The organism is Ottowia sp., from assembly GCF_047975795.1.
Lineage (GTDB): Bacteria > Pseudomonadota > Gammaproteobacteria > Burkholderiales > Burkholderiaceae_C > Ottowia.
The window spans coordinates 110,914-168,584 of the sequence record NZ_JBKEEE010000047.1; the positions used below are offsets into that span (position 1 = coordinate 110,914).

Sequence of the window (57,671 nt, forward strand, 5' to 3'; positions counted from 1 at the left end):
GACTACGCCAACTTGGCCGACGACGCATACAAGGCGCATCCGATCGGCGTGTTTTCTGATCCGAGCGCTGCTCCCAAAGCGACCATCGGCGGCATCGAATACCTCATCCGCGCCCATGTCGACAACCCCAAGACCGGCTACCAGGGCACGGTCTACCAGCGGGCGGACACCGGCGAGATGGTCGTCGCCCACCGGGGCACCGAATTCGACCGTGAACCATTCAAGGACGGCGCACGCGCCGACGCGGGCATGGTGCTCACCCGCGCCAACTCGCAGGCCAACGACGCGATCGCTCTGACCGGCAAGGCGCTGGAGATTGCCGATCAGGACAGGCGCAAAGACTTCCCCTCAGGCCCTGTCACAGTCACCGGCCACTCCCTCGGCGGCACGCTGGCCCAGGTCAGTGCGCACCACTTCGACCTCCACGGCGAAACCTTTAACGCCTACGGCGCGGCCAGCCTCAACCGCCGTATTCCCGAAGGCGGTGACTCGGTGGTCAACCACGTCATGGCCGGTGATGTCGTCAGCGCCGCCAGCCCCCACTTCGGCCAGGTGCGCGTCTATGCGCGGCCCCAGGAGGTCGAAACCCTGGGCCGCAATGGCTACGACAACCGCACACACTGGAGCGATGCGATGCGCGGCTACACCCCGCTCAACGTGGTCACCGGCACCACGCCACCCAACACCACTAACGCGGCCATCAAGATGGGTGGCAGCCACAGCATGCACCACTTCACCAGTCTGGATGCCGAGGGTCAACCTGACCGCTCCGTGCTGGACGATTCACAGTCTCGCGCGCTGGCGCAACAGCAAGCGGTACAGATCGGCGAATATCGCAAGGACGTGCAGCGCATGCGCGGCGTGCTGACCGCCGTCTCGCGCGGGCTGGGCGGCAACGTCCGCGATGCGATCGACACCATCCGTGGCCCGCTGCCACCCGGTGCCCACGCTCAGCAGGAGCGCCCACAGGCAGCGCTGGAGCCGACAACTTTCCCTCCCTTTCAATTGTCCGAGTCGGCCCAGCGTCTGGTGGAAGATATCCGCACGCAGGTGCAGCGCGTGGCAGGCCAGCATCGTCTGCCCTGGGATCAAGGCCTGGAGAACACCGTGTTCGCATTAGCCAGCCGTGCTCAGGATCAGGGACTCGCCCGGGTCACTCATCTGCACGCGGACGGCGGCCATGTCCGCATGGCCGAATACGACGGTCTGACCCTCAAAGAAGCGCAAGCAAATACACGCGTGGCCGCGAACACACCGGTGGAGCAATCCCTGCAACGACTGGCCCAGTCGCCCGAGCCGCAGTTGGACACCTCACTCAGTCATCACGACGCCTTGCCGTTGCCAACAATATCCCAATCGATGGCAAGATAGCGCGCAGACCGCCCGGGGTGATACTGATGAGGCTTTGGGCCAGATGAGCAGGTGATCAGGAACATACCATCGCAAACGCTCAACCACCTGGAGAGTCACGCAGACAACGTCGGTCTTTGCGCTTTCTTCTGACTCATTAGTTCCTGCTTCTTCCTCAACTTAGCCCTTTGCCGTATGCAAAGGGGGCATCTCTGTTCAGGGTGCCCGGCCGCTGCCCTGCGCACCGTGGCAAAATCCATGCCTTGTCAGGAGAGCGCCTGCCACCCCACCCAGGGCACGCAGGCCGCCGAAGGCGCAGGTTCCCACCGAACGCTCAGGCAAAAGGACTGACGCCACCCGCGCGCCCTTTCAAACGCCGGGTGCCCCTGCTGGAGAGAGGCGCTGATCAACTAAATCAGCACCCACCGAAGGAGCAAACGCGCATCGGCGCGTGAATCTCTCAGGTAAAGAGGACAGCAGGTTCCCCCACAGACTGCCCATGCGGCGTCTGCGCTCGTGCCCTGAAACCGCACGTTTTTTGAAGGAACCTGCCCCTATGACCAGCGATGCCAATCTACTGAAAACCCCGTTGCATGCGCTGCATGTGGAGCTAGGCGCGCGCCTGGTGCCGTTTGCGGGTTACACCATGCCGGTGCAGTACCCGGCGGGTCTGATGGCCGAGCACAAGCATACGCGCAAGGCGGCCAGCCTGTTCGACGTGTCGCACATGGGCCAGTTGCGGCTGGTGGGCAGCGATGCAGCCGCCGCTTTCGAGACGCTCATGCCAGTCGATGTGATCGGCCTGGGTGTCGGTAAACAACGCTATGGCCTGTTGCTCAATGACGAGGGCGGCATCCTCGACGATCTGATGCTCGTCAACACTGGCGACATGCGCGAGGGCGGTGACCTGTTCGTCATCGTCAACGGCGCATGCAAAGCCGCCGACATCGCCCACATTCAACAACGCATTGGCCAGCGCTGCCGCGTGGAGCCGCTGCCGCAATTCGCTTTGCTGGCGTTGCAAGGCCCCAAAGCTGTGGATGCGCTGGCGCGGTTAGTGCCGGGCGTGGAAAAACTGGTGTTCATGACCGGCAGCGCCTTCGGCTGGCAGGGTGTGCACCTGTACGTCACCCGCAGCGGCTACACCGGTGAAGACGGGTTTGAGATCTCCGTCCATCAAGACCACGCCGAAACCTTGGCCCGCACCCTGCTCGCGCAACCCGAAGTACAACCTGCGGGCCTGGGTGCTCGCAACAGTCTGCGGCTGGAAGCGGGCTTGTGCCTGTACGGCAACGACATCGACGCCAGCACCACCCCGGTTGAAGCCGCGCTGAACTGGGCCATGCAAAAAGTACGCCGCACCGACGGCGCACGCGCAGGCGGCTTTCCGGGTGCCGACAAAGTGTTGGCGCAATTGGATGGCACGCAACCTTTGGCACGCCAGCGTGTCGGCCTGATCGCACAAGAGCGCGTGCCGGTGCGCGAACCTGCTGAACTGCACAACGCCAGCGGCCAAAAAATCGGCCACGTCACCAGCGGCCTGCTATCGCCCAGCCTGAACCAGCCCATCGCCATAGGCTATATCACCCCTGAGCACGCCGCCCTGAACACCAAGGTATTCGCCATGGTGCGCGGCAAACCCGTGCCCATGATGGTCAGCGCCATGCCGTTCGTGCCCCCGCGTTATTTCCGTGGTTAACCCCCTTCTACTTTTTATTGCAGACATCACATACTCATTTTTTTGGAGCCAACATGACCCTCAAGTACACCGAAGACCACGAATGGATTGCCGTCGATGGCGATGTCGCCACGGTAGGCATTACCGCGCACGCGCAGGACGCTTTAGGCGATGTGGTGTTTGTCGATCTGCCTGAACTGGGCAAAACCTATGCCCAAAAAGACACCGCTGGTGTGGTCGAAAGCGTGAAGGCCGCCGCCGATGTCTACATGCCCATCAGTGGCGAAATCACCGCCGTCAACGAAGACCTGCGCGCCGATCCCAGCCTGGCCAACACCGACCCGCTGGGCGCGGGCTGGTTTTTCAAGGTCAAGCTGTCAGCGCCTGCACAACTGGATGCGCTGATGGACGAAGCCGCCTACAACAGCTTCACCCAGGCTTGAATCCGTCAGACCATTGAGGGCCATTGCGGCTGCGCTGCCTGTCCCCACTTCACTAAAACTTCAAGACAAATCGGCTGCCAGCACTTTTCTATAAATCGCTGGCAGCTATTGTTTTAAAAGCACTTTCTTCCTGCACCTTTACTCTGAACGCCTGCCATGACCACCCCCGCCTTCATCGATATTCAAGCTGCGGGCGAATTTGCCTCCCGCCACATTGGCCTGACACCCGAAGACGAGCGTCTGATGCTGGCGACCATTGGCGAGCCTTCGCGCCAGGCGCTGATCGACGCCATCGTGCCGCGCAGCATTGCAAGCTCCGAAGCCATGCGCCTGCCCCCCCCGGCCACCGAGGCCGCCGCACTGGCCGAGCTAAAGGCGCTGGCGTCTCAAAACCGTATATTCAAAAGCTTCATCGGCCAAGGCTATTACGACTGCCACACGCCCACCGTCATCCTGCGCAACGTGCTGGAAAACCCAGCCTGGTACACCGCCTACACGCCGTACCAGGCTGAGATCAGTCAGGGCCGCATGGAGGCGCTGCTCAACTTCCAGACCATGGTGTGCGATTTGACGGGCATGGACATCGCCAACGCCAGCATGCTGGACGAGGCCACCGCTGCTGCCGAGGCGATGACGCTGGCGCGTCGCCAAGTCAAGGCCCAAGGTGATGTGATGGTGGTGTTTGGCGACACCCATCCGCAAACCGTGGAAGTGCTGCGCACCCGTGCCGCACCACTGGGCCTGCGCATCAAGCTGGTCAACTCTGCCGCCGAATGGGACGCTGCCAGCCAGGCCGACGATTTTTTTGCCGCCCTGATCCAGTACCCCGCCAGCAGCGGCTGGCTGAAAGACTGGAGCGCCGAGGCGAAAAAAGTGCACGCCAAAGGCGGTGCCGTCATTTTTGCCACCGACCTGCTGGCACTCACGCTGTTGAAAACACCCGCCGATATGGGGGCCGACATCGTGGTCGGCAGCACCCAGCGCTTTGGCATGCCCATGGGCGCAGGTGGCCCGCACGCGGCCTTCATGGCCTGTCGTGATGCCTTCAAGCGCAGCCTGCCCGGCCGTCTGGTGGGGGTGAGCGTGGACGTGCGCGGCCAGCCCGCCTACCGGCTGGCGCTGCAAACGCGCGAGCAGCACATCCGGCGCGAAAAAGCCACCAGCAACATCTGCACCGCCCAGGTGCTGCCCGCCGTAGTGGCCAGCATGTACGCCGTGTACCACGGGCCGCAGGGCTTGGGGCGCATTGCCGAGCGCGTGACGCGGCTGGCCAGCGTCTTCGTGGCGGGCATGAAGCACATCGGCTTTACCGCCACGCACCACGACTCGGGCTTTGACACCGTCAGCTTCAAAACCGACGACGCTACCGACGCCATCGCTGCCCGCGCAGTGCAGATGGGCGTTAACCTGCGAAAAGCCTGGAAAGATTTTCTGTGCATCTCGTTCGACGAAACCAGCACCCGCGCCGACGTGGAGTTGCTGTGGCGCGTCTTCGGCGGTGAAGACGCCTTGCCCGACTTTGGCACGCTGCTGGCCAGCGCCACGCCGCTGATCCCCGCCGCCCTGCGCCGCACCAGCGCCTTTCTCACCCACCCGGTGTTCAACACCCACCACAGCGAAACCGGCATGCTGCGCTATATCCGCCAGTTGTCGGACAAAGACTTGGCGCTCGACCGCAGCATGATCGCACTGGGCAGTTGCACCATGAAGCTCAACGCCACCAGCGAGATGATTCCCATCACCTGGCCCGAGTTTGCCCATGTGCACCCATTCGCCCCAGCCGACCAGTTGCAAGGCTATGCCGCGTTGGACGCGCAACTGCGCCAATGGCTGTGCGCCATCACCGGGTATGCGGGCGTCAGCCTGCAACCCAATGCGGGCAGCCAAGGCGAATACGCAGGCTTGCTGGCCATCCGCGCCTGGCACGCCAGCCGGGGCGAAGCGCACCGCAACGTTTGCCTGATCCCCAGCAGCGCGCACGGCACCAATCCGGCCAGCGCACAGATGGCGGGGCTGAAAGTGGTGGTCACCCAATGCGATGCGCAAGGCAATGTGGACATGGCCGATCTGAAAGCCAAGTGCGAGCAGCACAGCCAGCAACTGGCTTGCGTGATGATCACCTACCCCAGCACCCACGGCGTGTTTGAAACCCAGGTCAAAGACCTGTGCCAACTGGTGCGCCAGCACGGCGGGCGCGTGTACGTCGACGGTGCCAACATGAACGCCCTGGTCGGCGTGGCCGCACCGGGTGAGTTTGGCGGCGACGTCAGCCACCTGAACCTGCACAAAACCTTCTGTATCCCCCACGGCGGCGGCGGCCCCGGTGTGGGGCCGGTGTGCGTGGTTGAAGACCTGGTGCCCTTTCTGCCCAGCCTGCCAGGTCAGGGCGATGTGCCGCAAGCCGTGCCACCCGGTCAGGTCGGCCCCGTCAGCGCCGCGCCTTACGGCAACGCCAGCGTGCTGCCGATCAGTTGGATGTACATCCGCATGATGGGAGCCGCAGGGTTGAAGCGCGCGACCGAGGCCGCCATCCTCAGCGCCAATTACATCAGCCAGCGCCTGAAAGACCACTACCCCACGCTCTACGCCAGCGAAAGTCAAGACGGCAAACCGGGCCACGTGGCACACGAATGCATTCTGGATTTGCGCGCCTTCAAAGACGGCAGCGGCGTGATGGCCGAAGACGTGGCCAAGCGTCTGGCCGATTACGGCTTTCACGCGCCCACACTGTCATTTCCGGTGGCCAATACGCTGATGGTCGAGCCAACCGAGAGCGAAACCCGCGAAGAGCTGGACCGCTTCATCCACGCCATGATCGCCATCCGCGAGGAAATCCGTTGCATCGAGCGCGGCGAGTGGCCGCAGGACGACAACCCGCTGAAAAACGCCCCACACACCGCCGAAAGCCTGCTGGCCGCTGACTGGCCGCACCCCTATTCGCGCGAAGTGGGCGGCGCGCTGGTCGGACGGTTGCCCGGCAGCGTCAAGTACTGGCCGCCCGTGGGCCGGGTGGACAACGTGTACGGCGACCGCAACCTGTTTTGCTCATGCCCACCCGTCGAAGATTTGGGCTGACAGCGCTTGTAAAACGCGAAAAGCTTCCCAATGAACACAACCCCTGGTCTGGGCCGCGTTGATCACGATCGCCTGTCAGGATTTGGGGCGCTGCGCAGGCGATATCTGATGGAGAGAGTCTGCAATGACATTCATCGAAGCACTGAAAAATTCGGGATGGCGTGAGGTTCGCGCGGCAATGGAGTACAGAAAGGGCGCGTGGGTTGTCTTTTTTGACACAGGCTCATGGGCAGAGGTGGGGACTGAAAAAATCCGCGCGTGTTCGATGTTCCAGTTCCAAAAGAAGATTTGGCAGCGTGGTCCGTCAAACTGATCGAACACCTGTGCAAGGTAGAAGATGAACTGGCGTCGTTTCGAGCCTCAGCGAGTTCCCAATGATGGTTGTCGCGCTGGCTGGGGCATCCCCATTCTCTGCAGGGTCGACCATCCAGACGGGTCACGCCATGATCTCAAACGTGATGCGCGCCTCAAGAGCGCTTGCGCACATCGCCCCACGGGTTGGCTCCGTCGTCGGCTTCGCTGCCCATCAGGCGGCTCAGGCTCATCACGTCAGAAGTCGGCTGCCTGGGCAGATCGGTGGTGGGAAATTTGGACGGAGCGTACGCTGACGGCCCAAAGCCCGACGCACCCGCTTCAGGCTGTGGCGGGCGCTGCACGTTCAGCATGCGCAGCCGCATCGCCTCTGGCGGCGGCAGGCTGGCCACCGAGCCTTTCAGGCGGATCAACCGGATACCCGCCGTTTTCAGCACCTGGTTTTTCACCACGGCAGTGCGCGCACGTTCGCTGTCGTCGCGGTGGCTGAAAGCGTCGATCTCAAAGGCAAACCAGGGCTTGCCATCGCCATTGCAAATCAGAAAATCAACGTCCATCTGGCCCAGTTGCTGTTGCGTGGCCTGCCGGTCGGGGCTTTTGCGCACGGTCATGAAGCGCCCCAGCGGTGGCCGATAAAGCACCGCACCTTCTGGAAAAACATCCTGCAAATAATGCAGCATGGCCACCTGGTCTTCGTTGATGGGCCGGGTGCTGGCGAACTGATCGCGGCGAATGTCGGGCTGCTTGGACGATTCAGGCCGCCAACGCCGCCACATACGCCAACCAGCCCACGCACCTGCACACACGATGGCCGCTGTGACCAGCAAGGACAGCCAGCCCTGAAAACTGAGCATGGCCGTCCATTGCGTCAACCATTGCCAAAATTGCGCCAAGGTATTCATGGCACACCTCCTTTTTTTTCTGTTCTTTACCTTACATCAATCCTCTTTGGCAAACCATCCGTAGTGAAGCGAAGCCGGGTACACCGCCATTCAACTCCGCTTGCCCACCAACTGCCACGCGCTGCGGTCACTCACCGGTACGGCGCGTTGCCGTGCATCCTTGCTGGCACGCACTTCGTCTGCAAAAGTGGACAGCAGCTCTGTCTGGCCAAAACTGGACGGCGCAGCACCGGCCCGGTTGAAGGTTGATGCCGTGCCCAGCCCACGTGTGCGGGCCAGTTTTTGAGAGGCGTACAAACGCGCGCGCAACTCGGCGGGCGAAAGAAAGTTGTCCCAATGCCCTTTCAGTCGAATCAGGCGGATACCGGCCGACATCAACAACTTGGTCTTGTCCGACAAGCGGCGCAGCGTGTCAGGATCGGCCACGTCACGAAAGGCATCGACCTCAAAGGCCACCAACGGCAAACCCTCTTCGTCGCAAACCAGAAAATCCACCGCAGTCTTGTACAAATAGCGGCGTGCGTGTTCGCGTTGATGGCTTTTGCGCACCGACACAAAACGCGCCAGTGCGGGCCGAAACAGCACCATGCCTTCAGGAAAAGCGCGGTTCAGATAGTGCAGCACCTGAATATGGGTCTGGTTGATGGGCGCAGTCAGTGCAAACTGGTCATCCTCTGGCGCATAGGTGAACTCGTCTTGGCTGCTGGCTTGCCTCAACCGCCAGCGCACCCATAGCCCCAGCAACGCCACCCCGCTCAGCGCCAGTACCCACGCCATCTGGGTGGCATCGCTGAAACCCAGTTGATGCACCCGGTCTGCCCACATCGCCCATAGATCTCGTGCCATAAAAATTACTCCTGTCTGGGCAGAATTATGGCCACGAAAAGTAAACTAAACTTTTAATTTAATGGCTACTTTCTGACATTAATCAAAGCTTAAGTTTTCAAAATTAAGCGCTACACGTACAAAGACAGAAGAAGAAGCTACCAAGTCGATAGCATTCAACCCCCGCAAGCAAGGGAGTGCAAATGTCACGCTCTTGCTAACAAACTGCTGAAGGCGTGATCACAAAACAACGGTCAAGTGCGTCAAGTGTCTTTGGACACTTTGATGGTGGGGAATTTGCTGGAGTAGTCCTTGGCCTGGGCCGCAATGCGGATCGCCACCTGGCGTGCCATGCCTTTGTAAATGGCCGCTACTTCGCCCTCCGGTTCAGCGACCACGGTGGGGGTGCCTGAATCGGCCTGCTCGCGGATCGACAGCGCCAGCGGCAGCGCGCCCAGATAGTCCAGCCCTTTTTCAGCCGCATAGCGCTTGCCACCTTCGGCACCAAAAATGTGTTCCACATGCCCGCATTGGCTGCACACATGCACCGCCATGTTTTCCACCAGCCCCAGAATGGGCACGCCCACCTTCTCGAACATGGCCACACCCTTGCGCGCGTCGGCCAGCGCAATGTCTTGCGGCGTGGTGACGATCACCGCGCCCGTCAGCGGCACCTGCTGGCTTAATGAAAGCTGTATGTCGCCCGTGCCCGGCGGCATGTCGATAACCAGGTAGTCCAGGTCTTTCCAGTTGGTTTGTCCCAGCAACTGGTTCAGCGCCTGAATGGCCATGGGGCCACGAAAAATCAGCGCGTCGTCCGGGTTGACCAAAAACCCGACCGAGGCCACTTGCACACCGTGACTTTGCAGCGGCTCCATGGTCTTGCCGTCCAGGCTCTCTGGTCGGCCCTGAATGCCCATCATGATAGGCATGCTGGGGCCGTAAATGTCGGCGTCCAGCAAGCCCACGCGCGCACCTTCGGCATGCAGTGCCAGCGCCAGATTGGCAGCGGTGGTGCTTTTGCCCACACCACCTTTGCCCGAAGCCACGGCAATGATGTTCTTCACATGCGGCAGCAACTGCACACCGCGCTGCACTGCGTGCGCGATCACGTTGGAAGTGACATTGGCTGACACATTGCCCACGCCCGGCACCGTGCGGGCTGCGGCAATCAGCGCCTGTCGCAGCGCAGGCACCTGGCTTTTGGCCGGGTAGCCCAGTTCCACGTCAAACGACACGTCAGCGCCTTCGAGGTGCAGATTCTTTAGCTGCCTGGTGGAAACCAGGTCTTGCCCAGTGTTGGAATCGATCACGGTGGCCAGTGCGGCCAGCACGGCTTGCTCAGAAATGCTCATGGGGCGCTCAAAAATAATGACGAATAAAAAAACAGACACCGGAGTGCGTTTCGTAGTCTACGGCCTGCCACCGCCCGATCTGTTCACTTTCTAGAATGAACCCATACCGCCCATTGTTTTGACTGCTGAATGAATCACGCCACCTCACTTACCACCCCCCGCACCGCCCTGGTGCTCACCGGCGGCGGCGCGCGCGCCGCGTACCAAGTGGGCGTGCTGCAAGCGGTGGCCGCACTGCAACGTCGGCACGCGCCAGGGCAACACGGCTCACCCATCGGCATCTATGTGGGCACATCGGCCGGTGCCATCAATGCTGCGGCGCTGGCCTCGGGGGCAGACCAGTTCTGCGGTGCCGTCATGCGCCTTAGCCGCATCTGGCGCGACTTTCATGCCGCACAGGTGTACCGCACGGGCGCGCTGGATGCGGCCCGTTCGGGTGCCCGCTGGCTCAGCCTGATGTCACTGGGCTGGGCGCTGGCGCGCTGGAGCCGCATGCAGCCCCGCGCATTGCTGGACAACAGCCCACTGCAATCGCTGCTGCGGCAACACCTGCCCATGCAGCGCATTCCCACGCTGTTGGCGCAAGGGCATTTGCAAGGGCTGGCCGTCACCGCATCGTGTTACGCCACGGGCGAGCACGTCACTTTCTACGATGCCGTGGAACACATGCACGCCTGGGAACGCGCGCAGCGCCGCGCCGTGCGCTCACCCATCGGCGTTGAACACCTGATGGCATCGTCGGCCATTCCGTTTTTGTTTCCAGCCGCCAAAATCACGCTGCAGGGTGATTCGGCAAATTCCGCAAGCTCGGCTTCTTCAGCCTATTACGGCGACGGCTCCATGCGGCAGGTGGCCCCCATGGCCCCCGCCATTCACCTAGGCGCGCAGCGTATTTTTGTCATTGGTGCAGGCCGCGCGCACGAGCCGCGCCGCGCCGCGCAAGCCACCGACGCCTACCCCAATCTGGCACTGGTGGCGGGGCACGCGCTGTCGGGCATTTTTCTGGACACACTGGCCGCCGACATTGAGCGCATGGAGCGCATCAACCGCACACTGGCGCTGATTGCACCCGACAAGCGCCGCGAAACCCGCCTGCGCCCGATCGAGCTGCTGGCCATCACGCCTTCAGAGCGGCTGGACGGCATCGCCATCCGGCACGTGCAGGCTCTGCCCCAGGCCATGCGTGCCTTGTTGACCGCACTGGGCACGCGCACCGATGCCCAGCAACACCCCACCAACGGCGCACTGGCCAGCTATCTGCTGTTCGAGTCGGGTTACACCCGCGAGTTGATGGCCCTGGGCCACCGCGACGCTATGGCCCAGCGCGAGGCCATTGGCCGGTTTTTCGGCTGGTGCGCTTAACGCGCTCCACAGCGATCAAGCGCGGCGGCACCAAGCTGCGCCCCCGGAGTCCAGCCTTCCCTAAAATGGCGGGTTTACTTGCCACCAGAAGCACCGCGCATGACCGCCCCCCGCCAGATCTTCGTCACCACCGCCCTGCCCTACGCCAACGGCACCTTCCACATCGGCCACATCATGGAATACATCCAGGCCGACATCTGGGTGCGGTTCCAGCGCATGCAGGGCCACGCGGTCAACTTCGTCGGTGCCGACGACGCGCATGGCGCGCCCATCATGATCGCGGCTGAAAAAGCAGGTAAAACGCCCGAGCAGTTTGTGGCCGACATCGCCGCCGGTCGTCAGCAGTACCTTGAAGGCTTTGAGATCAGCTTCGACAACTGGCACAGCACGCACAGCCCCGAAAACACCGAGCTGGCCCAAAGCATTTACACCGCGCTGCAAGCTGCGGGCCTGATCGCCACGCGCACCATCGAGCAGTTCTTCGACCCCGACAAGGGCATGTTCCTGCCCGACCGCTTCATCAAAGGCGAATGCCCCAACTGCCACGCCAAAGACCAGTACGGCGACAACTGCGAGGTCTGCGGCGCCGTCTATGCGCCGACCGAGCTGATTGAGCCGTATTCGGCCCTGTCCGGTGCCAGACCTGAGCTGCGCAGCAGCGAGCACTACTTTTTCAAGCTGTCTGACCCGCGCTGCATCGACTTCTTGAAAGCCTGGACCACCAGCGGCGCGGTGCAGCCCGAGGTGCTGAACAAGATCACCGAGTGGATCACCCCCGGCGAAGACGGCAAGCCCAAAATGGGCGACTGGGACATCAGCCGCGACGCGCCCTACTTCGGCATCGAGATTCCGGGCGCGCCCGGCAAGTTCTTCTACGTCTGGCTGGATGCGCCCGTGGGCTACCTGGCCAGCCTGAAAAACCTGTTCGGCAAGGGCGGCGGCCACAGCGCCAGCGGGCAGAAGCAGAACTTCGACACCTTCATGGCCGATGCAACAACCGAGCAGTACCACTTCATCGGCAAGGACATCATCACCTTCCACACCCTGTTCTGGCCCGCCATGCTGCACTTCAGCGGCCGCAAGGCGCCCAGCAAGGTGTTCGTGCACGGCTTTCTCACCGTCAACAACGGCGAGAAGATGAGCAAGAGCCGCGGCACCGGGCTGGATCCACTGAAATATCTGCGCTTAAGCATGAACCCCGAGTGGCTACGCTACTACTTGGCGGCCAAGTTGTCAGGCCGCAACGAGGACATCGACTTCAACGCTGACGACTTCATGGCCCGCGTCAACGCCGATTTGATCGGCAAATACGTCAACATCGCCTCGCGCGCGGCTGGCTTCATCAGCAAACGCTTCGACGGTCGACTGGGCCAGGTCAGCGCGGACGGCGCGGCGCTGCTGGAGCAGTTGCGCGCCGCGCTGCCCGGCGTGACCGATCTGTACGAGCAGCGCGACACCGCCAAGGTGGTGCGCGAGGTGATGGCCCTGGCCGACCGCGTGAACGCCTATGTGGATGCCAACAAGCCCTGGGAGCTGGCCAAAAAAGACGGCCAGGACGAGCGCCTGCACGACGTCTGCACCACCTGCATCGAGGCTTTTCGCATCCTCACCATCTACCTGAAACCCATCCTGCCCAAGGTGGCGGCCGAGGTGGCGGCCTTTCTGATGGTGCCGCCCGAGCGCTTTGACGACGTGCCCACGCCGCTGGGCGCGGGTGCGCAGATCGGCGAATACAAACACCTGATGCAGCGCGTCGACATCAAGCAGCTTGATGCCTTGTTTGAGCCGCCAGCGCAGATGGATAAAGCGCCATCAGCTATCAAATCAGAAGCAAAATCGGCGGCAACCGCCACTGCGGCAACCGGCGATGCCCCCGGCGGTGAGCCACTGGCCGCCACTATCGGCATCGACGACTTCGTCAAAACCGACCTGCGCATTGCCCGCATCGTCGACTGCCAGCCGGTCGAAGGCTCCGTCAAACTGCTGCGCCTGACGCTCGACGCTGGCGAAAAAACCGAAGACGGCCAACCCCGCCTGCGCAACGTCTTTTCCGGCATCGCCAGCGCCTACCAGCCCGAGCAGCTCAAGGGCAAACTCACCGTGCTGGTCGCCAACCTGGCTCCGCGCAAGATGAAATTCGGCCTCAGCGAAGGCATGGTGCTGGCCGCCAGCCATGGCGATGAAAAGGCCAACCCCGGCATCTTCGTGCTGGAGCCAACGGCGGGGGCACAGCCGGGCATGCGGGTGAAGTAAAGCGAATCCTGAAAAATTAGGATGTGGTTGACCGAAAGTCAGGTTGGTACTCATCGTGGCTGCCACCGCATATGCACACAGCGATGAAAATTTTTAAAAGAGGAAGGAAGACAAGATCGTGACATCTATATATCCAAAAAGCTTGATACCCACCCAATTTCTGTACGCAACCTGGCGCACTTTTAGGCGCTCCGCCTTGCTGGTCACCATCTTGAGCGCCTCTTTACTGGCCGCTTGTGGTGGCGATGGCGGTGGCAGCGATGACAGCCCCGTCAGCCCCAGCACCTGGACAGGGACCCGTCAGTTGGGCGCAGCAGGCTCTGAGGTTGAAGCGCGTGGTGTGGCCACCGACACCAGCGGTAATGTCTTTGTCACTGGCTACACATTTGGTGGCCTGGATGGCAACACGTTGGCAGGCCTCAGCGACATGTTTCTCACCAAATACGACAGTGTTGGCAACAAGCTCTACACACGCCAAATAGGCATACCCAATGCTCGCACAGAAGCGCTTGGTGTAGCCACCGACGCCAGCGGTAACGTGGTCATAGCAGGTTACACCTCCGGCAACCTGAGTGACACACTTATGGGTGGATACGATCTGTTTCTCGTCAAAACCGACAATGCAGGTAACACGCTCTACACGCAGCAGATGGGCGCGGCAGGCGCAGAAACCATTGCCTATGACGTAGCCATCGACGCCAACGGCAACGCCTTTGTGGCCGGTTACACCAAAGGCGGCCTAGACGGCAACGCACTTACAGGCACCAGCGATCTGTTCCTCACCAAATACGATAGCCTGGGCAACAAACTCTACACGCGCCAAATTGGCGTGGCAGGCGCAGATGCACTGGCGCGTGGAGTTGCCATTGATACCAGCGGCAACGTCTTCGTTGTGGGGTACACCACAGGCGGTCTGGACGGTCATGTGCTCACAGGAACCAGTGATCTTTTTGTCATCAAGTTCGACAACGCAGGCAACAAGATTTACACACGCCAGATGGGTGTGACACAAGCCATCACTGAAGCCCATAGCGTTGCCACCGATGCCAGTGGCAACGTGTTCATCACCGGCTACACCGAAGGTGGCCTAGACGGAAATGCACGCACCGGCACCAGTGATCTTTTCGTAATCAAGTTCGATAACACAGGCAACAAGCTCTTCGTACACCAAATGGGCGCAGCAGACACTTTGACTTACGCTTACGACGCTGCGATCGACACCAATGGCAACGTGTTCGTCACAGGTGAAACCTACGGCAGCCTGGACGGTAATGCACGTGTCGGCACCAGCGACATGTTCATGACCAAGTTCGACAACGTGGGCAATAAGCTCTTCACGCGCCAGATGGGTGCAGCAAATGCTCGCACTTATGCTTATGCCGCCGCCACCGACGCCAGCGCAAACGTGTTCGTCACAGGCGACACCTATGGCAATCTGGATGGCAACACGCTCGCCGCATCCATCGGTGGCAGCGACCTGTTCGTCACCAAGTTCGACAACACGGGCAACAAGCAGTAACACAGCAGCCAGCCCAAGCCTCAGTATTTTTTCTGATCGAACCCACGACCGGCGCTGCGAGTGCGGTAACGCATGCCATTTTCAACCTGACCAGACCAAAACACTTCTGGGACAGAATGCTCATGCATTTGAAAGTAAACAACAGATAGAGCGAATCACCCGTGAACCATCTGCCAACATCAACCCACAAAAATCTCGCAAACCCATGTAGAATGCGCCCTTCGTCGGAGCGTAGCGCAGTCTGGTAGCGCATCTGCTTTGGGAGCAGAGGGTCGCGAGTTCGAATCCCGCCGCTCCGACCATTTTTTCCAGTCGCGCGTTTTGTGCGACACAATCAAAGGCCCGCATCGTCGGGCCTTTGTCTTATCACCAGCCAACTGCACCTGCCCGTAGCTCAACTGGATAGAGCAGCTGCCTTCTAAGCAGCAGGTCGGGGGTTCGAGTCCCTCCGGGCAGGCCAAGGGCGACTGATTGCAGCATGAACGGTGGCATAATGCAGCCTCTTTGCTGGAAACGTGACCGAGTGGCCGAAGGTGCTCCCCTGCTAAGGGAGTATGGGGTGTAGAGCCTCATCGAGGGTTCGAATCCCTCCGTTTCCGCCAGCATCCAAAAACGGGCTTCATGGCCCGTTTTTTCTTTTGTCTGCGTCAATGGGCTGGACACACAGATCAAGGCACTACACTGTATTCATTAGGCAGCAGCAGCGCGTTGCGCGCGATGCCAAGTGCCATCAGACAAGAGACATCCACCATGCCCGGCATCATCCAAAGCCTGCTCGATACCGATCTGTACAAGTTCACCATGATGCAGGCGGTGCTGCACCAGTTTCCTGGCGCGCAGGTGCAGTACAAGTTCAAGTGCCGCTCGCCGGACATTGATCTGGCGCAGCACCTGGACGAAATAAAAGACGAGATCCGCCAGCTGTGCCACCTGCACTTTGCCGACGATGAGCTGGCCTATATGCAGTCGCTGCGCTTCATCAAAAGCGATTTCGTGGATTTTCTGGGGCTGTTCAAGCTCAACGAAAAATACATCCACCTGACGGCGCTGCCGAACGGCGAGCTGGACATTCGCGTGCGCGGCCCCTGGCTGCACACCATTTTGTTTGAGATTCCCATTCTGGCCATTGTCAGCGAAGTGTATTGTCGCCACACCCATCCCACGCTGTCGTTCGACGAAGGTCGCACGCGCTTGCATCAAAAGCTGGATTTGATTGCTGCACCACAGCATGCGGGCTTGCGCATTGCCGATTACGGCACGCGCCGCCGCTTTTCACGCCAGTGGCAACGCGAATTGCTGGACATCATCAAAGAGCGCCTGGGCACGGCAGCCGATAGCCGCTTTACCGGCACCAGCAACGTGCTGTTTGCCAAAGAGCTGGGCTTGCGCCCCATGGGCACCATTGCTCACGAATACCTGCAAGCCTGCCAGGCGCTGGGACCACGGCTGCGCGACTCGCAAGTGTTTGCGTTTGAAAAGTGGGCGCAGGAATACCGCGGTGATTTGGGCATTGCGCTGTCCGATGTGTATGGCATGAACGCCTTTTTGCGCGACTTCGACATGTATTTCTGCAAGCTGTTCGACGGCGCACGCCATGACTCGGGCGATCCGTTTCAGTGGGGCGAGCGCATGATTGCCCATTACGCAGCCAACCGGTGCGATCCTCTATCCAAAGTGCTGGTATTCAGCGACGGCTTGACCATTCCCCGCTGCATCGAGCTGCTTCAGCGCTTTGAAGGGCGCACACAAGTGGCCTTTGGCGTGGGCACCAACCTGACCAACGATGTCGGGCCTGCGCCTTTGCAAATCGTATTGAAGATGATTGAATGCAACGGTCAGCCCGTGGCCAAGATTTCAGACACCCCTGGTAAAACCATGGTGGAAGACGAGGGCTACCTGAGCTATCTGCGGCAGGTGTTTGATCTGCCTGCGCCGCTCGCTGCCGCGCCGGTTAATCGGCCTGCGCCATTAATGCGTTAGCCTGCGCAAATGCCTGAAAAAGGAAATTGCATCGTTTGCGATCAAAGCACTTTGGATTGAAAAACACTTGTCCGCCCATGAGCCATCATCACTTGAAGCTGCTTCAGGAAAAAATTAAAACACTTGAAGAAGAATTTGAGAAAGAGCTTGACCTCAAATCTCAAAGGTTGAACCGAGGGGAATTCCTCCGCTTCAAGCACAAATTAAGACACCTACCAAAGTTTCAGCTTCTGGAGTGCTTTTTCAAACCCATAAAATCAGAAGAAATCGATAAAATAAAGCTATTGTTTTCAGATCTTCATATCCCCAAATTATGGTTTGATTTATTGAAAATTTCAAATGGAATTTTTCACCACAGTCTTAATGAGCGTGGATTAAAAGGCTTTGCAAAATCCAGATTTTCTCTGAGCGGCGGGCAGAATTACTTGAATCGACGGCAAGTTCAAATCAACGAAATCACCATGTTGGGCAGATTTCCTCCTGCTTATAAAAATATCTTGATGATTGGCGACTCTGGAAAATCAATGCTTGGGATGTGGCTGAACAAAAATTCCGAAAAGAGTAATGCAATTGTTGTTTTTGAACAGCCACTCAAAAAAAATGACTACGCCCCAAGAAAATTCCAGGTTATTTTTGATGACGTTCCAGCTTTCATAGAACTATTGATCAGCAAATTGACTAACAATGAAGAATTGGAATTTAGTTTTGACAAGAATACTGATTGCTACGATTTTGATCATGTGAACCTGTTTCCGCAAAAGTGGATTGACGAGATATAAAGAAAATCAATGGAGACCATGAAGCACACCGCCCCCTCCCTTCACAGCCGCTCTGTCAGCCATACGACACAGCACTTGCGCAGCGATACAGCCTCAACACCCAAGCGCCGACGTACTGGCTCGTTTTGGCATCTGACTGCATGGCTATCGGTATTGATGCTGCTGCCTCTGCCAGCGCAGGCCGCTGCGCTGGATGGCAGCCAACTATCGCTGCTGTGGGGCGTGCCGTTTGCGGGCATTTTGCTGTCAATCGCCATCTGGCCGCTCATTGCGCCGATGGTCTGGCACCACCATTTCGGCAAAATTGCCGCCGCCTGGGCGTTGGCCTTTGTGCTGCCCTTCACGGTGGTGTATGGCCTAAGCGCCACCGCCCACGGGCTGGTGCATGCGCTGGTGGCCGAATACATCCCGTTCATTCTGCTGCTGACGGCACTGTTCACCGTATCGGGCGGCATCTACATCCGTGGCAACCTGCACGGCTCGCCGCTGCTCAACACGGGTATTCTGGCCGCCGGGGCCATGCTGGCCAGCTTTATGGGCACCACGGGTGCGTCGATGCTGCTGATTCGCCCGCTGATCCGCGCCAACGACAACCGCAAGCACAACGTGCACGTGATCGTGTTCTTTATCTTTATCGTCAGCAACATTGGCGGCTCACTCACGCCGCTGGGCGATCCGCCGCTGTTCCTGGGATTTTTGAAAGGCGTCACCTTCTTCTGGACGGCGGGGCACATCATTTGGGACACGCTGTTTTTGGTGGGCACCTTGTTGGTTATCTTCTATCTGCTGGATCGTTTTCTGTACGCCAAAGAAGGCGTGCAGCGCCAAGACGACCCCACACCCGATACCGTCAAATTCGGCTTTAACGGCGGGCGCAACTTTGTCCTGCTGGCCGCCATCATTGCCCTGGTGCTGATGAGCGGGCTGTGGCGTTCGGGCATCAGCTTTGATATATACGGCACCGAGCTGACCTTGCAGGCGCTGGTGCGCGATATCGGTTTAATTGCCGTCATCATCGCCTCACTGGTCATCACACCCTACAGCGTGCACGAAGACAACCAGTTCGGCTGGGAACCCATGAAGGAAGTGGCCAAACTGTTTGCGGGCATCTTTTTGACCATTATTCCCGTCATCGCCATGCTGCAAGCAGGCACCAACGGGCCGTTTGGTGCCGTGGTGCGCGCGGTCACCAACGCCGACGGCTCACCCAACCCGGCCATGTACTTCTGGGCCACGGGGCTGCTGTCCTCATTCCTCGACAACGCACCCACCTACCTGGTGTTTTTCAACACCGCTGGGGGCGATGCCGTACACCTGATGGGGCCAATGGCATCCACGCTCGCTGCCATCAGCGCCGGGGCGGTATTCATGGGGGCCAACACCTACATTGGCAACGCACCCAACCTGATGGTCAAGGCCATTGCCGAAGACCGGGGCGTCAAAATGCCCAGCTTCTTTGGCTACATGGCCTGGAGCGCAGGCATTTTGCTACCTCTGTTTGTGGTGGTCACGCTTCTGTTTTTCCGCTGACGGCAACAGCAATGGAACGCGAGCAAAATGAGTCCAAGAAAAGTCACGGCCCGAAACGCACCACTGCACAAACGGCTTAAATCCACGCAATACAAAGACAAGCCTTGCACACACTTTGCACGTATTCCGCATAAGCAGCAGCCATTAGGCCCAAAAAAAACCAGAGGGATGTGGGCTAACACAACCTTCTGGCGAACATGCAATGAAGAGAAAAAACGAGCGGGTGGTCCACTCGGTGCCCGCCCTGGGGCGAGTGTTAGCATTATAAACAAGAATCAGTATTGATTGCGATGGTGCCTTGGGCGTCCAAAACACCTCACGCCGAAACGCCATTGGTCTTTGATACAGGGTGCGTGCCCCTTGAAGGCATTGGCATGCTCCGACACTCTGCACAGTGGCCCAGCTTGCCCGCTCTGCCGATGCTCAGTCCGATGCGTTGCTGGCATCAGGCTGTGATGAGTCAAGTTTTCTTTTTCAACCTGTTTTCGATACAAACGTGGAGCATCTTTGAAACAGATGCACCTGTGCGCCTTATTTTATTAGTTCTTATTTATTGAAATTAAGCGAATCATCACAGTAAAATAGTTCTTTATGACTAATTTACTACTCTTTCAAACCTGCTTTCAACGACGATTGCTGGCCGCCGCGTTGCTGCTGACTGCGTTGGCAGGCACTGCTTCAGCCGCCGTCTTGCAGCACACGTTCAATATTTCGGGCGATGGCGGCGAGACTGGCACCGGCACCTTCACCTGGGACGATACGGTGGTGCCCAGCGGATCAGCGCTGAACCTCAATTCAACATCAATCAGCGCCAATGTGCTGTCCATCAGCATCTCCATCTCCGGCGGCAACGCCGTGGGCGGATCGACCCAGTTCACCAAGGCTGATTGCACTGGGGCCATCCTTGACAGTGCACCCGACTTCACTGCTGACATCAACTTTTGGTGCAACAACGGCACCAATACATTGAGCGGCATCGCTCCCTCTGTCAATGATTTCAATGGTGTGAGTCAGCTCACCTTCACGTCTGGCACGACCGCACCTCTTGCCGCATCGGCTGCGGTGCCCGTGCCTTCGATGCATCCGTGGGGTTTGGGCTTGATGGCCGGATTATTGGTGTGGGGCGCTGCGGCACACCAGCGTCGCCGGTGGTAGCCAGCGCCCAACAGTCATGATGGTTTGCGGCGGACGATCATGGCGCTGCATGCCGCCACCGAAGGAAAAACCTGTGCCCGTCCGCGCGTGCCACAGTGGCGAGCTATTTCGTGCGGTGCGCGCATCGCGCGCTGCACAGCGGCCGGGAGATTTCAACGACAGATGCCTTGAAATACCCCGTCAGCCAGCTCAGTCCAGCGCACCAAACGCGCCGTTTTGCAAGTCCTGCTGCGCCTGCACGAGTTCAGCGTCTGTATTCATCACCAAGGCGTCGATGCCTGCAACAGACTCTTCTACCGGCTGACTGCACAGCAAGATAGCGCGGCTATCTTGCTCTACGTCCAGAGTGATTTCTTCACCGCCTGCATCCACGAACACCAGCTCTGGTGCGCGGACGGTCTGTTGCCAATAAATGGGCTGCACCTGCCCCTGAATGAGCAGCAACACTCCGTACCAGCGCAGGGGCAGTGGCAGCTTGACGGTGTGCCCCGCTTGCAGATGCAAATCCCACAACTGCAAGGGGGTAACGGTTTCGGCGGGGCCGGTTTGCCCGCCATATTCACCGGCCATCACGCGCACCGTGCCTGCACCGCCGGGCAGGGCGACTTCAGGGATATCGGCAGCGGGCAGATGCTGGCAGTGCGGATCGGTCAATTTGTATTGCGCAGGCAGATTGATCCACAGCGTCAGCAGCTCCAGCGTGCCGCCGTTGCGGGTCAAATCAGGGCCATGCTGCTGCTCGCGCAGCACGCCGCGCCCAGCGCCGCCCCAAAGCACGTCACCTGCGGCCAGCGCGTGCGTATGCCGCGCCGAGTCACGCGCTTGAAGCTGGCCTTGCAGCAAAATCGTGACGCATTCAAACCCACGTTGCGCCTGCGCGCCGGTGGTTCGCACGCTGTCCGTCGGTACAACGGTTTGCGCTGGCGCATAGCTGGCACGAATGGCCGGATTGGCCTGGCGGCCCAGTCCGCGGTAGTCAAAGAACACGTGCTCCTGATAGGCATCACCCACCGGTTGAAGAGCGGGCGCACGAGAAGTGCCAATTACTTTTTTTTCCATAACAACAAACGTTCAATACAAGACAAAACAGTCGCCGCAGCCCGCCAATCACTCGTGGTTGTGCAATGCGTGGCTACGCCTGGTGGACAGGCTTTGGATGATCGCCGGTGTGATGGCGTGATATGCCAACACCTGGCCACCACGCTGTTTTGCAAACGCTGCCGCCTCATCCCGGCTGGCAAAAGCGGGCAGATCACCCATGCGCATCGGCCCCAGTGCGTCAGAGCCGTGCACCAACCAGGCTTTTTCAGCCGCCACCCACTGGCCGCTGTGCGCATCGGTCACCCAGGTGGACAAAATATCGGCAGCGGTATGCCCTGGGCTGTGGCGGGTGACCTCCGGCAAAAACTGAAACAGATCGATGGGCGAATCAAAAAAGTGCACATGTCCATCGCGGTACAACACCTGCGCCGCCCAGCGCGGGCCACGCGCCGGATACATGCCGCACACCGGGCAGCGCGCACCGGCTGGGATAGGACGCGGTTGATCCGCCGCCAACCCGCTGGACGCGTCATAGGCGATGGGCGGCGAAACAATGCACACATCGACAGGCACGTCGTTTGTCTTGACGGTGCCTGGCCACCACAGGTGGCGCGCTGCTGCGCCAAGCACGCCTACCGTCATCACGCCACCGCCCAGCCAAAGCCAGCGTCGGCGCTTCATGTGCTGCACCTGCAACGGAGAAAGCAGCAATGGCCCCATGACATCGGTGCGGCCCATCACATGCGGCTGTCCAGATTGGCACCGCCGCGCAAATCAACCATCACCGGGGTGATGTCCGACATGCGCAGCAGCTTGCCACCGTATTGCTGGATAAAGGCTTGTGCATCGGCCTCAGCGCTGAAGCTGGCAAACGTTGGCCCCATCGAGCCTTTGCGCTGGCTGCCTTGCACGTACAGGGCCGTGCGCGCATCGATCCAGGCCCCTTTGGGGTTGTCCCAATCGGTCTTGCCCATGTCTTGCACGTACACCGCATTGACCTTGCGCACCTGCTCGGGCACCAGCAGGGTATTCAGCACTTCAACCGTATCGCAGTAAAACGCAGGGCGCTCGGCACCTGCGTAGTGGATTTGCCCCTTCGGGCCTGGATAGTCCATCAGCAGCATGCCATCCAGCTCGCACGAGGTGTCTTGGGCAATCTCAACCGGTGCAGTGCTGGCGCTGCCGCCCTCGCCTTCCCGGCTGCATGCGGCCAGCGGCACCACACTCGACAACGCCAGCAGGCCGAGCAGCAGGCGACGTTCGCTGCAAGCGTCCGCAGAACGTGGCGTCTGGCCTGTGCAGCACGCCCCTTTACAGGAATATCGTTTCATCGTCATGGTTTGAACCTCCATTTGGCAAGAGCCAGCGGCACAGCGATCCACGCCAGCATGACCCCCGCCAGCACCGCCATGTTCGACAAAGCGGGCGGCACCATACTCACCAGCCCATAAGCGCTGCGCACGTCTTCCACCGAAAACACGTTGATGATGCGGAACACGTCGGTCGGATTGAGCAGCAGCAAATACGGAAAAATTGCCCCGCCATAGTACCCCGCAGTGGCCACCAGCACACCCAGCAACACCAGATCGAACACCAGCACAAACAAAAACCACAGCACAATGGCCGCCCCCGAGGCGCGCGTGCGGTCGCGCACCAGCACCGACACCAGCACCGCCAGACTGAGAAAGGCCAAGCCCATCAGCAAGGCACTGGCCACAAACCCCGTGTAATGAAACAAGGCGCGGTTGCCAAACTGCGCAACCAGCACCACGCCCACCGTGGCCAAACCGGCCAGCATGGCCAACGCCAGCGCCAGCGCCAAGCCCAGATATTTGCCCAGCAACAGCTCGCCACGGGTGATAGGGTGTGCCAGCAGCAAATCGAGCGAACCGCGCTCGCGCTCACCCACGATAGCGTCAAAACCCAGCAGCAACGCGATCAGGGGCACCAGGTAAATCACCAGGCTTACCAAGCTGGTGATGGTGAATTCCAGCGACCGCAATCCCACCGCACCTTGCTGCGCACCGCCCGCATAGGCAATCACCAGCGAAAACACCGCAAACACCAACGCCACAGCCAACACCCAGCGGTTGCGCAGCCGGTCACGAAACTCTTTGGAGGCCAGCGTAGCGACTTGCCGCAACTCGATCATGCCGCCTCCTGCATGCCGGGCACAGTGTCAGTCAAGGCTGTTTGCGCAGGGTTGGTAAAAAACATGTCTTCCAGTGACGGCTCTTGCACGTGCACATCGGCCACCAGATGATGGGCTTCAAGCAAATGTTGCAGCAGCAGCATCTTGTGAATGCGCGGCGCGTCAAACAGCACACAGTCTGCCTCTTGCCTGCGCGGCATGGCAGCCAGCGCTGGCGGCAGTCCCTGCAACCATGGCTCGACCAGCGCAGGCGCGACACCTGCAGTCAACTGCACCCGCACGCGCAGCGGCAAATCAAATTGCGCCCGCAGCGCTGGCAAGCTGCCCAGCGCCTGCACGCGGCCATTGGTCATCACCGCCACGCGGTCCACACGGTGCTGCAACTCGGCCAGAATGTGCGAGGTCAGCACAATGGTCAGCCCTTGCGCGCGCAGCTCGGCCAGCGTGTCCCAAAAAAAGTGAATGGCGCGCGGATCCAGCCCGGTCGTCGGTTCGTCCAGAAACAGCACCTGCGGCTGACCCAGCAGCGCCTGTGCAAACCCTAGCCGCTGGCGCATGCCTTTGGAGTAAGCGCGCACGGGTTTGTTGCCCGCATCGCTCAAACCCACTCGCTCCAACAGCGGTGCGCAGCCGCTCGTATCTATACGCTTGAGCCGCGCAAAAAAACGCAGTGTCTCCAGCCCGCTCAGGTTGTCCCACAAGGCCAAATGTTCCGGCAGATAACCGATACGTCGCCGCACGGCGCGCGCGCCAGCACCATCAACTGCCTGACCGGCAATAGAAATACTGCCTTGCGTGGGGGCCAGCAGCCCCAGCATCATCTTGAACAGCGTGCTCTTGCCCGCGCCGTTGTGACCAATCAGGCCAAACACTTCGCTGCGGTGAATGTCGAGCGAAACGTCATCCACCGCAGTAAAACGCCCAAAGCGCTTGGTGACTTGCTGCACACGAACGATGGCATCGCCGGATGTCACCCCATCCGCTGTGGTGTGTGTCGATGTCATGGCATCAAGCGGCATGTTTTCAGGGCGCATGCGATACGTCCTTGTTCAGTTGGGCACGCCAGCGCGCCCAGTCGGTTGAGCGCGGCAGCATGCGCGGGTGTGGCTCCACCACGCTGGGCACCCGCAAAATGGGAAACTGCTGCCCCACCATGCGCAGCGCCTGCACCGCCGGGCTGGCCATCAGCAGGCGCACAGAGGGGTAGCGCCAGGTAAGCCGATCCACGACATCATTGGCCTCGTAAGCAATGTCGCCACGACCATCGCTGTTGCGATCCCAGCCGCGGTAATTGCTCCAGTAATTGCCCTTGCCCCCGCCCCACTCGATATCGCGCGTGCCGGCGTACCGGATTTGCTGGTGATTTTCGATGAAGTCGTTACCCTGCACTTCATTGCGTGGCGAGCCAGACAAGTGCACCCCAATGCGGTTGTCGGCCACCACGTTGCCCGTCAATTTGGTGTATTCGACGTCATAGATAAACAGGCCGCGACCATTGTTCATGACGATATTGTTTTCAATCACCGCATCTTGCAGCGTGCGCAACATGATGCCGTGATCGCTGTTGTTCCAGGCGCGGTTGTTGCGGATTTCCTGATTGCGCACCTCCATCAGCGCCAGACCACCCCGGTTGTCCCACGTATCGTTGTCTTCCCACAGGTTGTAGTAAGAATTCATGTAGTGCGTGCCATAGCGGCTGTGGTGCAAACGGTTTTTCTGGAACACCGCATGGTGCGACACATCCACGTACAGCGCATCGCGCACAAAACTGATCCGGTTGCCGGTAATGCGCGCGCCCTTGGTGTTGTAAAGCTGCACGCCATTGCCGCGCTGTGCGCTGTCGTAATCGCGCTTGCCGGTGATGTTGTTGTTCAACACCTGCACGTCGTCGGCCTTTTCGATCCACAGGCCAAACAGGTTGTAGCTCAAAAAACTGTTTTGCACCTTGGCACGGTGCGCCCCCGGCTGGATGTAGATGCCTGCGTTTTGCCTGAGCAGGCTATCGCCTGAGTCCGACACGATCATGCCGTCAATCGTGACGTCAGTGGCCGTCACGCGAATCGTGTCGCCCTGGTCGCTGCCGCTGACTGTAGGGCGGCCAATTCCACGCAAGGTCAGGGGTTTGTCGATCCGCAGGTTCTCCAAATAACGCCCACGCTGCACCTCGACCGTATCGCCCGCCGCTGCTTGATCGATGACGGCCTGAATCTTCTGGCCGGGCTGGACGCTCAAAACAGCAGCCGATGCAGGACCTGCACACAACCAGCCGACAACAATCCACCACCCCAGTCGCTCTTTTAAGGCAAAGCGCTGGCACGACAGGGGCACATGGCGATTGATCAACATGCGTTGTTTATACCAACGCAGCACCAGCCTGCGGCTTGCACCAAACAGCCCATGCATTCATGCAATCACCATCATGTCTGCGCGGGCCAGCAGCCAGAAGATGGCCGCACCGATCAGCAGATTTTTGAAACCGACATAACTCAACATGTCCATCACGTTGGCATGGCGGTACACCTTGCCCCACCACGGCCCGTCTTTGACGTAGCGTTTGCCTTGCAGACGCACGACCACCTCAAACACGCTCCAGCCAAACCAGGCCCCAATGACGATCAGCGGCGAAGCACTACCGCTGGCGGCCAGCAGCCACACCAGCGAAGCCGTCAGCGCCGCAGCCAGGCCCAGCGCCACCACCGTGCGGCTGCTCTTCCAGGCCGCGCGAGTGAAAGGCCAGAGGTGATCTGCCGTCTCACCCAGCAAACGGCGCAGTCCAGACAGGTTTTCCACTGGCGGATGCACCCGCTCAGTCGGCCAGCGCGGATCCACACCCTTGGCAAGCAGCGTCTGCGCATGCTGGTGCTGGCGGTCGTCTTCAATCGGCACGATGGGAATGAAATAGCCGTCTTTGCCAATCGGCGTCAGGGCTTGCCCTTCGCGCTCGCGCAACTTGCGTTCTTTGGCCAAGGGCGGGCAACCTGCCGCGTCGGTGTAGAGCACCATGCAGTCCAGGCAATGCAGACATTCGCGGTGGTCAATCTGCCCGTCGGCATTGATGGCCAGCGCGCTGCAACCTTTGGCGCAAGCCTTGCAACTGTTGCAATCGGCTTTGCGGCGCAGGCCAAACCAGCGGAAAGTGCTGGGCATAGCCAGCGACGCGCCCAGCGGGCAAATGTATTTGCAATACGGCCTTTCGATAAATACGGCCACCGCAAAAATCGCCAGCACGAACGCCGCATAAGGCCAACTGCGGTTGGTGATGCCCACTAAAAACGTCGTCTTGAATGGCTCGATTTCAGCCAGCTTTTCGGCCTGCACCATCGAGAACAAGGAAACGACAACCAGCATGAAGAACGCGGCGTACTTGCCCCATTTGAGCCGGTCATGCCAGCGCTGCGGCGGATCAAACTGAAACCGCTTCAGCCCAATGGCCCCGGCAATCTTGAAAAGCATCTCCTGCATCGACCCAAAGGGGCACGTCCAGCCACAGAACAGCCCGCGGCCAAAGACAAAAATGGTGATGAAAATGAACACCCAGAACAGGAAGATGAACGGATCGCTGAGAAACAGCGTCCACTCCCAGCGGAACAGGATGGAGTGCAGCCAGGTCAGCACTTGCGTGACGGACGGCTGTGCCATCAGCCCAAACCCGACCCAGACCACAAAAACAATCCAGAAAAAGTATTTGAAAGAGTTGACGGCCCAGGTGTTCTTGTGCGTTGCGCGCCGTGTCAGGTGTTCGCGCAGCGCATAAACCACCGTGACGGCCAGCAACAGCAGCGCGAACAACACAATCTGCGGCGCACGGGCCTTCCACACCTTGACCCAGGTGGCCTCAGGCACTTCTATCTTCGGGTGGCCACCCACCAGGTATTCGGCTGGCAGCCAATACGCAGTATCAAACGCGGTGAACGTCTTCGCACCTGTGGCGCGGTCAACCTTGTTGCCCAAGAACCCCAGCTTCCACGGATAGGCGGCCGAGAAAGCCTTGGAGCGAATGATGAAAATGCCCGATTCGGTATAAGCCGGTGCGCCCTGGGCATTGATGCCGTAGAGATTCAGCGCATCGGTATCTCTGAACGTGAAAGTATCGTTGTCCTGCCGCACCTGAATGCGGTCGTAGATGCCGCCACGCACAAAGCCTGAGCCTTTGAACGATTCCTGACCCGCCGTGCGAACCACGAATATGGCGGTTTCGCCGTCTTTGAGTTGCCCCATCAAATGGCGATAGTTGCTACCGCCCAGAATGGCCGGGCCGATGATGGGGGAGTTCAGCGTACCAAACCACAGTTCGATGAAAGGCTGCCCTGTCTTGGCCAGCCCCACCTGCTCGGGTTGCACCGTCACCTTTTGCACCGCCCCTTGCTTGACCAGTGTGGCCCAGTCAGGCAGCGCGGCGTTGGCTGGTGCAGGCACATAGTCGACCGGCTGGCGAACCACCGGCTCAATGATGCCGGTCTGTCGCGCCACGGCAGCGCCCGCCGTCATCATCACCTGGTTTTGCGCGATCACCGTGACCGTCGCCCCCGAAATGGCATCCAGCCCGATCACATCTTCGTCAGGGCGCGACTGGCCCACTTCAATCTTGTCTTTGACCGACTTGCCCAGGTACTGGTTATTGAAGTCGATCAGCGCCGACTCTGGAATGCCCAGCAGCAAAATGGGTTCGGAATGTTTGAGCACCTTGACGCCGACAAACTTGCCTTCGTTGTCCATGCCAATCAACGTCACCACTGGCTTGCCGGAATAGGCGGGAATATCGGTGATGTCGGTCGACAGCATCACGTAACCCAGCTTTTGCTGGCCATCCGGCCCGCCCAGCGCCTCTACATAAGGCGGTTGACCCATCCGCTCAGAAAACGCAGTCGCACCGGGAAATACGTCTTTGCAAGGCAGCAGCGCGCACATGTCCTTGGCGGTGGACAACCCGGCGGGCAAATCAGCTTCATAAGCTTGCGAGCCGCCTGCACCCGCGCCCACGGACGACGCCCAGGCTGTCGAGGCAGCCAGCAGCATGGCTGTTGCTGCTATCAGCGCATAAGTGCGGCGGACCCATTTCATACTGAACTCGTCTTTGGCATCAAGAAAAAAAGAGGCGGACCGCAGTGGCGGGCCGCCCCACACACAACCGCCCCATCAGAGGCGGCCTTACCTTCAGGCTTCAACAATCATGCGTCCGCGCATTTCCAGGTGCAGCGCATGACAGAAGTTGGTGCAGTAGTACCAGAACACGCCGGGCTGGTCGATCTTGAACGTGACCGATTTAGTCTCTTGCGGGTTGACCACGAACTGAATGTTGTACTCCGGCAGTGCAAAGCCGTGTGCCAGATCTTCCACCTTGTCGATGTTGGTCAAAAACAGCGTGACCTCGTCGCCCACCTTCACCTTGAATTCGATCGGCGTGTAAGACGGTGCAAACGAAATCATGCGCACCGTGACCTTGTTGCCATTGCGGGTAACGCCCGCACTGTCCGTATCCTTGGTGGCTTGCGGGTGCTCATCCAGCTCATACACCTGCTTGGGATGGAGCCAGTCACGCTTGAAGATGATGAAGTCATGCGGCTCAGGACGCACGGCGTTGTCGTGCACCAGCACCATCTGCTCGCCGGTGATGTCGATCAACTGATCGTTTTCCGGGTGCATCGGCCCCACCGGCAAGAAGCGGTCTTTGGAAAATTTGTTGCCCACCGCCATCCAGATGCCGTCGGCCTCTTTGGTCTCGGCATTGGTGGCGTTGATGTGGCCGGGCTGGTACATCACGTCCAGCTTGTGCACGATGGGGTTGATTTCTTTATCGCCCGCGTGCTTCTGGATGGCCTTGTCAATGTTCCACTTGACCACCTGGCTGTCCAGGAACAAGGTGGTGTAGGCATTGCCCTTGCCATCAAAAGTGGTGTGCAACGGCCCCAGGCCAATCTCAGGCTCGGCCACAATGGCTTTGTCGATGTCTTCGAGCTTGCCATCGAACCAGTCCAGCACTTTTTGCAACTCGATCACCGTGGCGGTGGGCGATAGCTTGCCAGAGCAAATGAAGTACTTGCCATCTGGACTGGCGTTGACACCGTGCGGATTCTTGGGGGTCGAAACCCGCACGCTCAAGGCGGTGGCCGGGTCTTTATTGGCCTCTACCGTGCAATCAACCACCGGCACCTTGGAGTCACCAATGGTGGTGAACTTGCCGTCTTTGATGGCCTGCTCAATGCGGGCAATGTTGAAGAACAGGCAGGCATCGCGCTCGGCCGCCATCATGTCCGGGTACAGCGCCCCATTTTCAGTGTTGTACTGGTTGCTGGCCGCCAGCTTGCCGTCGAACGACGTGGCCACCAGATCGCAGTTGCCGTCAATGCGCGCCTGCCAGCGCACGTCCATCGTCTCGGCGTCCACGCAGGTGAACAGGCAGTGGTATTGCTTGGGATCTTCGAGGTGCGCGCCCTTGTTGGGCATGGGCACATGAAACTCTTGCCCGCAGAACACCCGGGTGGTGTAGTCGATGGCTGGATCTACCGGGTCGCGCCGGTCCGGAAAAATACCGTGAAAGCCCTGCACATTGGGAATCTTGGTGATCTTGTCGCACACCATGTAGTCCAGGCGCAAACGCGCCAGGCGCGAGTTGATCTTGTCGTTGATCCAGGCGTATTTGCCGTCGTAAATGCCGTCCTTGTACGAGCCGTGCACGTGGTGGGTATCGCCCACGGTGTAACGCAGCGAGCCATCAGCCCGGGTGCCCATCACGGCCTTGGATTCGTTGGTCAATCCCCACCCAATCAGCGCATCCGGCACAAAGCACGGAATGCGCAGCAACTCGCGGCCTGATGGAATACCCAGCACACGCGCATCACCCGTGTGTCCGCTGCTCCACAAAGCATAGTGCGTATCCAACTGTCCCGGCTTGACTTCTGCCGACCCTGCGCCGCCCACATGCGCATTGGCCACAGGTGCGGCAGCATTGGCTGGCCCTGAGGCAGCCGCTGGTGCCGCCGTGGTGTTTGAGCTTTCTTGACAAGCGGCCAAACCCACACTGGTGATGCCAATGGCCGCCGCAGAATTGAGAAAACGGCGACGCCCGATGCCTGCGCCTTCCACGTCCTGGCTGTTGTTTTTTGTCATGTTGAATTCAAGCTCCTGTGTTTCTGACGGCCCATTCAGACCCATAAAGTTGGCTACCCAAGGGACATCCTCTAAGAGTTTTCACTGAGGCCGATTGATTTTTATCAATGCCAATGTCAGTGGCAACTTACTCCATCAGGTTTTTTGAAGTAGTTCAAGAATTAACCTCTCGCCTGTGGCACCCAGAAACCAGCCCACGCGCTGAGTGCGCTCCACTCCTAAAATGAAAAGCGGCGCTGAAGATGCGCACAAGACAAAAGCGGGTTCGTGTGAACAACCCACCCGATGTCCGTTGCTGAAGAATGCCGTTATGTACCCACTTCCTCATTTAAATCGCAGGCAAATGCTTGCAAGTGCGCTTGCAGGTGCAGCGCTCACCCCATTGATTCCTCTGCCCGTGCTGGCCGCTCCCGCTCCGCAGCGGTTTCGCCGCACCTTGCTGGGCACCGTGGTCGATATCACTGTGGTCGACACCGCAAACACCGCTGCTTTTGTGGCTGTGCAGGTGGATCAGGCGTTTCATGAAATGCAGCGCCTTGAAGGTTTGATGAGCCGCTTCGATCCGCGCAGCCCATTGAGCCAAATCAACGCGCATGCCGGTGGTCAAAGCGTGGTCGTCGCCCCAGAGTTGATGGCGGTTCTCCAGACTGCCCAGCAACGCGCCACGCGCACTGAGGGCGCGTTCAACCCCGTGCTGGGCCAGTTGACCATGCAGGCCGACCCCGGTGCCAAGCGACTGGACGATGCTTTTGTACGCCGCATGCTGCCTGCCGCCAGCAGCGCTGCGCTGGAGCTTGAAGATCACCAGATGCGCGCTCGGCTGAACACGCCTTTAGCGCGCCTTGACCTGGGTGGCATCGCCAAGCTGTCGATCCTGAACGCCGGTCTGCAAAAGCTGCAAGGCGCGGGCATTTCGGGCTGCCTGATCAACGGCGGTGGTGACGTGCTGGCCACCGCCCGTGCAGACGGGCAGCCCTGGCGCATCGGCATCCGCGACGCTGTTCAGCCTGACCAATTGTTGGCCATCATCCCACTGCGCAAAGGTGTGCTTGCCTCATCCGGCGATTACGAACGCTTCGCCACGGTCGGCGGGCAACGCGTGCATCACATCATCAATCCCGCCACCGGCCGATCCACGCGCGGCTTGCGGGGCGTCACGCTGATGGCCGATTACGTGGACGAAGTCAATGGCTTTGGGCCAGCCGCCATGGTGGTCGGCCCATCGCAAGCCATGCAAAAGCTCCAGCAATGGGGTGTTGCCAACACACTGCTGATGGGGCCTGACACTGCCGTGCAAATCAGCCCCGCATTGCAAGCTCAACTTGAGCCTGCTCCTGGCCAGACGCAAATACGCCCGTTCTCTTGAGACGCTGAAGTCCAACGCCCCGACGCTGTTCTTTTTTCTACGGCCCAACCTCGCCAGCATTCTGCAAACCCATGCCATGCGTGCCAAAGCGCCGCAGCAGTTTGCCCTGAATGGCCGCAGGCGCATGGTGGCCGTCCGCATGTTGGTCGGCAAACGCATCCGCTGCTTGTGCGTTGTCATCAAACTTGAGGTACATGCGACGCAACTGCTCGCGATCGGCCCAGCCCAATTCCAGTTGCTCGTCGATGCGGCCTGCGCGAATCAAAGCAGGATCGAGCCGCTGAACGTGGTTGGTGGTCATGAACAGCACCGTGCCTTCCTGCGTGGCCACGCCGTCCAGCGCATTTAGAAAGCCGCTGAACGACAGCCGCACTTGGGCATGTGCGGCATCGCGTTCGCTGAAAAACGCATCCACGTCCTCGATCAGCAGCAGTGAGCGCTGTGGCACAGCCGCCAGCAGGGTATGGATTTTTTCGTCGGTCACGATGGGGCTGGCCAGACTCAGTGTGCAGACGTTCAACCGCAACTCGCTGGCCAGCGCCGTCACCAGCGAAGTCTTGCCCGTGCCAGGCGGGCCGTGCAGCAGATAACCACGCCGCCAGGGAATGCCCAGCCGGGCGTAATGCGTGTGTGCGCTGAAAAATCGCTGCAAATCCGCCAGCAATTCCTCGCCCTGCCCCGCCTTGAGCACCACCGACGACAGCGGCCTGCGGCTGCCCAAACGCGCACGCATCCAGTCGCCGCCATGAAACGGGTTAGGGATGTACACCGACAGCGTGTCGGTCTCACGCGCGGCCCGCGCGTCAATCGCGGCCTGCAAAAAACACGCCAGAAACTCGGGCGAGCGCCCTATGGTCGACAGACTGACTTTTTCAAACACGCTTTGCGCCACCTGCAATTCGCGCCGCAGCCAAAGCCAGCGCCCATCCACGCGCAAGATGTGCACCCCTTCGCCGGGGCTAAGGAAAGCACGCGGCGGCTGGCCGTTGCGCAAATCCTCGTCCAGGCTTTGATAAGCACTGCCACGCCGCACACTACGCGCGGTGAACTGGTTCACGCCGCGCAAACCCGGGTGGCGATCCATGTATTCCACCAGCGCCGCAAACAGAAACTCGTCGCGCGAATCGACAGTCAACGTGCTGATGAAAAAACGTCGCCCCCAGTGAATCAGCAGCCCCGGCACATCTTTCAGCCAATAAGCCAGCGCGCCGGCTGCCGCCAGCAGCGCCGCTTGCAGTGCGGGTTGGGAAAGCCAGTGAGACGATTCCATCAAATTCTCAGGTACTGCCCGTATGTATTTTGATTCGGCTTTCTATAAGCCCTTCAATAATGTCTGATCCCGCATAGCCCGCAGCCATCAAGGTAAAGATGAACTCCTGCTGAAATTGATCACTTCCATCCCACTTGATAACCGCTGTCATCAAGCCAGCCAACGCACCAAGCACGATGCTGACCCAAAACTTCTTTGCATCAAAAGCCGTTTTTTCATCTGCTACGGCATTTTTGTCATAAAGCTTCTTCAGGCCCACTGCAACACGCATCAACTGACCCGCACCGCCCAAAAAAGCAGCAAGTACAAGATAGAACAACCATTGCATGGAAGTCATAGTTCTCAACCTTTCATTTCAACCCAGATTGTCGATTGAACGGCGCTTCAAGCCGACACAAACGTTGGGAGTCGATTGTCAAATAGTTACATTATTGACCCGACTATCGCCCTGCCCGGCTGAACATCCAGATGCCCAGCACCACCACCACCGTGCCTGCGGCCAGCCAGGGGGTAAAGGGTTCGTCCAGAATCAGCACGCTCATCATGATGGTGGACAGCGGCCCCACCATGCCGATTTGCGCAGCCAGCGGCGCGCCCAGGCGCTCCACGCCCATCATCACCAGCAGCACGGGCACGGCCGTACAAACGGTGGCGTTGAGCACGCTGAGCCAGATCACCGGCAGTGCCACCTGCGCCGCCGCCAGCGGCCGCAGCAGGCCAAACTGCACGATGCAGCACACGCAGGCCACTGACGTGGCCAGCCCCACCAGCCGCAGCGCGCCAATGCGGCGCACGTATTCACCGCTGTAAAACAGATACAGCGCATAGCTGATGGTGCTGCCCAGCACCAGCGCAGCACCCAATGCAATGGCTGGACTGCCCTCCAGCCGCAGCTCGCGCCCAAACACCAGCAGTGCGCCTGCATAACTGACCACGGCGGCCAGCGCGTGGCGTGCGGTGATGCGCTGGCCGCGCAACGCCCAGCCCAGCAACATGACCACCGTGGGCGTCAGGTACAAAATCAGCCGCTCCAGGCTGGCCGTGATGTACTGCAACCCCATAAAGTCCAGCATGCTGGCCAGGTAATAGCCGCAAAACCCCAGCCCCACCACGCCCACCCAATCACGTGCAGACAGCGCTGGTTTGCCGCGCCCAGCCCACCAGGCCATGCTCACAAACAACGGCAGCGCAAACAGCATGCGGTACATGATGAGCGTGACCGCATCCACCCCATAGCGGTAAGCCAGCTTGACGATGATGGCCTTGCCGCTGAAGCCGATCGACCCGAGCGCCGCCATGACCATGCCTGTCGCTATACTTTTTCTAGCTTCCATCGCATGATTATCAGGCGGTTGAGGCCAATTTTGCGTCGTGCTTTGGCAGGACAGTCATCGCCACTTCGCCACCATCGACTGCACAAAAAAACGACACCTGCAGGTGCCGCTTTTCAATGCGATTGGCTGAACAAGACCGGCGTCAATCCTCCACAAACGCTTCTTCTCGCCCTTTCTTCACGGCGGGCAGCAGCACAATCACCAGCAGCGCCGCCGCCATGACCAGCAGCGTAGCCGACAGCGGACGCGTGACCAACACGCTCCAGTCGCCGCGCGACAGCAGCAGCGCCCGGCGCAGGTTTTCTTCCATCATTTGCCCCAGCACCAGACCCAGCAGCAAAGGCGCTGGCTCCATGCCCAGCTTGATGAACAAGTAGCCAACGATGCCGAACCAACCCACCATCCACACATCAAAGGTGTTGTTGTTGGTGGTGTAGACCCCAATGGCGCAAAACAGCACGATGGCCGGAAACAACCAGCGGTAAGGCACGGTGAGCAGTTTGATCCAGATGCCAATCAGGGGCAGGTTCAAGATCACCAGCATGGCGTTGCCAATCCACATGGAGGCAATCAGGCCCCAGAACAAATCGGGGTTGCTGGTCATCACCTGCGGGCCGGGCTGGATGTTGTGGATGGTCATGGCCCCCACCATCAGCGCCATCACCGCATTGGGCGGAATGCCCAAGGTCAGCAGCGGAATGAACGAGGTTTGCGAACCCGCGTTGTTGGCCGATTCAGGCCCTGCCACACCACGGATGTTGCCTTTGCCAAACGGCACTTCGCCGTCTTTGAGCTTCATCTTCTTTTCGATGGTGTAAGAGGTAAAGGCCGACAGTGTGGCACCGCCGCCGGGCAGGATGCCCAAGGCAGACCCCAGCATGGTGCCGCGCAGGCAGGCGGGCAGCATGAACTTCCAGTCCTCTTTGCTGGGGTACAGGTGCGTGACCTTGGTCACCGACACGTCACGCCTCTCGTCCGCGTGCGACAGGTTATTGATGATTTCGCCATAGCCAAACACGCCCATGGCCACCACGATGAAGCTGATGCCATCGGTTAGTTCGGGCACGTCGAACGAAAAGCGCGCCACGCCAGAATTGACATCGGTGCCCACCATACCGATCAGCAAACCCAGCACGATCATGCCAATGGCTTTGAGCAGCGAGCCTGAGGCCATGACCACCGCGCCAATCAAACCCAGCACCATCAGCGAAAAATATTCCGCAGGGCCAAATGCAAAGGCCACCTCAGTCAACGGCACGGCAAATGCGGCCAGCACCAGCGTGCCAAAGCAACCCGCAATGAACGAGCCAATACCCGCCACCGCCAGCGCCGGCCCGGCCCGGCCACTCAGCGCCATTTGGTGCCCATCCAGCGCCGTCACCACCGATGAGGCTTCACCCGGCAAGTTGACCAAAATCGCTGTGGTCGAGCCGCCGTATTGCGCGCCGTAATAAATACCCGCCAGCATGATCAACGCCGCCACCGGCGGCAAGGCATAAGTGGCAGGCAGCAGCATGGCGATGGTGGCCACTGGCCCCACACCCGGCAGCACCCCAATCAACGTCCCTAGCAGGCAGCCGACCAGGGCATACATCAGGTTTTGGGCCGTAAAGGCAACGCTGAAACCTAAAGCGAGGTTGTTCACCAAATCCATATTCAACCCTTTCGCTTTCAGTTACCCAAAAAGCTCGGCCAGACCTGGAACGTCAGCCCTAGGCCTTTGACGAACACCGCCCAACTGCCCACCGCCAGCACCACCGACAGGATGAGCACCTCGCTCCATTTGAATTCGTGCCCACCCATGGCCGCCACAATGGTCAGCACGATGATGGCAGCGATCAAGCCCATGGCTGGAATGTCCAGACTGGGAATGCCCCCCAGCAAAATGCCAAACAGAAAGTTGGCCACGATGATGAGCAGCAGCGGCTTCCACGCCCAAGTGCCAATCGGATCACCGTCCGGCGTTTCCACCACCAGCGCCCGGAACGACACCACTGCGCCAATGATGGCCAGCACAATACCCAACATAAGCGGAAAGTAACCTGGCCCCATGCGGGCGCTGGTGCCTATGCTGTAGTTGGTGGCCCCGATAGCGAACGTCACGCCAATGGCGATGAACACCAGCCCGGAAACAAAGTCTTTCTGACTTTTGATGCGCACGGGTTATCTCCTCTCACTCAGCTTGTTGGAACACCATGCCTGCAACCCGGTCATGAACAGACATGCACTGAGCGCCATTCTTGCATGCGCAAGACAGACTGCGCGTGACTTCATCGCCACGCGCACCACAAAACTCAAGGGTAATCCCTAGTCAATTGACCGGTGGTGTCGCTGAAATGACTTCCGCCAAAGTGCTCAAGCCTTCCGATGCGCGCAGCGCGCCCGCCAAGCGCAGCGGGCGCATGCCGTCGGCCACCGCCTGTTTGCGCAGCGCCGACAGTGACACATCCGGATGCACCAGCGCACGGAATGCATCGCTCACAGTCAGCAATTCATAAATGCCCATGCGGCCGCGAAAGCCCGTCATGCGGCAATCCACGCAACCCACTGGTTTGTAGGGGCGGTATTGGCCACTGTTGAGCTTCCAGGGCTTGACGGCATCGGCCAGCAACTCGGTCGACGCCTCTTCGTCGCGCACCTTGCATGCCGGACACAGCGTGCGCACCAGGCGCTGCGCCAGCACGCCCAAAATGGTGGCGTTGAGCAGGTAAGGCGGCACGCCCAGCTCCATCAAGCGCGTCAGCGCAGACGGTGCATCGTTGGTGTGCAAGGTGCTGAACACCAAGTGGCCGGTCAGCGCGGCCTGCACCGCCATCTCGGCGGTGTCCAGATCGCGGATCTCGCCAATCATGATGATGTCCGGATCTTGCCGCATCAGCGCGCGCACGCCTTCGGCAAAGCCAAAGTCCAGATGGTTTTGCACCTGGGTCTGGTTCAGGCGCGGGTCGATGTTTTCGATCGGGTCTTCAATGGTGGTGACGTTGACCTCTTCCGTCGCCACGCGCCGCAAGGTGGAATACAGCGTGGTGGTTTTGCCAGAGCCAGTCGGCCCCGTCACCAAGATGATGCCGTTGGGCCGCTGCACCAGCGATTCCCAGCGATCGGCATCGTGCGGCGTAAAGCCCAAAGCGGCCAAATCCTTAACCGCCGTGTCGGGGTCAAAAATACGCATCACCAGTTTTTCGCCGAACGCCGTCGGCAGCGTGGCCAGACGCATTTCCACCTCGTCGCCATGCGGCGTGCGGGTTTTGATACGCCCGTCCTGCGGCCTGCGCTTTTCCACCACGTCCATGCGGCCCAGCAGCTTCACGCGCGCTGTGATGGCATTCATCACCCCGCCCGGCACCTGGTACACCGGGTGCAGCACACCGTCGATGCGAAAGCGGATCACGCCCTGATCGCGCCGCGGCTCCAGATGGATGTCGCTGGCCCGCTGGTCAAATGCGTATTGCCACAGCCAGTCCACCACCTGGATCACGCCCTGGTCATTGGCATCAAGCTGGCGGCCGGACTTGCCCAGCTCGACCAGTTGCTCAAAGCTGGCCGCCGCCGCCGCACCGCCGCTTTTCAGTGCTGCATGCACCGACTTGGCCAGCGCAAAAAACTCAGCGGTGTAGCGCTTGATATCGGCCGGGTTGGCCACCACGCGCCGCACGGGCCGCTTGGCCTGGCGCTCCACCTCGGACACCCAGTCGTCCATGAACGGTTCGCTGGTAGCCACCACCACTTCGGTGGATGTCACCTGCACGGGCAGCACCTTGTGCCGCTCGGCGTAGCTGGCGCTCATGGTGTCGGCCACCTTGCCAGCGTCCACTTTCAGCGGGTCGATGCGCAGGTATTCCATCTTGGCACGGCGCGCCAGATATTGCGTCAGCTCTTCCACGTCCATCGGGTGGCCGTCCGAGGCACGCTCTACCCCCACCGCCGCCAGCCGCACCAGCGCCGGTTGCGCGCTTTCGGCCTGCGAACAGCGGGCGATGGTGCGGTCGGCTTCTTGCGGAGTAATCACCTCGTCATCGCGCATCCAGTCGACCAACTGGCGCCATTGCACCGGGCCGTAATACGCCAAGGCGGGTTGCAGATCTTTGGGCTGGTGGTTTGGGTTGCTGCGAGAGTGACCGTGGGTGCGTTTCATTTCGTGATCGCCTTGAAAACCTTGAGCCATTTGCGCGCGGGCAAACCCCAGCGCGCTTCAATATCGTCCGCCTGCGCCTGCATGTGCGTGCGTGATGGCCGCCGTGGCGTGCGCTGGGCCAACACCACGGTGTTGCCCTCGCGCGTGGGTTTGAACGCCCACACCGCTTGCTCGCCAAATGCAGCGCTGATCCAGGCCAAACTGCGCTCAAAACTGGCCGAGCGGCCAAACAGGTTGACCGTCATGCAGCCCTCGTCGGTCAGCAGACAACGGCAGTCGGCATAAAACTCGGGGCTGTCCAGCACGGGCGCAGCGGCCTGATCGTCGTACACGTCTACAGCCAATGCATCGACGGTGCCGAGCCATTCATCACGCAGAATTTCCTGCGCGGCATCAGCAATCACCACCCGCATGCGCACGTCGTCAGGCGGCAGACGAAACCAGGCGCGGCACACGTCGGCCACGCGCGGGTTCAGTTCGATGGCGGTGCAGGTCATTCTCAGTTTTTTATAGCAAAATTTGCTGATTGCACCTGCGCCAAGACCGAGTTGCATGGCATGGCGTCCAGCCACGGAAGATGGCGGCACAAACAGCAGCCAGGCCATCATGCGCTGCACGTATTCGAGGTCGATGTCAAACGGCGCGGCAATGCGCATCGAGCCTTGCACCCAGTCGGTTTCCAGGTGCAGATGGCGCACGCCATCTATTTCAGACAGGTTGACTTCAGGCAGGCGGGATATCGTGCGTTTCACTGAAAGAATTATGGTCGCCCGCTGTCAATCTTTGTAAAGGCCGGTTGCGACACGGCGCACATTGGCGCTTTCAGCCAGCAAGCTGTGACATATCTCACGCACCATCTGACATGGTGCGTTGCTGCATCTGAAATGAAGGCGGGCCTTGTGGCTCTGGCGCGCTTTCATCAATCGTCAAAAGCTACTCAAACAATAGCAAAATTCACGGCTTCACGGCTTCTACCAGACGTTGCGCACAAGCCTGCGCCAAAGCGGCATCATCGGCCTCGACCATCACGCGCAGCAGCGGCTCGGTACCGCTGGCGCGGATCAGCACGCGACCGCGCGTGCCCAGCTCAGCCAGCACGGCATCGGTTTCGGTCCTCAGCCGCGTGTTGGCCTGCCAGTCGGTGCCTGGTTGCAGGCGCACATTGATCAGCACTTGCGGGAACAGGGGCACATCCGCCAGCATTTGCGCCAGCGTGCGGCCGCGCTGCGCACAGGCTTGGAGCACTTGCAGGGCCGAGATCAGCCCGTCGCCCGTGGTGTGCTTGTCCAGCACCAGCAAATGGCCCGAACCCTCACCACCCAACAGCCAACCACGTTGGTTCAGCGCCTCCAGCACGTAGCGATCACCGACCTTGGCACGCACAAATTCAAAGCCTGCGCGCTTCAATGCCTGCTCCACCGCCAGATTGGTCATCAGCGTGCCCACCACGCCGCCCAGACCGGGGCTGCGTGCGCCAACGCCTTGGGCACCATCCCCACGCAGGGCCTGGTCACGCATCAGCCGGTCCATCGCCAGCACGTACAGCAACTCATCACCGTTGAACAGGCGTCCGCTGGCGTCCACCATCTGTAGCCGGTCGGCATCGCCATCGAGCGCCACGCCATAGTCGGCCTGGTGCTCGCGCACCGCAGCCACCAGCGCTTGTGGCTGCGTGGCCCCCACGCCGTCGTTGATGTTCAACCCGTCAGGTGCACAGCCAATGGCCACCACGTCGGCACCCAACTCGTGAAACACCTTGGGCGCAATTTGGTAAGCCGCGCCGTGTGCGCCATCGACCACGATTTTCATTCCGCGCAGGCTCAAGGCATTGTTGAAACTGCTTTTACAAAACTCGATATAGCGGCCCGCCGCATCGTCCAGCCGCCAGGCTTTGCCCAGATCGGCCGAAGGCACCCACTGCGGCGGCTCGTCCAGCGCGGCTTCCACCTCGCGTTCCCAATCGTCGGGCAGCTTGGTGCCGTGGGCGCTGAAAAACTTGATGCCGTTGTCGGCATAGGCGTTGTGGCTGGCGCTGATGACCGCACCCAGATTGGCACGCTGCGCCCGCGTCAGGTAAGCCACCGCCGGTGTGGGCACCGGCCCCAGCAGCATCACCCCGGCACCGGCAGAGTTCAGGCCCGACTCCAGGGCGCTTTCCAGCAGATAGCCCGAAATACGCGTGTCCTTGCCGATCAGCACCACCGGGTGCGCCTCATGCCGCTTGAGCACCCGGCCCACGGCATGGCCTAAGCGCATCACAAAGTCGGGCGTAATAGGCGGGTGGCCCACGGTACCGCGAATGCCATCGGTTCCAAAATAACGTCGGCTCATCTGCTGCGCTCCTTAAATTTTGTAGTGGAAACAGTCTCTAGCGCAATTCCACCCTGCACTGGAAGCTATTATTTTAATAGTTATCCGGAAAGCACTGGCCACGCTGCCTGCATCGCACGCCACACGGCCAGCGCCTGCACCGTCTCGCGCACGTCGTGCACCCGCACGATGCGCGCGCCCCGCTCTACGGCCAGCAAGGCTGCGGCCACACTGCCTGTGACCCGTTGGGCGGGCGGTGGCGGCACAGGTGCAGCGCCTTGCAGCACCGCGCCAATCGATGACTTGCGCGACCAGCCCACCAGCAGCGGGTAACCCAGCGCCAGCAACTCGCCCTGCCGGGCCAGCAGCGCATAGTTTTGCGCCACGGTTTTGCCAAAGCCGATGCCGGGGTCGAGCACGATGCGCCCCGCCGCCACCCCGTTTTGGCGCAGCGCCTGCGTGGCTTGGTCAAAAAACTGCCGCACCTGGGGCACGGCATCGCCTTGCATGGGTGCCACCTGCATGGTCTGCGGATCGCGGTGCATGTGCATCAGACACACGCCGCACGAAGGATGGCGCTGCACCACTTCCAGCGCACTGGGGTCGCCATCAGGGCCGGTGCGGCGCAAGGCCCACACATCGTTGATGATGTCTGCCCCCAAGTCCAGCACAGCGGCCATCACCGCCGGTTTGTAGGTGTCGACCGACACCGGCACGCCCAGTTGCAGCGCGCCACGCACCACCGGCAGCACACGGGACAGCTCTTCATCCAGCGGCACGGGTGGACTGCCAGGCCGGGTGGATTCACCGCCAATGTCGAGCAGATGCGCACCATCATGCAGCAGTTGCTCGCAGTGGCGCAGGGCCGATGCGGCATCGGCGTGCTGCCCGCCGTCAGAAAACGAATCGGGCGTGACGTTGACGATGCCCATCACGCGCGGCTCGGTCAAGTCAATCTGAAAGCGGGTGGTGCTCCAGCAGTTCATGGGCGACGTTCAAATGACAACGCGGAGCACAAAGGCTCCGCGTTCAGAAAGATGGCAATGTGTGAAGCCAGCTCAGCCGACTACATCACGCCGTCGTGGGTGCCGGATCGGCAGGCTTGCTGGCGCTGGGCGTGCCGCCATCACCGCCAGAAAATGGTGTGCGCGGCGTAAAGTCCTTGGGCGGGCGCGGCTCACGGCCCGCCATGATGTCATCGAGCTGTTCGCCATCAATGGTTTCCCAGTCCAGCAGCGCCTTGGCCATGGCGTGCATCTTGTCCTGGTTGTCTTCGATCAGCTTGCGCGCCAGCGCGTATTGCTCGTCGATGATGCGACGCACTTCCAAATCCACCTTTTGCATGGTTTCTTCAGAGATGTTGGTGGTTTTGGTGACGCTTCGACCCAGAAACACCTCGCCCTCATTTTCGGCGTAGACCATGGGGCCGAGCGCGTCGCTCATGCCGTACTTCATGACCATGTCGCGCGCTAAATTGGTGGCGCGCTCGAAGTCGTTGCTGGCACCGGTGGTCATCTGGTTCATGAACACCTCTTCCGCAATACGGCCGCCGAACAGCATGCTGATCTGGTTCAGCATGTATTCCTTGTCGTAGCTGTAGCGGTCATTCTCTGGCAGGCTCATGGTCACGCCTAAAGCGCGCCCGCGCGGGATGATGGTCACTTTGTGCACCGGATCGCACTTTGGTAAAAGCTTGCCGATCAGCGCATGGCCGCTTTCGTGGTAGGCCGTGTTGCGGCGCTCTTCCTCGGGCATGACCATGCTCTTGCGCTCAGGCCCCATGAGGATCTTGTCTTTGGCTTTTTCAAAATCCTGCATCTCCACCACACGGGCATTGCGGCGTGCGGCCATCAGCGCGGCCTCGTTGCACAGGTTGGCCAGGTCGGCACCACTCATGCCGGGCGAGCCGCGGGCAATGACGTTGGCACTGACGTCCTGGCCGATCGGAATTTTGCGCATGTGCACGTTCAGAATCTGCTCGCGCCCACGAATGTCGGGCAGCGTCACATACACCTGCCGGTCAAAGCGGCCGGGGCGCAGCAGGGCCTGATCGAGAATATCGGGCCGGTTGGTAGCAGCCACGACGATCACGCCCAGATTGGTTTCAAAACCATCCATCTCCACCAGCATCTGGTTGAGCGTCTGCTCGCGCTCGTCGTTGCCGCCGCCCAAGCCAGCGCCGCGTTGGCGACCCACTGCATCGATTTCATCAATGAAGATGATGCAAGGGGCATTTTTCTTGGCGTTCTCAAACATGTCGCGCACGCGGGCTGCGCCCACGCCGACGAACATCTCGACAAAGTCAGAGCCGGAGATGCTGAAAAACGGCACCTTGGCTTCACCCGCAATCGACTTGGCCAGCAGCGTTTTGCCGGTGCCCGGCGGGCCGACCAGCAGCAGGCCGCGCGGAATGCGACCGCCCAGCTTCTGGAACTTCTGCGGGTCTTTCAGAAAATCGACCACTTCCTTGACTTCCTCCTTGGCCTCGTCGCAACCGGCCACATCGGCAAAGGTGATGGTGTTGTTGTTCTCGTCCAGCATGCGCGCTTTGGATTTGCCAAAGCTGAACGCGCCGCCCTTGCCACCGCCTTGCATCTGGCGCATGAAGTACACCCACACGCCAATCAGCAGCAACATGGGTCCCCACGACACCAGAATGCTCATCAGCAACGATGGCTCTTCGCGGGGCTTGACGTCAAATTTGACGTTGTGGTTGATCAAATCACCCACCAACCCACGATCCAAATAAGTGGCAGTGGTGCGCACACGGCTGTCGTCCGTCATCACGGCCACGATTTCGGTGCCGCTGGAGGTTTCCTGAATGGCCGCGCTTTTGACACGGTTGTTGCGCACTTCGCCCAGAAAGTCGGAATACGCCATGTGCGTGGCCGCATTCATGCGGCTGCCGTCAAACTGCTTGAACACAGTGAACAGCACCATCGCGATCACCATCCAGACGGCGATCTTCGAGAACCATTGATTTTTCAAGGTCTTACGCTCCAATCACAAAAAACCCGGCAATGACGGGCATATGAAGCCCATTGTAGGCATTTCAACCGCCTTCAGACGGTGTGATGAGGCTCAACCTTGTTTTCAGCAGCGACATTTGCCGGTTTTTGGCTACGAAAGATTTCAGAGCGCCCAGCGCGGTGCCACAGCCTGCCAGCCTTGATGGTTCAAGGCACCGGGAATTTTAGCCCCATCCCTACCAAAAAAGTTTCAGCCGAACGCGCGCGCGATGCCTTGGGTTTAATGGGTTTGGCCACACGAAACGTGTCTTTGAACAGCTTGACCAACTGGCTGTAGCCGCTGCCATGAAAGACTTTGGCCACCAGCGCGCCTTCCGGCTGAAGGTGCGCCTGCGCAAACGCCACCGCCAGCTCGACCAGATGCGCCATGCGCGCCGCGTCGCTCGATGCCACGCCCGACAAGTTGGGGGCCATGTCCGACACCACCACGTCCACCCGCCGCGCACCAAGCTGCTCATGCAGGCGCGCCAGCACCTCATCTTCACGAAAGTCGCCTTGCAAAAAGCAAACACCTTCCACCGGCTCCATGGGCAAAATGTCCAGCGCCACGATGGTGCCGTCCAGCGCACCCACGGCCGCGCCGCCGGGCGACAGCGTGCGCCGCACATATTGGCTCCAGGCACCCGGCGCGCTGCCCAGGTCCACCACTATCTGACCAGGACGAATCAGCCCCAACGCCTCGTCAATTTCTTTCAGCTTGTAGGCGGCACGCGCGCGGTAGCCCTCGCGCTGGGCAAGCTTGACGTAGGGGTCGTTCAGGTGGTCATTCAGCCATGCCTTGTTGACCTTGTTGCTTTTGGACTTGATCTTCATCACACCTTGCCTCTGGGCCACCTCAAAAGCTATTAATCAAATAGCTGCTTACGCTTGTTGCAGCTGCGTCAAAGGCTCAAAATATTTATAAAACAAAGGCACTCACCCGCGCCTTCAAGCCACCGATAATACGGCCCATGCCCCGAATTGAACTCACCCCTGTCCAGCGCAAGGCCCATCGTGCCGAAGCCCACCATCTTGACCCCGTGGTCATGATCGGTGCCGATGGCCTGACGCCCGCCGTGCGCAAGGAAACCGATGCGGCGCTGAACGCCCACGGCCTGATCAAAATCCGCGTTCTGGGCGATGACCGCACCGCGCGCGAAGCCATTTACCAGCAACTGGCCGACGACCTGAACGCCGCGCCCATCCAGCACATCGGCAAGCTGCTGGTGCTGTGGCGGCCCAAGCCCGCCAAAGAAAAAACCCTGGACGACGAACGCAAGCCCGGCCCCAAGAACGTGAAAGTACTCAAGTACAGCAAGCGCGGTGGCCAGCGCCCTGAAGTGCGCGTGGTGCGGGTGCTGGGCAACCAGCGGCTCACACCGGGCGGCAAACTGAAAAAAGCCACGCCAAAGCAAAAATCGGCCAAGAAAAGCCGCACGGACTAAAGCCGTCGCCACCTCGGCGTTACTGTCAAATCAAGAGCTTTCACCGCATGTCAGACCAGCATCAACGGCATATTTTGTGCATGAAATGGGGCACCAAATACGGCCCCGAATACGTCAACCGCCTGTACGGCATGGTGCGCCGTCACTTGAGTGGTGATTTCAACTTTGTCTGCCTGACCGACGACGCCAGCGGCGTACGCCCTGAGGTGCAGTGCCTGCCCATTCCGCCGCTCAACCTTCAGCTTGCGCCCGGCGAGCGCGACGGTGCATGGAAAAAACTCACCACCTTTGAGGCCGATTTGCACGGCCTGCGTGGCACCGCACTGTTTCTCGATCTGGACGTGGTGGTGGTCGGCAGTCTGGATGATTTTTTTACCCAGCCAGGCAAGCTGCTCATCATCCACGACTACCCCCGCTTTTGGCGCTTTGGCCAGCGCGTGGTGGGCAACTCATCGGTCTACCGGTTTGCGCTGGGCGCGCACGCCGACGTGCTGGCCTACTTTCGCGAACACATGGCCGAAGTGCAACGCCAATACCGCAACGAACAGGATTTTTTGTCGCACTTCGTGCATCGGCAAGGCCACCTCAGCTACTGGCCCAGCGGCTGGTGCCCCAGCTTCAAATACGACTGCATCCCCCCTTGGCCCAGCAATTACTTCAAGCCCCCCTTTGTGCCGCCCCAGGCGCGCATCGTCATCTTTCACGGCGAAGTCAACCCGCCCGACGCCCTGGCGGGCAAGCGCAACAAGCGCTTTGCCCACATCCAGCCCGCGCTGTGGGTGGCCGATGCCTGGCGCGACATCTGACCGCCACCACGACTGACTCGCCTCCTTGCCCTGAGGCAATGGGACAATCCCCAGCGTGACCACGCCCCAAGACTACGTGCAGAACAAAGCCGCCGCCTCGGGCAGCAGCTTTTATTACGCTTTTTTATTTTTGCCACCGCCGCGCCGCGCCGCCATCACGGCGTTTTATGCCTTTTGCCGCGAAGTGGACGACGTGGTGGACGACGTGTCCGACCCCGGTGTGGCCGCCACCAAACTGGCCTGGTGGGACAGCGAAGTGCGTGCCGCCTTTGCAGGCCAGCCCACCCACCCTGTCACGCAAGCGCTGCTGCCGCTGGCTGCCGACTACGGTATTGAAGAGCGCCATTTGCTGGACGTGATTGCCGGCTGCCGCATGGATTTGACGCAAACGCGCTATCTGGACTTTGCCGCACTGCAAAAATACTGTCATCTGGTGGCGGGGGTGGTGGGCGAGGTATCGGCACGCATCTTTGGCCAGACTGACAACCAAACCACCGCCTACGCCCACCAGTTGGGGCTGGCCATGCAGCTCACCAACATCATCCGCGATGTAGGTGAAGACGCGCGCTTAGGCCGCATCTACCTGCCCATCGACGAATTGCAGCGCTTTGACATCAAGGCCCACCAAATCATCCAGCGCGAATATTCCGAACGCTTTGTCGATCTGATGAAGTTCCAGGCCGCACGCGCGCACCAGGCTTACGACGACGCCCTGGCCCTGTTGCCCGCCACCGACCGCCGCAGCCAAAAACCCGGCCTGATGATGGCCAGCATCTACCGCACCTTGCTGCACGAGATCGAACGCGACAGCTTTCACGTGCTCAACCAGCGCATCGGCCTGACCCCGCTGCGCAAGCTGTGGCTGGCGTGGAAAATGCAGGCGCTTGGGCGGTTTTGAACACCCCCTGAGGCGCTGCGCGCCTTCCTCCTTGCTGCGTGAGGGGAACGCCGCCAGTGGCCGATGCAAGCCCAGCCACTGACGGCCGCTGGCTTGGCTCCGCAGCCATCAGGAGGGCCTGTAACCCATCAACTTGCTGCTATTACAAGAGGGTCATACGCAATAACCTCCTGCGCAAATAGCCTGAATTGTTTATGAAATTTTCATCCCCCGCCAACCCTCCGCGTGTAGCCGTCGTCGGCGCAGGCTGGGCCGGGCTGGCCGCTGCCGTGCAGGCGCATCAACTGGGCCACCAGGTCACGCTGCTTGAAGCCACACGCACGCCGGGCGGGCGGGCGCGCAGCGTCACCCTGCCGCTGCCCAACGGGCACACACTGCAAGCCGACAACGGCCAGCACATCCTGATCGGTGCCTACACCGACACCCTGCGGCTGATGCGCACCGGAGGGGCTGACCCTGCGCAATTACTGCAACGCTTGCCCCTGACCCTGCGTTACCCAGATGGATCAGGCCTGTCGCTGCCGCGCCTGCCTCGACCGCTGGACGCTGCGGTCGGCATTCTGGGCACGCGCGGCTGGCCCTTGCAAGATCGACTGACCTTGCTGCGCACCGCCATCGCATGGCGGCGCAACGGTTTTGCATGCGACCCGGCACTGACCGTGGCCGTGCTGTGCCAAACCCTGCCCACTGCGGTGCGGCACGACTTCATCGATCCACTGTGCGTGGCCGCCCTCAACACCCCGCCCGCCGAAGCCAGCGCCCAGGTGTTCTTGCGCGTGTTGCACGACGCCCTGCTCGGCCCACCCGGCAGCGCCGATCTGCTGCTGCCCCGCACCGAACTGGGCGCGCTGTGGCCCGAACCGGCCATACGCTGGCTGCAAGCTGAAGGTGTCCAGGTTCGTTGGGGCTCGCGCATCGATGCGCTGCATGCTCATGCCGGGCAATCGGCACACGCCCACGCCGGGCGGTGGCAAATCGGCAGTGAAATTTTTGACCGCGTGGTACTGGCGGTTCCCGCCCACACCGCCGCCCGCATCGCTGCCGCCAGCAACGCGCCTGACAGCACCAGTGCCGCCGCGCTGCAACGCTGGTCGGCACAAGCGGCCGCACTGCACCACGAAGCCATTGCCACCGTGTATGCACTGGTAGCGGATCCAGGGCCGGATCTGACGCCGCATCACCCCTCGGGACAGCCCTGGCCCACCCCTATGCTGGCGCTGCGCGCGGACGGCAGCGCGCAGGCCCCTGCGCAATTCGTGTTTGACCGCAGCGCCCTGCTGTCCCAGGCCGCGACAGGCACACCAGCCCACAACGCAACCGCCGCCAATACCCCTCACCACCGCCTGCTCGCCTTCGTCATCAGCGCCGCGCGTGACCGCGCGGCAGCACTTGAAGCGGGTGTGACGGCGCAGGCCCGCGCGCAACTTGGACTGGTCGTCACGCCACTGCGCACCATCGTGGAAAAGCGCGCTACCTTTGCCTGCACCCCCGGCTTGCAACGCCCACCCATGCAAGTGGCACCCGGTCTGCTGGCCTGTGGCGACTTCATCGACGGCCCCTACCCCGCCACGCTGGAAGGTGCTGTGCGCAGTGGCCTGCAAGCCGCTGAAGCGCTCCGCTAGAATTCGCACTCACCACCGGCACGCGGGTGTAGTTCAATGGTAGAACGGCAGCTTCCCAAGCTGCATACGAGGGTTCGATTCCCTTCACCCGCTCCATCTCAAGCGGTCATGGCCCCGAGATCAGGCTTGACTGTCGCACCCCATCCACTCAGGCCGCTGACTCCCGCAGTTTGTATTTGAGAATTTTTCCGGTCGGGTTGCGCGGCAGGGTGTCGACAATGCGCAGTTGCTTGGGCACCTTGTAGCGCGCCAAACGCTGGCTGGTGAAATCGCGCAGCTCATCCAGCGTCAGGCTGGTGCCGGGCTTGAGCGCCACCACGGCCACCACGGCTTCGCCCCATTGCGCATCAGGGCTGCCGACCACCGCCACTTCGGCCACGGACGGGTGTTCGTACAACGCGCTTTCTACCTCGGCGGGGTAGACGTTTTCGCCGCCGCTGATGATCATGTCCTTGACCCGGTCGCAGATGTAGAAGAAGCCCTGCTCGTCAAAGTAGCCCACGTCGCCGGTGCGAAACCAGTGGTCATCGCTGAAGGCATGCCGTGTGGCATTGGGTTGGTTCCAGTAGCCGCGGGTGACGTTCATGCCGCGCACGCAGACCTCGCCGCGCTCTTGCGGGGTGTCTACCACCCGCCCGTCTGCAGCCACGATGCGCACGTCGGTCAGCAGTGGGGAGACACCGACCGAGCCGATCTTGCTGGCCGCCCAGTCAGATGACAGCGCCGTGGCCATGGCCGCCGTCTCAGTCAAACCGTAGCCCTGCTGCACCAAAATGCCGCGCTGATCCATGAGTTTGAGCAGCGGCTCCGGGCAAGGCGCGCCGCCGCACATGATGAAGCGCACCGTGGAAGTGTCGGCAGTGGCAAAGTCCGCGTGCTGGCTGATGAACAGCAGCATGGCAGGCACGACGAACAGCGTGCTGACCTTGTGGCGGGCTATGTCGCGCAAAGCCAGGGCCGGATCAAAACTGCGGTGCAAGACGATGTGCGCCCCCTTGAGGAAGGTGGTCAACGTGAGTACGTTCAGCGCGCCAATGTGGAAGATAGGCGCAAAAGTGAGCAGCACATCGTTTGGCCGCATGTCGAGCATGACCAGCTCGCTCACGTGGTTCCACCAGAAGTTGCCTGCGGTGAGCATCGCACCCTTGGGACGACCCGTGGTACCCGAGGTGTACATGATGAGCGCCACGTCGTCCTGGTGCGGTTGATGCGCCTGACGCACCGGCGTGGCGGCGGCCATGGCCGCCTCGGCAGAGGGCCAGCGAACGGCGTCCTCAGCTTCATCAAAGGCGCACAGGTAACGCGAGCAGGTAAGCTGCGCGCGCACTGCCTCGATGACGGCCATATGGTCTTTGTCGACGATGAGGGTGTGCACCCCTGCGTCGTTGATGATGTATTCAAATTCCGGGCCTGCCAGGCGGAAATTCAGCGGCACGTAGATGGCACCGATCTTTGAACATGCAAACAACGTGACAAAGAACATGGGGTGGTTGAAACCCAGGTAAGCCACGCGCGATCCGGCTTGCACGCCGCCGGCCAGCAAGGCACCGGCCATGTGGTCGATGCGATCGAGCATGTCGGCGTAAGTCCAGGTGTTGCCCTCAAAAGTCAGCGCCTTGCGCTGCCCGTCGCGCAGCGCGCGCTCGGTGAACCATTGGCCCATGCCGATCTTGGGCAGGGGTGCCGCCACGCCGCCAAAACCATCGGTCATCACAGGTGAATCTGTTGTACGCATCTTGTCTCCTGACTTTCTATTGGCTGTCTATTGGCACGCCAATCGGGGGCGATTTTGTGCCGACGCTTATCAACCGGTGCTGGTGCCAAGCGCGCGTCAGCGCCCGGTCCAGGCCGGCTTGCGGCGCTCGTTGAAGGCGGCCAGTCCTTCCTTGGCGTCTTCGGTCATGGCCAGCAGAGCGATCTGGCTTTCGGTGTAGGCCATGGCCTGGTCGAAAGACATGGCGTCGATCGCCCGCATGGCGTACTTTCCCCGGCGGATCGCGGTGGGCGATTTATCCACCAAACGCGCCACCAGCCACTCTGTTTTGGCGTCAAGTTCGGCTGCAGGCACCACGTAGTTCAACAAACCCGCGGTCAAAGCGTCCTGCGCAGTCACCGGCTCACCCGTCAATGCCCATTCGCGCATCAGGCGGCGCGGCATCAGGTCTTTGAGCAGGCTAAGCACCTGCATGGGAAACACGCCCACTTTGACTTCAGGCAGGCCGAACAGGGCGTGATCGGCCGCAACCGCCATGTCCACCATGCACAGCAGCCCCATGCCACCAGCCATGCAGGTGCCGTTGACGCGGGCAATGATGGGCAAGGTGGCGTTTTGCGCATCGCGCATCAAATCGGCGTAGTCGACACTGGGTTTTGAAAAATCAAACGCAAAGCCTTTACCCGGTTGCAAATCGCCACCAGCACAGAATGCCTTGTCGCCCGCAGCGGTGAGGACGATGGCCTGCACCTCAGGGTCGGCGTGGGCCTGACGGATGCCCTGGCGCATGGCGGCGATCACGCCCGCATGCAGGGCGTTGCGCTTGTCAGGACGATTGATGGTGATCCAGAACGCCGGGCCACGGCGTTCAAGCAACACTTCCTGCGACTCGGTCATGACGGCTCCTTGCCCTGTTCGGCGGCGGGCACTTCGATTTCGGCCAGCACACGCCGCAGCGTGACCTGCTCGCCCACACCCACGCCCACCGCGCTGACCCGGCCGCTGACCGGGGCCAGGTGGACGTGTTCCATCTTCATGGCCTCCAGCGTCACCACCGGCTGGCCCGCTTCGACCTGATCGCCTTCGGCCACCAGCACGGCCACCACGCGGCCATTCATCGACGCACGCACCTTGCCATCACCACCGCTGTCGCTGGCGCGTTCACTGGCGCTGCGCGTGTGGTCGTACACGGTCGTCGGCTGACCGCGGTAGTGCATCAACAACTGCGGTCCATCGCGCAGAAACACGGCGCTTTCCATCACACCGTCGAACACCACACGCGCCTGGTTCGGCATGATTTCCACCAATTCAACGGCATGCTGACGACCATCGATCTGGATATCGAAATGATGCGCTCCACTCTGCGTCAACTGAACGTTGTGCTTGGCACCGCCCATATCCAGCCGCATGCCCATAGGCAGCGCATGCGCCAAGCGGCGCAGGCCAGCGCGCGTCGGTTGCTGGTTGGCGGTTTCAAACAACAGCAGAGCTGCGAGCGCCACGGCGCGCTCACTGGTGACGGCATCCACCTGCAACAGATCATCCTGGTGGCGAGCAATGAAGGCAGTGGTGGCATCGCCCGCCGCAAATACCGGGTGGCGCAGACAACTGCCCAGAAACACCTGGTTGGTGGCCACGCCCAGGGCCACCGTCTGGTGCAGGCCCAGCAGCAGACGGCGGCGCGCCTCGTCGCGGGTGTCGCCGTGGGCGATGATCTTGGCGATCATCGAGTCGTAGTACGGCGGAATATCGGCACCAGAGCGCAGCGCCTGCTCCACCCGCAGCGGCTCGACCGCGTGCCAAAGCAGCATGGTGCCGCTTTGGGGCATGAAGCCCTTGCCCACGTCTTCGGCGCACAGACGCACTTCGATGGCATGTCCTTGAAAGCAGACATCTTCCTGCCGCAGCGGCAGCGGCTCGCCTGCAGCCACACGCAATTGCAGCTCCACCAGATCGAGGCCCGTGATGGCCTCGGTGACCGGGTGTTCGACTTGCAAGCGGGTGTTCATCTCCATAAAGAAAAAGTTGCCCTCCTGGTCGAGCAAAAATTCCAGCGTGCCCGCACCTTCGTAGCCAATGGCTTTGACCGCAGCCACCGCAGTGGCCCCCATACGCTCGCGCAACGCGGCATCCACGGCCGGTGACGGCGCTTCTTCGATCACCTTCTGGTGGCGCCGCTGTACCGAACAGTCGCGCTCGCCCAGATGGATGGCGTTGCCATGGCGGTCAGCAAAAATCTGAATTTCGATATGGCGCGGCTCCATGATGGCCCGCTCCAGAATCACCTCGGGGTCGCCAAAGGCGTTTTGCGCCTCAGACTGCGCGCTGCGCAGCAGATCAGGAAACTCTTTGGCCGTGTGCACCAGGCGCATGCCGCGACCACCGCCCCCTGCGGTAGCCTTGATCATCACGGGAAAGCCCACGCGCCCGGCCTCGGCCAACAGACGCTCTTCGCTTTGGTCTTCGCCCTGATAGCCGGGAATGCAGGGCACACCAGCGTCCATCATGAGCTTCTTGGCCCCTGCCTTGTGGCCCATGGCAATGATGGCCTCGGGCGATGGGCCGATGAACACCAGGCCAGCCTCCCGGCAGGCCCGCGCAAAGTCTTCGTTTTCAGCCAAAAATCCATAGCCTGGGTGCACGGCGTCGGCACCGGTCAGCCGCGCGGCCTCGATGATGGCGTCGATGCGCAGGTAGGACTGCGCGGGTAATGGCTCGCCGATGCAGACGGCCTGATCGGCCTCTTGCACGTGGCGGGCACCGGCGTCGGCCGTGGAATAAACCGCTACGGTCTGGTAGCCCATGGCCCGTGCGCTGCGCAGCACGCGCAGGGCGATCTCGCCACGGTTGGCCACCAGGATTTTTTGAAAAGGCGTGGATGCACTCATGTCGGTCAGCATGTCGGTCATAAAGTTCAGGCGGTCTTGGGAAAGATGCCCATGTTTTTGCACAAAATCTGGAGCATGACCTCATCCGCACCGCCACCAATCGAAGGCAGGCGCATGTCTCTGTACAGGCGCGAGATCAGGCTTTCTTTCACGAACCCCATGCCACCCCAGTACTGCAAGCAACCATCGGTCACCTGACGCACCAGGCGGCCCGCCTTCAGCTTGGCCATGGTGGCGATGTGCGTGGCGTCTTGCTTGGCCACCACCATCTGTACGCCGCGCCAGGCCAGGGTGCGCACGGCTTCGACGTCGGCCTGAAATTCAGCCAGCTTGAAGTGCACCAACTGGTTGTCCAGCAGTGGACGACCAAACACCTGACGATCGCGCGTGTAGTCGATGGTGATGTCGATGGCGCGCTGGGCAAAAGCGGTGGAGTTCAGCGCACCCCAAAGGCGCTCGATCTGAAACTGTTCCATCTGGTAGATGAAGCCCATGCCTTCTTCGCCGATGCGGTAGCGCTGCGGCACGCGCACTTGATCAAAAAACAACTGCGCGGTGTCGGACGAATCCATGCCGATCTTGCGCAGCTTCTTGGCCACCTCAACCCCTTTGGTTTTCATCGGCACGACGATCAACGACTTGTTTTTGTGCGTCGATCCATCGGAGGTATTGGCCAGCACGCAGCAAAAGTCGGCCTGGGTGCCGTTGGTGGTCCACATCTTGCCGCCGTTGATGATGTAGTCGCCTCCGTCCTTGCGGGCCGTGGTCTTGATGGAGGCCACGTCGGAGCCGCTGCCCACTTCGGACACGCCCAGACAACCCACGTATTCACCCGCGATGGCCGGAGCCAAAAATTCGGCTCGCAGCTCGGCACTGCCACGCTCGGCCAAAGCTGGCGTACACATGTCGGTCTGCACGCCGATGGCCATGGGAATGCCGCCGCAGTTGATCTGCGCCAGCTCTTCAGCCAGCAGGGCACCGTAGGAATAGTCCAGGCCCATACCGCCGTCTTCAACCGGTTTGTTCAGGCCCAGCAGGCCCAACGCACCCATTTGGCGAAACAACTCGTGGGCAGGAAAGATCTCGGCCGCTTCCCATTCATCCACGTGGGGGTTGACCTTTTCGGCGATCCAGCGCCGGATGGTGGCGCGCACCTGCTCATGTTCGTGTGTGAATTGCATGATCAAATCTCTTTGCTGCCCTAAGGACGTGCCACAGAAAATTGCATGGCCTGGGGCTGGCGGGCTGCGGCTTCGCGGCAAACGGCCAGCACGTTGGCCAGCACTGCACGGGTATCGCGCGGATCAATCACGCCATCGTCCAGCAACTGGGCGCTGGTGGTGAAGACACTCATTTGGCGGTCAAAACGCTCGATGATGTTTTGCTTGAGCGCATCGATCTTGGCCTGATCGACCTCGCCTTTGCGGCGCATGGCCGCCTCGGTGACGATAGCCATGGTTTGCGCGGCCTGCTCACCACCCATGACGGCCGTCTTGGCGTTGGGCCATGAAAAGCAAAAGCGTGGATGAAAGCCGCGGCCGCACATGCCGTAGTTGCCTGCACCGAACGATGCCCCACAGTAGATCGTGATCTGCGGCACAGTGGCGTTGGTGACGGCTTGAATCATCTTGGAGCCGTGCTTGATGATGCCGCCCTCTTCATAAGCCTTGCCCACCACAAAGCCGGTGGTGTTGTTCAGGTAAAGAATGGGCGTTTTTGATTGGCAACAAGCCTGGATGAAGTGCGTGGCTTTGGTCGCCCCGGCCGGATCGATGGGGCCGTTGTTGGTGATGATGCCAAGCGGCCAGCCCTCGACCTTGATATGGCCGCACACGGTGGCGCTGCCGTAGTTTTCACCAAACTCCAGAAATTCAGAGTCGTCCGCAATGCGGGCAATCACCTCTTTCATGTTGACCGGGCGCTTGTGATCCATGGGCATGATGCCCAGCAGCTCCTCGCTGTCGTAGCGGGGCGGCTTGAAGACGCGCGGCGCATCGACAGGCATACCGTGGTTCCAGTCGATCTGCCCCATCACCTCGCGGGCGATACGCAGCGCGTCGCGGTCGTCTTCGGCCAAATAGTCACCCAGGCCCGAAATAGCGGTGTGCATGACCGCCCCGCCCAGCTCTTCTTCCGTCGCCACCTCTCCTGTTGCGGCCTTGAGCAGCGGCGGGCCTGCCAAGAAGGCACGGGAACGCCCCCGCACCAAAATGATGTAGTCTGACAGGCCGGTCTGGTACGCGCCCCCCGCCGTGGACGAGCCATGCGTGACGGTGACCACCGGCAGGCCCGCCGCTGACAGGCGGGCCAGATTGCGAAAGCTGTTGCCGCCACGCACAAAGTCTTCGACCCGATAGGCCATCAGGTTGGCCCCTGCACTTTCGACCAACTGGACGTAGGGCAGCTTGTTGTCCAGCGCCAGCTCCTGCGCACGCAGCAGCTTGTCCAGACCCATGGGTTGCAAGGCACCAGCATCAATGCCCGAGTCCGATGTCAGCACCATGCAGCGGATGCCGCTGACAAAGCCAATGCCGGTAATCACCCCGCCGCCCGGCACGCTCTTGTCCAGATCGGGGTTGTCCAGACCCAGGCCGGCCAGCGAAGACAACTCAAGAAAGGGCGCGCCAGGATCCAGCAACAGCGACAGACGCTCGCGCGGCAGCATCTGGCCACGCTTTTCAAAGCGCGCGCGCGAAGCGGCCGACTTCTGGTGCGTGCGCGCCTCGTACAGCCGGACACGTTCCAGCAAGGCCAGCATGCCATCGCGGTTGTCGCGATAGGCATCGCTGGCAACGGACAGGGAAGACTCGATATTTGCCATGGTGTACTCGTTGAATTCGTTCGGTTGATTCGTTCGGTGCAGCAACGCGCCATGGCGCTACAGCCGCACGGGGTATCTGTGCCTAAACCGGATGCCCGGTGTTTCACCCATCCTAGACAGCTCTACCCTGCCTTGTCTTGCGCAAATTGGCTGTGGGCATGCAAACTGTCCCTGGACACCCGCACTCAAGGCACGGGCTTTCAACCACGCGCCACAACACGGCACTTTTCAAGCAGCGCCGCAGGCTGGTAGGACTGCTTGGTCTGGCGAAAGTTGGGCAAGCCCAAATCTTGCTCAAAATTGAGCCACTGTGCATCGGTATGCGCCACGCAGAAGTGGTGGAACATGTACTGCGCCAGCCCCTTGTAACCGCTCAGGCTTTTGTGCCCACCAAGGCTCTTGGCAAAACGCATGGCATAAACGCCGGGCTGCAAAACCTCGGCCAGCACAAAACCACCCGGCACGCCGTCCACCAGGTAGCCGAACCCGGTCAGCCCCAGCGCCTGGGCCTCGGCCAGGGCTTCGCGGCAGGGCAGCTCGTCAGCGCCATCTGTGGGCTGGTTCTTTTCGTGCATCCAGGCGGCCAGCACGGTCAATGCCTGCGTTTGCCATTCGTGGCCGTAGGGCTGCGCCTGTACCACATGGTCGCGCAGCAATTGCCGCATGAGGTTGCGTTTTTTGTTCAGCAGCGCGCCGCGGTAATGGCGAAAGTGATCAGCCGGATAAAGGTAGTCGGCATCGTCACGGCGGGCCGTGTGCCGGTAGCGCGCCGGATCCAGCCGCAAAGCCCGCTCCAACGGCACCGGGTAAAGGCAATCGTGTCGGGCCAGCAAAGTATCAATCACCTCGACCGGTGCCTGATCGACAGCAAACAGCGGCATGGCATGGTGGGCACCATCGTAGGTGTGGCCACTGATCCAAGGCCAGGGGCCGTCGTGAAAGCGGTAGCGGTGCTCGCGCCGGAACAGCCAAAGATTGGCAAAAGCGTATTCGGACAAACAGCGCTCGCCCGCGCCTTCGGCCAGCACCCGGATGAGCGCGCTCACCCTCGCAGCGTGCGCCCGCTCCAGTGGCGGGGCATCGGCTTTCCCCGTCAACGCACACTCACAGCGCCGGGCGCTGCCCTGGTGCCGGGCCGTCGGCTGCAGGGCCTGCAAAACACTGGGCCAATTGCGTCCACTGCTCAGCCGCATCGCCCGCCCACTCCAGCCGCGTATCTGCCCGGTGGCGGCGCTG

Annotated in this window: 46 protein-coding genes, 4 tRNA genes and 2 riboswitches (2 of these 52 only partly in view); of the genes, 21 read left to right on the forward strand and 29 right to left on the reverse strand. The window is 60.7% G+C overall.

Annotation, left to right across the window (positions count from 1 at the left end; all coding sequences use genetic code 11):
- The 5 genes from ACK5NW_RS07590 to ACK5NW_RS07610 all read left to right on the forward strand — a co-directional run.
- Positions 1 to 1,371, forward strand: partial view of an XVIPCD domain-containing protein gene (locus ACK5NW_RS07590; protein WP_416926660.1) — the 3' portion only. The gene continues 18 nt to the left of window position 1, outside the view; only the last 1,371 of its 1,389 coding nucleotides appear in the window; its start codon lies off the left edge, out of view; the stop codon is at positions 1,369 to 1,371.
- A gap of 236 nt (positions 1,372 to 1,607) precedes the next feature.
- Positions 1,608 to 1,710: riboswitch (glycine riboswitch) on the forward strand.
- Between the two features lie 19 nt (positions 1,711 to 1,729).
- A riboswitch (glycine riboswitch) is annotated at positions 1,730 to 1,837 on the forward strand.
- Between the two features lie 69 nt (positions 1,838 to 1,906).
- The gene (gcvT, locus tag ACK5NW_RS07595) at positions 1,907 to 3,049 is read left to right on the forward strand and encodes a glycine cleavage system aminomethyltransferase GcvT (RefSeq protein ID WP_416926662.1); all 1,143 of its coding nucleotides are present in this window, start codon (positions 1,907 to 1,909) and stop codon (positions 3,047 to 3,049) included.
- Positions 3,050 to 3,102: 53 nt separating this feature from the next.
- On the forward strand, positions 3,103 to 3,471 hold the full coding sequence (gene gcvH / locus ACK5NW_RS07600; RefSeq protein WP_416926664.1) for a glycine cleavage system protein GcvH: 369 nt from the start codon (positions 3,103 to 3,105) through the stop codon (positions 3,469 to 3,471).
- Positions 3,472 to 3,627: 156 nt separating this feature from the next.
- The gene (gcvP, locus tag ACK5NW_RS07605) at positions 3,628 to 6,546 is read left to right on the forward strand and encodes an aminomethyl-transferring glycine dehydrogenase (protein WP_416926666.1); all 2,919 of its coding nucleotides are present in this window, start codon (positions 3,628 to 3,630) and stop codon (positions 6,544 to 6,546) included.
- A 124-nt stretch (positions 6,547 to 6,670) separates the two neighbouring features.
- Positions 6,671 to 6,859 (forward strand): hypothetical protein, encoded by a 189-nt coding sequence (locus ACK5NW_RS07610; RefSeq protein WP_416926668.1) that lies wholly within the window; start codon positions 6,671 to 6,673, stop codon positions 6,857 to 6,859.
- Between the two features lie 154 nt (positions 6,860 to 7,013).
- Here the strand turns inward: ACK5NW_RS07610 and ACK5NW_RS07615 are convergent, their stop codons facing one another.
- The 3 genes from ACK5NW_RS07615 to apbC all read right to left on the reverse strand — a co-directional run bounded on the left by ACK5NW_RS07615 (position 7,014) and on the right by apbC (position 9,940).
- Positions 7,014 to 7,760 carry a DUF2726 domain-containing protein gene (locus ACK5NW_RS07615; RefSeq protein ID WP_416926670.1) on the reverse strand — a complete coding sequence of 249 codons (747 nt, stop codon included), beginning with the start codon at positions 7,758 to 7,760 and terminating at the stop codon, positions 7,014 to 7,016.
- Between the two features lie 90 nt (positions 7,761 to 7,850).
- Positions 7,851 to 8,606 carry a DUF2726 domain-containing protein gene (locus tag ACK5NW_RS07620; RefSeq protein ID WP_416926672.1) on the reverse strand — a complete coding sequence of 252 codons (756 nt, stop codon included), beginning with the start codon at positions 8,604 to 8,606 and terminating at the stop codon, positions 7,851 to 7,853.
- 242 nt (positions 8,607 to 8,848) lie between these two features.
- A complete protein-coding gene (apbC, locus tag ACK5NW_RS07625) occupies positions 8,849 to 9,940 on the reverse strand; it encodes an iron-sulfur cluster carrier protein ApbC (RefSeq protein ID WP_416926674.1) in 1,092 nt (363 codons plus the stop codon).
- A gap of 129 nt (positions 9,941 to 10,069) precedes the next feature.
- Here apbC and ACK5NW_RS07630 point away from each other — a divergent pair, with 129 nt between their 5' ends.
- The 10 genes from ACK5NW_RS07630 to ACK5NW_RS07675 all read left to right on the forward strand — a co-directional run bounded on the left by ACK5NW_RS07630 (position 10,070) and on the right by ACK5NW_RS07675 (position 20,518).
- The gene (locus ACK5NW_RS07630) at positions 10,070 to 11,302 is read left to right on the forward strand and encodes a patatin-like phospholipase family protein (protein ID WP_416926676.1); all 1,233 of its coding nucleotides are present in this window, start codon (positions 10,070 to 10,072) and stop codon (positions 11,300 to 11,302) included.
- A 99-nt stretch (positions 11,303 to 11,401) separates the two neighbouring features.
- Positions 11,402 to 13,555: a methionine--tRNA ligase gene (metG, locus tag ACK5NW_RS07635; protein WP_416926678.1), complete on the forward strand. Its 2,154-nt coding sequence runs from the start codon at positions 11,402 to 11,404 to the stop codon at positions 13,553 to 13,555.
- A gap of 118 nt (positions 13,556 to 13,673) precedes the next feature.
- A complete protein-coding gene (locus ACK5NW_RS07640; protein ID WP_416926680.1) occupies positions 13,674 to 15,074 on the forward strand; it encodes an SBBP repeat-containing protein in 1,401 nt (466 codons plus the stop codon).
- A 225-nt stretch (positions 15,075 to 15,299) separates the two neighbouring features.
- A tRNA-Pro gene (locus ACK5NW_RS07645) sits at positions 15,300 to 15,376 on the forward strand.
- Positions 15,377 to 15,457: 81 nt separating this feature from the next.
- Positions 15,458 to 15,534, forward strand: a tRNA-Arg gene (locus ACK5NW_RS07650).
- A gap of 49 nt (positions 15,535 to 15,583) precedes the next feature.
- Positions 15,584 to 15,676, forward strand: a tRNA-Ser gene (locus tag ACK5NW_RS07655).
- A gap of 115 nt (positions 15,677 to 15,791) precedes the next feature.
- Positions 15,792 to 17,054, forward strand: a complete 1,263-nt coding sequence (pncB, locus tag ACK5NW_RS07660) for a nicotinate phosphoribosyltransferase (protein WP_416926682.1) — start codon at positions 15,792 to 15,794, stop codon at positions 17,052 to 17,054.
- Positions 17,055 to 17,131: 77 nt separating this feature from the next.
- Positions 17,132 to 17,833, forward strand: coding sequence for a hypothetical protein (locus tag ACK5NW_RS07665; protein WP_416926684.1), 702 nt, complete (start codon positions 17,132 to 17,134; stop codon positions 17,831 to 17,833).
- Between the two features lie 156 nt (positions 17,834 to 17,989).
- A complete protein-coding gene (locus tag ACK5NW_RS07670; protein WP_416926687.1) occupies positions 17,990 to 19,363 on the forward strand; it encodes a sodium:proton antiporter in 1,374 nt (457 codons plus the stop codon).
- Positions 19,364 to 19,954: 591 nt separating this feature from the next.
- A complete protein-coding gene (locus ACK5NW_RS07675) occupies positions 19,955 to 20,518 on the forward strand; it encodes an IPTL-CTERM sorting domain-containing protein (protein ID WP_416926689.1) in 564 nt (187 codons plus the stop codon).
- 189 nt (positions 20,519 to 20,707) lie between these two features.
- Here ACK5NW_RS07675 and ACK5NW_RS07680 read toward each other — a convergent pair whose 3' ends face one another.
- The 8 genes from ACK5NW_RS07680 to nosZ form a co-directional block, all read right to left on the reverse strand.
- Complete coding sequence (locus ACK5NW_RS07680) at positions 20,708 to 21,577, reverse strand: pirin family protein (protein ID WP_416926691.1); 870 nt, start codon at positions 21,575 to 21,577, stop codon at positions 20,708 to 20,710.
- A 48-nt stretch (positions 21,578 to 21,625) separates the two neighbouring features.
- Positions 21,626 to 22,297, reverse strand: a complete 672-nt coding sequence (locus tag ACK5NW_RS07685) for a nitrous oxide reductase accessory protein NosL (RefSeq protein ID WP_416926693.1) — start codon at positions 22,295 to 22,297, stop codon at positions 21,626 to 21,628.
- Positions 22,297 to 22,890: a nitrous oxide reductase accessory protein NosL gene (locus ACK5NW_RS07690; RefSeq protein WP_416926811.1), complete on the reverse strand. Its 594-nt coding sequence runs from the start codon at positions 22,888 to 22,890 to the stop codon at positions 22,297 to 22,299. The genes ACK5NW_RS07685 and ACK5NW_RS07690 overlap by 1 nt, the downstream gene beginning before the upstream one ends.
- Positions 22,891 to 22,892: 2 nt before the next feature.
- Entirely contained in the window at positions 22,893 to 23,711 is an 819-nt protein-coding gene (locus tag ACK5NW_RS07695; RefSeq protein ID WP_416926695.1) for an ABC transporter permease subunit, read from the reverse strand.
- Positions 23,708 to 24,715: an ABC transporter ATP-binding protein gene (locus tag ACK5NW_RS07700; RefSeq protein WP_416926697.1), complete on the reverse strand. Its 1,008-nt coding sequence runs from the start codon at positions 24,713 to 24,715 to the stop codon at positions 23,708 to 23,710. The genes ACK5NW_RS07695 and ACK5NW_RS07700 overlap by 4 nt, the downstream gene beginning before the upstream one ends.
- A gap of 19 nt (positions 24,716 to 24,734) precedes the next feature.
- Positions 24,735 to 26,057 (reverse strand): nitrous oxide reductase family maturation protein NosD, encoded by a 1,323-nt coding sequence (locus ACK5NW_RS07705; protein WP_416926699.1) that lies wholly within the window; start codon positions 26,055 to 26,057, stop codon positions 24,735 to 24,737.
- Positions 26,058 to 26,114: 57 nt separating this feature from the next.
- Entirely contained in the window at positions 26,115 to 28,772 is a 2,658-nt protein-coding gene (locus tag ACK5NW_RS07710) for a 4Fe-4S binding protein (RefSeq protein WP_416926701.1), read from the reverse strand.
- 93 nt (positions 28,773 to 28,865) lie between these two features.
- Positions 28,866 to 30,818 carry a TAT-dependent nitrous-oxide reductase gene (nosZ, locus tag ACK5NW_RS07715; RefSeq protein WP_416926703.1) on the reverse strand — a complete coding sequence of 651 codons (1,953 nt, stop codon included), beginning with the start codon at positions 30,816 to 30,818 and terminating at the stop codon, positions 28,866 to 28,868.
- Between the two features lie 343 nt (positions 30,819 to 31,161).
- Between nosZ and ACK5NW_RS07720 the strand changes: the two genes are divergently transcribed.
- Positions 31,162 to 32,184, forward strand: a complete 1,023-nt coding sequence (locus ACK5NW_RS07720; RefSeq protein ID WP_416926705.1) for an FAD:protein FMN transferase — start codon at positions 31,162 to 31,164, stop codon at positions 32,182 to 32,184.
- 37 nt (positions 32,185 to 32,221) lie between these two features.
- Here the strand turns inward: ACK5NW_RS07720 and ACK5NW_RS07725 are convergent, their stop codons facing one another.
- The 11 genes from ACK5NW_RS07725 to ACK5NW_RS07775 all read right to left on the reverse strand — a co-directional run bounded on the left by ACK5NW_RS07725 (position 32,222) and on the right by ACK5NW_RS07775 (position 45,075).
- Positions 32,222 to 33,454, reverse strand: coding sequence for a BCS1 and AAA domain-containing protein (locus ACK5NW_RS07725; protein WP_416926707.1), 1,233 nt, complete (start codon positions 33,452 to 33,454; stop codon positions 32,222 to 32,224).
- Between the two features lie 7 nt (positions 33,455 to 33,461).
- Positions 33,462 to 33,791, reverse strand: coding sequence for a hypothetical protein (locus ACK5NW_RS07730; RefSeq protein ID WP_416926709.1), 330 nt, complete (start codon positions 33,789 to 33,791; stop codon positions 33,462 to 33,464).
- Positions 33,792 to 33,894: 103 nt separating this feature from the next.
- On the reverse strand, positions 33,895 to 34,752 hold the full coding sequence (locus ACK5NW_RS07735; protein ID WP_416926711.1) for a DMT family transporter: 858 nt from the start codon (positions 34,750 to 34,752) through the stop codon (positions 33,895 to 33,897).
- A 178-nt stretch (positions 34,753 to 34,930) separates the two neighbouring features.
- Positions 34,931 to 36,442 carry a tripartite tricarboxylate transporter permease gene (locus tag ACK5NW_RS07740; protein WP_416926713.1) on the reverse strand — a complete coding sequence of 504 codons (1,512 nt, stop codon included), beginning with the start codon at positions 36,440 to 36,442 and terminating at the stop codon, positions 34,931 to 34,933.
- 17 nt (positions 36,443 to 36,459) lie between these two features.
- Complete coding sequence (locus ACK5NW_RS07745; RefSeq protein ID WP_416926715.1) at positions 36,460 to 36,948, reverse strand: tripartite tricarboxylate transporter TctB family protein; 489 nt, start codon at positions 36,946 to 36,948, stop codon at positions 36,460 to 36,462.
- 151 nt (positions 36,949 to 37,099) lie between these two features.
- Positions 37,100 to 38,812 carry a GspE/PulE family protein gene (locus ACK5NW_RS07750; protein ID WP_416926813.1) on the reverse strand — a complete coding sequence of 571 codons (1,713 nt, stop codon included), beginning with the start codon at positions 38,810 to 38,812 and terminating at the stop codon, positions 37,100 to 37,102.
- 107 nt (positions 38,813 to 38,919) lie between these two features.
- The gene (locus ACK5NW_RS07755; RefSeq protein WP_416926717.1) at positions 38,920 to 39,675 is read right to left on the reverse strand and encodes a spermidine synthase; all 756 of its coding nucleotides are present in this window, start codon (positions 39,673 to 39,675) and stop codon (positions 38,920 to 38,922) included.
- A 202-nt stretch (positions 39,676 to 39,877) separates the two neighbouring features.
- Positions 39,878 to 41,254 (reverse strand): phosphoglucosamine mutase, encoded by a 1,377-nt coding sequence (glmM, locus tag ACK5NW_RS07760; protein ID WP_416926719.1) that lies wholly within the window; start codon positions 41,252 to 41,254, stop codon positions 39,878 to 39,880.
- A gap of 80 nt (positions 41,255 to 41,334) precedes the next feature.
- A complete protein-coding gene (gene folP / locus ACK5NW_RS07765) occupies positions 41,335 to 42,219 on the reverse strand; it encodes a dihydropteroate synthase (protein ID WP_416926721.1) in 885 nt (294 codons plus the stop codon).
- 85 nt (positions 42,220 to 42,304) lie between these two features.
- A complete protein-coding gene (gene ftsH, locus ACK5NW_RS07770) occupies positions 42,305 to 44,221 on the reverse strand; it encodes an ATP-dependent zinc metalloprotease FtsH (protein ID WP_416926723.1) in 1,917 nt (638 codons plus the stop codon).
- Positions 44,222 to 44,409: 188 nt separating this feature from the next.
- A complete protein-coding gene (locus tag ACK5NW_RS07775) occupies positions 44,410 to 45,075 on the reverse strand; it encodes an RlmE family RNA methyltransferase (protein WP_416926725.1) in 666 nt (221 codons plus the stop codon).
- Positions 45,076 to 45,212: 137 nt separating this feature from the next.
- Between ACK5NW_RS07775 and ACK5NW_RS07780 the strand changes: the two genes are divergently transcribed.
- The 5 genes from ACK5NW_RS07780 to ACK5NW_RS07800 all read left to right on the forward strand — a co-directional run bounded on the left by ACK5NW_RS07780 (position 45,213) and on the right by ACK5NW_RS07800 (position 49,108).
- On the forward strand, positions 45,213 to 45,686 hold the full coding sequence (locus ACK5NW_RS07780) for a YhbY family RNA-binding protein (RefSeq protein WP_416926727.1): 474 nt from the start codon (positions 45,213 to 45,215) through the stop codon (positions 45,684 to 45,686).
- 80 nt (positions 45,687 to 45,766) lie between these two features.
- Positions 45,767 to 46,492: a glycosyltransferase gene (locus ACK5NW_RS07785; RefSeq protein ID WP_416926729.1), complete on the forward strand. Its 726-nt coding sequence runs from the start codon at positions 45,767 to 45,769 to the stop codon at positions 46,490 to 46,492.
- Positions 46,493 to 46,547: 55 nt separating this feature from the next.
- Positions 46,548 to 47,390 (forward strand): presqualene diphosphate synthase HpnD, encoded by an 843-nt coding sequence (gene hpnD, locus ACK5NW_RS07790; protein WP_416926731.1) that lies wholly within the window; start codon positions 46,548 to 46,550, stop codon positions 47,388 to 47,390.
- Between the two features lie 194 nt (positions 47,391 to 47,584).
- Entirely contained in the window at positions 47,585 to 49,012 is a 1,428-nt protein-coding gene (gene hpnE / locus ACK5NW_RS07795) for a hydroxysqualene dehydroxylase HpnE (protein WP_416926733.1), read from the forward strand.
- Between the two features lie 22 nt (positions 49,013 to 49,034).
- Positions 49,035 to 49,108: transfer RNA gene (locus ACK5NW_RS07800), tRNA-Gly, on the forward strand.
- A 52-nt stretch (positions 49,109 to 49,160) separates the two neighbouring features.
- Here the strand turns inward: ACK5NW_RS07800 and ACK5NW_RS07805 are convergent.
- The 7 genes from ACK5NW_RS07805 to ACK5NW_RS07835 all read right to left on the reverse strand — a co-directional run.
- The gene (locus ACK5NW_RS07805; protein ID WP_416926735.1) at positions 49,161 to 50,747 is read right to left on the reverse strand and encodes an acyl-CoA synthetase; all 1,587 of its coding nucleotides are present in this window, start codon (positions 50,745 to 50,747) and stop codon (positions 49,161 to 49,163) included.
- A 96-nt stretch (positions 50,748 to 50,843) separates the two neighbouring features.
- Entirely contained in the window at positions 50,844 to 51,623 is a 780-nt protein-coding gene (locus tag ACK5NW_RS07810; RefSeq protein WP_416926737.1) for an enoyl-CoA hydratase/isomerase family protein, read from the reverse strand.
- Positions 51,620 to 53,635: an acetyl-CoA carboxylase biotin carboxylase subunit gene (locus tag ACK5NW_RS07815; RefSeq protein WP_416926739.1), complete on the reverse strand. Its 2,016-nt coding sequence runs from the start codon at positions 53,633 to 53,635 to the stop codon at positions 51,620 to 51,622. The genes ACK5NW_RS07810 and ACK5NW_RS07815 overlap by 4 nt, the downstream gene beginning before the upstream one ends.
- Before the next feature lie 5 nt (positions 53,636 to 53,640).
- Positions 53,641 to 54,795, reverse strand: a complete 1,155-nt coding sequence (locus ACK5NW_RS07820; protein ID WP_416926741.1) for an acyl-CoA dehydrogenase family protein — start codon at positions 54,793 to 54,795, stop codon at positions 53,641 to 53,643.
- 20 nt (positions 54,796 to 54,815) lie between these two features.
- The gene (locus ACK5NW_RS07825) at positions 54,816 to 56,435 is read right to left on the reverse strand and encodes an acyl-CoA carboxylase subunit beta (protein ID WP_416926743.1); all 1,620 of its coding nucleotides are present in this window, start codon (positions 56,433 to 56,435) and stop codon (positions 54,816 to 54,818) included.
- A 200-nt stretch (positions 56,436 to 56,635) separates the two neighbouring features.
- Positions 56,636 to 57,481: a phosphatidylglycerol lysyltransferase domain-containing protein gene (locus ACK5NW_RS07830; protein WP_416926745.1), complete on the reverse strand. Its 846-nt coding sequence runs from the start codon at positions 57,479 to 57,481 to the stop codon at positions 56,636 to 56,638.
- 58 nt (positions 57,482 to 57,539) lie between these two features.
- Positions 57,540 to 57,671, reverse strand: partial view of a TIGR03084 family metal-binding protein gene (locus ACK5NW_RS07835; RefSeq protein ID WP_416926747.1) — the end only. It continues 666 nt past the right edge of the window; the window shows 132 of its 798 coding nt (coding positions 667-798); its start codon lies beyond the right edge, outside the window; the stop codon is at positions 57,540 to 57,542.

Bases quoted from the DNA above. Each gene is read 5' to 3' on its own strand.
- gcvT (WP_416926662.1), top strand. From the start codon at position 1,907: ATGACCAGCGATGCCAATCTACTGAAAACCCCGTTGCATGCGCTGCAT.
- ACK5NW_RS07615 (WP_416926670.1), bottom strand. From the start codon at position 7,760: ATGAATACCTTGGCGCAATTTTGGCAATGGTTGACGCAATGGACGGCC.
- ACK5NW_RS07810 (WP_416926737.1), bottom strand. From the start codon at position 51,623: ATGACCGAGTCGCAGGAAGTGTTGCTTGAACGCCGTGGCCCGGCGTTC.
- gcvP (WP_416926666.1), top strand. From the start codon at position 3,628: ATGACCACCCCCGCCTTCATCGATATTCAAGCTGCGGGCGAATTTGCC.
- ACK5NW_RS07730 (WP_416926709.1), bottom strand. From the start codon at position 33,791: ATGACTTCCATGCAATGGTTGTTCTATCTTGTACTTGCTGCTTTTTTG.
- ACK5NW_RS07665 (WP_416926684.1), top strand. From the start codon at position 17,132: ATGAGCCATCATCACTTGAAGCTGCTTCAGGAAAAAATTAAAACACTT.
- ACK5NW_RS07705 (WP_416926699.1), bottom strand. From the start codon at position 26,057: ATGTTGATCAATCGCCATGTGCCCCTGTCGTGCCAGCGCTTTGCCTTA.
- ACK5NW_RS07805 (WP_416926735.1), bottom strand. From the start codon at position 50,747: ATGCGTACAACAGATTCACCTGTGATGACCGATGGTTTTGGCGGCGTG.
- ACK5NW_RS07775 (WP_416926725.1), bottom strand. From the start codon at position 45,075: ATGAAGATCAAGTCCAAAAGCAACAAGGTCAACAAGGCATGGCTGAAT.
- ACK5NW_RS07675 (WP_416926689.1), top strand. From the start codon at position 19,955: ATGACTAATTTACTACTCTTTCAAACCTGCTTTCAACGACGATTGCTG.
- gcvH (WP_416926664.1), top strand. From the start codon at position 3,103: ATGACCCTCAAGTACACCGAAGACCACGAATGGATTGCCGTCGATGGC.
- ACK5NW_RS07695 (WP_416926695.1), bottom strand. From the start codon at position 23,711: ATGATCGAGTTGCGGCAAGTCGCTACGCTGGCCTCCAAAGAGTTTCGT.
- ACK5NW_RS07710 (WP_416926701.1), bottom strand. From the start codon at position 28,772: ATGAAATGGGTCCGCCGCACTTATGCGCTGATAGCAGCAACAGCCATG.
- ACK5NW_RS07785 (WP_416926729.1), top strand. From the start codon at position 45,767: ATGAAATGGGGCACCAAATACGGCCCCGAATACGTCAACCGCCTGTAC.
- metG (WP_416926678.1), top strand. From the start codon at position 11,402: ATGACCGCCCCCCGCCAGATCTTCGTCACCACCGCCCTGCCCTACGCC.
- ACK5NW_RS07735 (WP_416926711.1), bottom strand. From the start codon at position 34,752: ATGGCGGCGCTCGGGTCGATCGGCTTCAGCGGCAAGGCCATCATCGTC.
- ACK5NW_RS07820 (WP_416926741.1), bottom strand. From the start codon at position 54,795: ATGCAATTCACACACGAACATGAGCAGGTGCGCGCCACCATCCGGCGC.
- apbC (WP_416926674.1), bottom strand. From the start codon at position 9,940: ATGAGCATTTCTGAGCAAGCCGTGCTGGCCGCACTGGCCACCGTGATC.
- ACK5NW_RS07670 (WP_416926687.1), top strand. From the start codon at position 17,990: ATGCTGCTGCCTCTGCCAGCGCAGGCCGCTGCGCTGGATGGCAGCCAA.
- ACK5NW_RS07780 (WP_416926727.1), top strand. From the start codon at position 45,213: ATGCCCCGAATTGAACTCACCCCTGTCCAGCGCAAGGCCCATCGTGCC.
- ACK5NW_RS07750 (WP_416926813.1), bottom strand. From the start codon at position 38,812: ATGCGCGATGACGAGGTGATTACTCCGCAAGAAGCCGACCGCACCATC.
- folP (WP_416926721.1), bottom strand. From the start codon at position 42,219: ATGAACTGCTGGAGCACCACCCGCTTTCAGATTGACTTGACCGAGCCG.
- ACK5NW_RS07690 (WP_416926811.1), bottom strand. From the start codon at position 22,890: ATGAAACGATATTCCTGTAAAGGGGCGTGCTGCACAGGCCAGACGCCA.
- glmM (WP_416926719.1), bottom strand. From the start codon at position 41,254: ATGAGCCGACGTTATTTTGGAACCGATGGCATTCGCGGTACCGTGGGC.
- ACK5NW_RS07685 (WP_416926693.1), bottom strand. From the start codon at position 22,297: ATGGGCCGCACCGATGTCATGGGGCCATTGCTGCTTTCTCCGTTGCAG.
- ACK5NW_RS07630 (WP_416926676.1), top strand. From the start codon at position 10,070: ATGAATCACGCCACCTCACTTACCACCCCCCGCACCGCCCTGGTGCTC.
- nosZ (WP_416926703.1), bottom strand. From the start codon at position 30,818: ATGACAAAAAACAACAGCCAGGACGTGGAAGGCGCAGGCATCGGGCGT.
- ACK5NW_RS07610 (WP_416926668.1), top strand. From the start codon at position 6,671: ATGACATTCATCGAAGCACTGAAAAATTCGGGATGGCGTGAGGTTCGC.
- ACK5NW_RS07740 (WP_416926713.1), bottom strand. From the start codon at position 36,442: ATGGATTTGGTGAACAACCTCGCTTTAGGTTTCAGCGTTGCCTTTACG.
- ACK5NW_RS07815 (WP_416926739.1), bottom strand. From the start codon at position 53,635: ATGACCGACATGCTGACCGACATGAGTGCATCCACGCCTTTTCAAAAA.
- ACK5NW_RS07720 (WP_416926705.1), top strand. From the start codon at position 31,162: ATGCTTGCAAGTGCGCTTGCAGGTGCAGCGCTCACCCCATTGATTCCT.
- ACK5NW_RS07700 (WP_416926697.1), bottom strand. From the start codon at position 24,715: ATGACATCGACACACACCACAGCGGATGGGGTGACATCCGGCGATGCC.
- pncB (WP_416926682.1), top strand. From the start codon at position 15,792: ATGCCAAGTGCCATCAGACAAGAGACATCCACCATGCCCGGCATCATC.
- ACK5NW_RS07825 (WP_416926743.1), bottom strand. From the start codon at position 56,435: ATGGCAAATATCGAGTCTTCCCTGTCCGTTGCCAGCGATGCCTATCGC.
- hpnE (WP_416926733.1), top strand. From the start codon at position 47,585: ATGAAATTTTCATCCCCCGCCAACCCTCCGCGTGTAGCCGTCGTCGGC.
- ACK5NW_RS07620 (WP_416926672.1), bottom strand. From the start codon at position 8,606: ATGGCACGAGATCTATGGGCGATGTGGGCAGACCGGGTGCATCAACTG.
- ACK5NW_RS07725 (WP_416926707.1), bottom strand. From the start codon at position 33,454: ATGGAATCGTCTCACTGGCTTTCCCAACCCGCACTGCAAGCGGCGCTG.
- ACK5NW_RS07680 (WP_416926691.1), bottom strand. From the start codon at position 21,577: ATGGAAAAAAAAGTAATTGGCACTTCTCGTGCGCCCGCTCTTCAACCG.